At 43.1% G+C, this 57,230-nt stretch carries 57 protein-coding genes, 19 tRNA genes, 2 pseudogenes and 1 riboswitch; of the genes and pseudogenes, 20 read left to right on the top strand and 58 right to left on the bottom strand.

Features of this window, described 5'->3' with window-relative positions; all coding sequences use genetic code 11:
* Positions 1-35 precede the first annotated feature (35 nt).
* The 5 genes from ACR65H_RS14115 to argC all read right to left on the bottom strand — a co-directional run bounded on the left by ACR65H_RS14115 (position 36) and on the right by argC (position 5,614).
* Positions 36-1,265, bottom strand: coding sequence for a CynX/NimT family MFS transporter (locus ACR65H_RS14115; protein WP_440501070.1), 1,230 nt, complete (start codon positions 1,263-1,265; stop codon positions 36-38).
* A 188-nt stretch (positions 1,266-1,453) separates the two neighbouring features.
* Positions 1,454-2,599 carry an acetylornithine transaminase gene (argD, locus tag ACR65H_RS14110; protein ID WP_440501069.1) on the bottom strand — a complete coding sequence of 382 codons (1,146 nt, stop codon included), beginning with the start codon at positions 2,597-2,599 and terminating at the stop codon, positions 1,454-1,456.
* Complete coding sequence (gene argB, locus ACR65H_RS14105) at positions 2,596-3,375, bottom strand: acetylglutamate kinase (protein WP_440501068.1); 780 nt, start codon at positions 3,373-3,375, stop codon at positions 2,596-2,598. Before argB ends, argD begins: the two co-directional genes overlap by 4 nt.
* On the bottom strand, positions 3,338-4,564 hold the full coding sequence (gene argJ / locus ACR65H_RS14100) for a bifunctional ornithine acetyltransferase/N-acetylglutamate synthase (RefSeq protein WP_440501067.1): 1,227 nt from the start codon (positions 4,562-4,564) through the stop codon (positions 3,338-3,340). The genes argB and argJ overlap by 38 nt, the downstream gene beginning before the upstream one ends.
* A 15-nt stretch (positions 4,565-4,579) precedes the next feature.
* Positions 4,580-5,614 carry an N-acetyl-gamma-glutamyl-phosphate reductase gene (gene argC / locus ACR65H_RS14095; RefSeq protein ID WP_440501065.1) on the bottom strand — a complete coding sequence of 345 codons (1,035 nt, stop codon included), beginning with the start codon at positions 5,612-5,614 and terminating at the stop codon, positions 4,580-4,582.
* 197 nt (positions 5,615-5,811) lie between these two features.
* On the opposite strand from argC, the gene fabI reads away from it, so the two are divergent.
* From fabI to ACR65H_RS14075, 4 genes are all read left to right on the top strand, one after another.
* Positions 5,812-6,591 (top strand): enoyl-ACP reductase FabI, encoded by a 780-nt coding sequence (gene fabI / locus ACR65H_RS14090; RefSeq protein ID WP_440501063.1) that lies wholly within the window; start codon positions 5,812-5,814, stop codon positions 6,589-6,591.
* Between the two features lie 215 nt (positions 6,592-6,806).
* Positions 6,807-7,709, top strand: coding sequence for a DoxX-like family protein (locus ACR65H_RS14085; RefSeq protein ID WP_440501062.1), 903 nt, complete (start codon positions 6,807-6,809; stop codon positions 7,707-7,709).
* 5 nt (positions 7,710-7,714) lie between these two features.
* On the top strand, positions 7,715-8,323 hold the full coding sequence (locus ACR65H_RS14080; protein ID WP_440501061.1) for a DUF4166 domain-containing protein: 609 nt from the start codon (positions 7,715-7,717) through the stop codon (positions 8,321-8,323).
* Positions 8,316-9,878, top strand: coding sequence for a YndJ family protein (locus tag ACR65H_RS14075; RefSeq protein ID WP_440501059.1), 1,563 nt, complete (start codon positions 8,316-8,318; stop codon positions 9,876-9,878). Before ACR65H_RS14080 ends, ACR65H_RS14075 begins: the two co-directional genes overlap by 8 nt.
* Before the next feature lie 48 nt (positions 9,879-9,926).
* Here ACR65H_RS14075 and argH read toward each other — a convergent pair whose 3' ends face one another.
* Positions 9,927-11,255 (bottom strand): argininosuccinate lyase, encoded by a 1,329-nt coding sequence (argH, locus tag ACR65H_RS14070; RefSeq protein WP_440501057.1) that lies wholly within the window; start codon positions 11,253-11,255, stop codon positions 9,927-9,929.
* A gap of 260 nt (positions 11,256-11,515) precedes the next feature.
* Between argH and ACR65H_RS14065 the strand changes: the two are divergent.
* The 4 genes and pseudogenes from ACR65H_RS14065 to ACR65H_RS14050 all read left to right on the top strand — a co-directional run bounded on the left by ACR65H_RS14065 (position 11,516) and on the right by ACR65H_RS14050 (position 14,585).
* A pseudogene (locus ACR65H_RS14065) lies at positions 11,516-12,417 on the top strand (cation diffusion facilitator family transporter).
* 51 nt (positions 12,418-12,468) lie between these two features.
* Positions 12,469-13,029 carry a branched-chain amino acid aminotransferase gene (locus tag ACR65H_RS14060; protein WP_440501056.1) on the top strand — a complete coding sequence of 187 codons (561 nt, stop codon included), beginning with the start codon at positions 12,469-12,471 and terminating at the stop codon, positions 13,027-13,029.
* The gene (locus ACR65H_RS14055; RefSeq protein WP_440501055.1) at positions 13,026-13,982 is read left to right on the top strand and encodes an RNA methyltransferase; all 957 of its coding nucleotides are present in this window, start codon (positions 13,026-13,028) and stop codon (positions 13,980-13,982) included. The genes ACR65H_RS14060 and ACR65H_RS14055 overlap by 4 nt, the downstream gene beginning before the upstream one ends.
* A gap of 36 nt (positions 13,983-14,018) precedes the next feature.
* On the top strand, positions 14,019-14,585 hold the full coding sequence (locus ACR65H_RS14050) for a SurA N-terminal domain-containing protein (protein ID WP_440501054.1): 567 nt from the start codon (positions 14,019-14,021) through the stop codon (positions 14,583-14,585).
* Positions 14,586-14,681: 96 nt separating this feature from the next.
* On the opposite strand, the gene ACR65H_RS14045 is transcribed toward ACR65H_RS14050, so the two are convergent.
* The 11 genes and pseudogenes from ACR65H_RS14045 to ACR65H_RS13995 all read right to left on the bottom strand — a co-directional run bounded on the left by ACR65H_RS14045 (position 14,682) and on the right by ACR65H_RS13995 (position 22,557).
* Positions 14,682-15,173, bottom strand: a complete 492-nt coding sequence (locus ACR65H_RS14045) for a GyrI-like domain-containing protein (protein WP_440501053.1) — start codon at positions 15,171-15,173, stop codon at positions 14,682-14,684.
* Between the two features lie 74 nt (positions 15,174-15,247).
* Positions 15,248-15,793 carry a GNAT family N-acetyltransferase gene (locus tag ACR65H_RS14040; RefSeq protein ID WP_440501051.1) on the bottom strand — a complete coding sequence of 182 codons (546 nt, stop codon included), beginning with the start codon at positions 15,791-15,793 and terminating at the stop codon, positions 15,248-15,250.
* A 72-nt stretch (positions 15,794-15,865) separates the two neighbouring features.
* Positions 15,866-16,375 (bottom strand): GrpB family protein, encoded by a 510-nt coding sequence (locus tag ACR65H_RS14035; RefSeq protein WP_440501050.1) that lies wholly within the window; start codon positions 16,373-16,375, stop codon positions 15,866-15,868.
* 39 nt (positions 16,376-16,414) lie between these two features.
* Positions 16,415-17,680, bottom strand: coding sequence for a serine hydrolase domain-containing protein (locus ACR65H_RS14030; protein WP_440501049.1), 1,266 nt, complete (start codon positions 17,678-17,680; stop codon positions 16,415-16,417).
* Positions 17,681-17,700: 20 nt separating this feature from the next.
* Positions 17,701-18,132 (bottom strand): NUDIX hydrolase, encoded by a 432-nt coding sequence (locus ACR65H_RS14025; RefSeq protein WP_440501048.1) that lies wholly within the window; start codon positions 18,130-18,132, stop codon positions 17,701-17,703.
* 17 nt (positions 18,133-18,149) lie between these two features.
* Positions 18,150-18,701 carry a histidine phosphatase family protein gene (locus tag ACR65H_RS14020; RefSeq protein ID WP_440501047.1) on the bottom strand — a complete coding sequence of 184 codons (552 nt, stop codon included), beginning with the start codon at positions 18,699-18,701 and terminating at the stop codon, positions 18,150-18,152.
* A 30-nt stretch (positions 18,702-18,731) separates the two neighbouring features.
* Positions 18,732-18,839: pseudogene (locus ACR65H_RS14015) on the bottom strand (protein kinase); the annotation flags it as partial.
* A gap of 113 nt (positions 18,840-18,952) precedes the next feature.
* Positions 18,953-20,071, bottom strand: a complete 1,119-nt coding sequence (locus ACR65H_RS14010; protein ID WP_440501253.1) for an RNA-guided endonuclease TnpB family protein — start codon at positions 20,069-20,071, stop codon at positions 18,953-18,955.
* 410 nt (positions 20,072-20,481) lie between these two features.
* On the bottom strand, positions 20,482-21,858 hold the full coding sequence (locus ACR65H_RS14005) for a leucyl aminopeptidase family protein (RefSeq protein WP_440501046.1): 1,377 nt from the start codon (positions 21,856-21,858) through the stop codon (positions 20,482-20,484).
* Between the two features lie 71 nt (positions 21,859-21,929).
* Complete coding sequence (locus ACR65H_RS14000) at positions 21,930-22,085, bottom strand: hypothetical protein (RefSeq protein ID WP_440501045.1); 156 nt, start codon at positions 22,083-22,085, stop codon at positions 21,930-21,932.
* 16 nt (positions 22,086-22,101) lie between these two features.
* Complete coding sequence (locus ACR65H_RS13995) at positions 22,102-22,557, bottom strand: hypothetical protein (RefSeq protein WP_440501044.1); 456 nt, start codon at positions 22,555-22,557, stop codon at positions 22,102-22,104.
* Between the two features lie 175 nt (positions 22,558-22,732).
* Here ACR65H_RS13995 and ACR65H_RS13990 point away from each other — a divergent pair, with 175 nt between their 5' ends.
* Positions 22,733-23,056, top strand: coding sequence for a PadR family transcriptional regulator (locus tag ACR65H_RS13990; RefSeq protein ID WP_440501043.1), 324 nt, complete (start codon positions 22,733-22,735; stop codon positions 23,054-23,056).
* Complete coding sequence (locus tag ACR65H_RS13985) at positions 23,049-24,080, top strand: DUF4097 family beta strand repeat-containing protein (protein WP_440501042.1); 1,032 nt, start codon at positions 23,049-23,051, stop codon at positions 24,078-24,080. The genes ACR65H_RS13990 and ACR65H_RS13985 overlap by 8 nt, the downstream gene beginning before the upstream one ends.
* 104 nt (positions 24,081-24,184) lie before the next feature.
* On the opposite strand, the gene ACR65H_RS13980 is transcribed toward ACR65H_RS13985, so the two are convergent.
* Positions 24,185-24,415, bottom strand: a complete 231-nt coding sequence (locus tag ACR65H_RS13980; RefSeq protein WP_440501041.1) for a hypothetical protein — start codon at positions 24,413-24,415, stop codon at positions 24,185-24,187.
* Positions 24,416-24,565: 150 nt separating this feature from the next.
* Here ACR65H_RS13980 and ACR65H_RS13975 point away from each other — a divergent pair, with 150 nt between their 5' ends.
* From ACR65H_RS13975 to ACR65H_RS13965, 3 genes are all read left to right on the top strand, one after another.
* Positions 24,566-25,018, top strand: a complete 453-nt coding sequence (locus ACR65H_RS13975; RefSeq protein ID WP_440501040.1) for a YaiI/YqxD family protein — start codon at positions 24,566-24,568, stop codon at positions 25,016-25,018.
* A gap of 148 nt (positions 25,019-25,166) precedes the next feature.
* Positions 25,167-26,246 (top strand): type III polyketide synthase, encoded by a 1,080-nt coding sequence (locus ACR65H_RS13970; protein WP_440501039.1) that lies wholly within the window; start codon positions 25,167-25,169, stop codon positions 26,244-26,246.
* Positions 26,247-26,256: 10 nt separating this feature from the next.
* Positions 26,257-26,790 carry an isoprenylcysteine carboxyl methyltransferase family protein gene (locus ACR65H_RS13965; RefSeq protein WP_440501038.1) on the top strand — a complete coding sequence of 178 codons (534 nt, stop codon included), beginning with the start codon at positions 26,257-26,259 and terminating at the stop codon, positions 26,788-26,790.
* A 34-nt stretch (positions 26,791-26,824) separates the two neighbouring features.
* Here the strand turns inward: ACR65H_RS13965 and nhaC are convergent, their stop codons facing one another.
* The 9 genes from nhaC to ACR65H_RS13920 all read right to left on the bottom strand — a co-directional run bounded on the left by nhaC (position 26,825) and on the right by ACR65H_RS13920 (position 35,975).
* Entirely contained in the window at positions 26,825-28,204 is a 1,380-nt protein-coding gene (gene nhaC / locus ACR65H_RS13960) for a Na+/H+ antiporter NhaC (protein WP_440501037.1), read from the bottom strand.
* Positions 28,205-28,590: 386 nt separating this feature from the next.
* A complete protein-coding gene (locus tag ACR65H_RS13955) occupies positions 28,591-30,657 on the bottom strand; it encodes a catalase (protein ID WP_440501036.1) in 2,067 nt (688 codons plus the stop codon).
* 73 nt (positions 30,658-30,730) lie between these two features.
* A complete protein-coding gene (gene crcB / locus ACR65H_RS13950; RefSeq protein WP_440501034.1) occupies positions 30,731-31,090 on the bottom strand; it encodes a fluoride efflux transporter CrcB in 360 nt (119 codons plus the stop codon).
* Positions 31,087-31,464: a fluoride efflux transporter CrcB gene (crcB, locus tag ACR65H_RS13945; RefSeq protein WP_440501032.1), complete on the bottom strand. Its 378-nt coding sequence runs from the start codon at positions 31,462-31,464 to the stop codon at positions 31,087-31,089. Before crcB (ACR65H_RS13945) ends, crcB (ACR65H_RS13950) begins: the two co-directional genes overlap by 4 nt.
* On the bottom strand, positions 31,461-33,611 hold the full coding sequence (locus tag ACR65H_RS13940) for an ATP-dependent helicase (protein ID WP_440501030.1): 2,151 nt from the start codon (positions 33,609-33,611) through the stop codon (positions 31,461-31,463). The genes crcB (ACR65H_RS13945) and ACR65H_RS13940 overlap by 4 nt, the downstream gene beginning before the upstream one ends.
* Before the next feature lie 114 nt (positions 33,612-33,725).
* The gene (locus tag ACR65H_RS13935) at positions 33,726-33,911 is read right to left on the bottom strand and encodes a hypothetical protein (protein ID WP_440501028.1); all 186 of its coding nucleotides are present in this window, start codon (positions 33,909-33,911) and stop codon (positions 33,726-33,728) included.
* A gap of 63 nt (positions 33,912-33,974) precedes the next feature.
* Positions 33,975-34,502 (bottom strand): signal peptidase I, encoded by a 528-nt coding sequence (lepB, locus tag ACR65H_RS13930; RefSeq protein WP_440501026.1) that lies wholly within the window; start codon positions 34,500-34,502, stop codon positions 33,975-33,977.
* Between the two features lie 70 nt (positions 34,503-34,572).
* Complete coding sequence (locus ACR65H_RS13925) at positions 34,573-35,166, bottom strand: histidine phosphatase family protein (RefSeq protein ID WP_440501025.1); 594 nt, start codon at positions 35,164-35,166, stop codon at positions 34,573-34,575.
* Between the two features lie 20 nt (positions 35,167-35,186).
* Positions 35,187-35,975, bottom strand: coding sequence for an alpha/beta fold hydrolase (locus ACR65H_RS13920; RefSeq protein WP_440501024.1), 789 nt, complete (start codon positions 35,973-35,975; stop codon positions 35,187-35,189).
* 77 nt (positions 35,976-36,052) lie between these two features.
* On the opposite strand from ACR65H_RS13920, the gene ACR65H_RS13915 reads away from it, so the two are divergent.
* Positions 36,053-36,565, top strand: a complete 513-nt coding sequence (locus ACR65H_RS13915; protein WP_440501022.1) for a gamma carbonic anhydrase — start codon at positions 36,053-36,055, stop codon at positions 36,563-36,565.
* A gap of 235 nt (positions 36,566-36,800) precedes the next feature.
* Here the strand turns inward: ACR65H_RS13915 and metK are convergent, their stop codons facing one another.
* Positions 36,801-38,003: a methionine adenosyltransferase gene (gene metK / locus ACR65H_RS13910; protein ID WP_440501020.1), complete on the bottom strand. Its 1,203-nt coding sequence runs from the start codon at positions 38,001-38,003 to the stop codon at positions 36,801-36,803.
* Positions 38,004-38,189: 186 nt separating this feature from the next.
* Positions 38,190-38,307: riboswitch (SAM riboswitch) on the bottom strand.
* 170 nt (positions 38,308-38,477) lie between these two features.
* On the opposite strand from metK, the gene pckA reads away from it, so the two are divergent.
* Both pckA and ACR65H_RS13900 read left to right on the top strand, forming a co-directional pair.
* Complete coding sequence (gene pckA / locus ACR65H_RS13905) at positions 38,478-40,064, top strand: phosphoenolpyruvate carboxykinase (ATP) (RefSeq protein WP_440501019.1); 1,587 nt, start codon at positions 38,478-38,480, stop codon at positions 40,062-40,064.
* A 145-nt stretch (positions 40,065-40,209) separates the two neighbouring features.
* The gene (locus ACR65H_RS13900; RefSeq protein WP_440501017.1) at positions 40,210-41,394 is read left to right on the top strand and encodes an amidohydrolase; all 1,185 of its coding nucleotides are present in this window, start codon (positions 40,210-40,212) and stop codon (positions 41,392-41,394) included.
* A gap of 39 nt (positions 41,395-41,433) precedes the next feature.
* On the opposite strand, the gene ACR65H_RS13895 is transcribed toward ACR65H_RS13900, so the two are convergent.
* The 6 genes from ACR65H_RS13895 to ACR65H_RS13870 all read right to left on the bottom strand — a co-directional run bounded on the left by ACR65H_RS13895 (position 41,434) and on the right by ACR65H_RS13870 (position 45,257).
* Complete coding sequence (locus tag ACR65H_RS13895; RefSeq protein WP_440501015.1) at positions 41,434-42,228, bottom strand: alpha/beta hydrolase family protein; 795 nt, start codon at positions 42,226-42,228, stop codon at positions 41,434-41,436.
* The gene (locus tag ACR65H_RS13890) at positions 42,218-42,691 is read right to left on the bottom strand and encodes an NUDIX hydrolase (RefSeq protein WP_440501014.1); all 474 of its coding nucleotides are present in this window, start codon (positions 42,689-42,691) and stop codon (positions 42,218-42,220) included. The genes ACR65H_RS13895 and ACR65H_RS13890 overlap by 11 nt, the downstream gene beginning before the upstream one ends.
* Before the next feature lie 12 nt (positions 42,692-42,703).
* On the bottom strand, positions 42,704-43,063 hold the full coding sequence (locus tag ACR65H_RS13885; protein WP_440501013.1) for a transposase: 360 nt from the start codon (positions 43,061-43,063) through the stop codon (positions 42,704-42,706).
* A 58-nt stretch (positions 43,064-43,121) separates the two neighbouring features.
* Positions 43,122-44,447, bottom strand: a complete 1,326-nt coding sequence (locus tag ACR65H_RS13880; protein ID WP_440501012.1) for an NAD-dependent malic enzyme — start codon at positions 44,445-44,447, stop codon at positions 43,122-43,124.
* 118 nt (positions 44,448-44,565) lie between these two features.
* Positions 44,566-44,745: a putative motility protein gene (locus ACR65H_RS13875; protein WP_440501011.1), complete on the bottom strand. Its 180-nt coding sequence runs from the start codon at positions 44,743-44,745 to the stop codon at positions 44,566-44,568.
* A gap of 62 nt (positions 44,746-44,807) precedes the next feature.
* Positions 44,808-45,257: a Dps family protein gene (locus ACR65H_RS13870; RefSeq protein WP_440501009.1), complete on the bottom strand. Its 450-nt coding sequence runs from the start codon at positions 45,255-45,257 to the stop codon at positions 44,808-44,810.
* 102 nt (positions 45,258-45,359) lie between these two features.
* On the opposite strand from ACR65H_RS13870, the gene yidD reads away from it, so the two are divergent.
* Both yidD and ACR65H_RS13860 read left to right on the top strand, forming a co-directional pair.
* Positions 45,360-45,590: a membrane protein insertion efficiency factor YidD gene (gene yidD / locus ACR65H_RS13865; RefSeq protein ID WP_440501008.1), complete on the top strand. Its 231-nt coding sequence runs from the start codon at positions 45,360-45,362 to the stop codon at positions 45,588-45,590.
* Positions 45,591-45,709: 119 nt separating this feature from the next.
* Positions 45,710-46,678 (top strand): metal ABC transporter solute-binding protein, Zn/Mn family, encoded by a 969-nt coding sequence (locus ACR65H_RS13860; protein ID WP_440501006.1) that lies wholly within the window; start codon positions 45,710-45,712, stop codon positions 46,676-46,678.
* 29 nt (positions 46,679-46,707) lie between these two features.
* Here ACR65H_RS13860 and ACR65H_RS13855 read toward each other — a convergent pair whose 3' ends face one another.
* From ACR65H_RS13855 to ACR65H_RS13835, 5 genes are all read right to left on the bottom strand, one after another.
* A complete protein-coding gene (locus ACR65H_RS13855; protein ID WP_440501005.1) occupies positions 46,708-48,165 on the bottom strand; it encodes an o-succinylbenzoate--CoA ligase in 1,458 nt (485 codons plus the stop codon).
* A 76-nt stretch (positions 48,166-48,241) separates the two neighbouring features.
* On the bottom strand, positions 48,242-49,060 hold the full coding sequence (gene menB, locus ACR65H_RS13850) for a 1,4-dihydroxy-2-naphthoyl-CoA synthase (RefSeq protein WP_440501003.1): 819 nt from the start codon (positions 49,058-49,060) through the stop codon (positions 48,242-48,244).
* 19 nt (positions 49,061-49,079) lie between these two features.
* Positions 49,080-49,904: a 2-succinyl-6-hydroxy-2,4-cyclohexadiene-1-carboxylate synthase gene (gene menH / locus ACR65H_RS13845; RefSeq protein WP_440501001.1), complete on the bottom strand. Its 825-nt coding sequence runs from the start codon at positions 49,902-49,904 to the stop codon at positions 49,080-49,082.
* Complete coding sequence (menD, locus tag ACR65H_RS13840) at positions 49,897-51,609, bottom strand: 2-succinyl-5-enolpyruvyl-6-hydroxy-3-cyclohexene-1-carboxylic-acid synthase (protein WP_440501000.1); 1,713 nt, start codon at positions 51,607-51,609, stop codon at positions 49,897-49,899. Before menD ends, menH begins: the two co-directional genes overlap by 8 nt.
* Positions 51,602-52,987, bottom strand: coding sequence for an isochorismate synthase (locus tag ACR65H_RS13835; RefSeq protein ID WP_440500999.1), 1,386 nt, complete (start codon positions 52,985-52,987; stop codon positions 51,602-51,604). Before ACR65H_RS13835 ends, menD begins: the two co-directional genes overlap by 8 nt.
* Before the next feature lie 193 nt (positions 52,988-53,180).
* Here ACR65H_RS13835 and ACR65H_RS13830 point away from each other — a divergent pair, with 193 nt between their 5' ends.
* Entirely contained in the window at positions 53,181-54,092 is a 912-nt protein-coding gene (locus tag ACR65H_RS13830) for a 1,4-dihydroxy-2-naphthoate polyprenyltransferase (protein ID WP_440500997.1), read from the top strand.
* Between the two features lie 167 nt (positions 54,093-54,259).
* A complete protein-coding gene (locus ACR65H_RS13825; RefSeq protein WP_440500995.1) occupies positions 54,260-55,009 on the top strand; it encodes a TraR/DksA C4-type zinc finger protein in 750 nt (249 codons plus the stop codon).
* A gap of 182 nt (positions 55,010-55,191) precedes the next feature.
* On the opposite strand, the gene ACR65H_RS13820 is transcribed toward ACR65H_RS13825, so the two are convergent.
* The 19 genes from ACR65H_RS13820 to ACR65H_RS13730 form a co-directional block, all read right to left on the bottom strand.
* Positions 55,192-55,263 (bottom strand) — tRNA-Glu (locus ACR65H_RS13820).
* A gap of 8 nt (positions 55,264-55,271) precedes the next feature.
* Positions 55,272-55,362, bottom strand: a tRNA-Ser gene (locus tag ACR65H_RS13815).
* A gap of 9 nt (positions 55,363-55,371) precedes the next feature.
* A tRNA-Asn gene (locus ACR65H_RS13810) sits at positions 55,372-55,446 on the bottom strand.
* Positions 55,447-55,452: 6 nt separating this feature from the next.
* Positions 55,453-55,526: transfer RNA gene (locus ACR65H_RS13805), tRNA-Ile, on the bottom strand.
* Between the two features lies 1 nt (position 55,527).
* A tRNA-Gly gene (locus tag ACR65H_RS13800) sits at positions 55,528-55,601 on the bottom strand.
* 6 nt (positions 55,602-55,607) lie between these two features.
* A tRNA-Phe gene (locus ACR65H_RS13795) sits at positions 55,608-55,683 on the bottom strand.
* An 87-nt stretch (positions 55,684-55,770) separates the two neighbouring features.
* A tRNA-Asp gene (locus tag ACR65H_RS13790) sits at positions 55,771-55,846 on the bottom strand.
* A 3-nt stretch (positions 55,847-55,849) separates the two neighbouring features.
* Positions 55,850-55,924: transfer RNA gene (locus ACR65H_RS13785), tRNA-Met, on the bottom strand.
* Between the two features lie 201 nt (positions 55,925-56,125).
* Positions 56,126-56,218: transfer RNA gene (locus ACR65H_RS13780), tRNA-Ser, on the bottom strand.
* Between the two features lie 19 nt (positions 56,219-56,237).
* Positions 56,238-56,314: transfer RNA gene (locus tag ACR65H_RS13775), tRNA-Ile, on the bottom strand.
* A 7-nt stretch (positions 56,315-56,321) separates the two neighbouring features.
* Positions 56,322-56,395 (bottom strand) — tRNA-Met (locus ACR65H_RS13770).
* A gap of 19 nt (positions 56,396-56,414) precedes the next feature.
* Positions 56,415-56,490 (bottom strand) — tRNA-Ala (locus ACR65H_RS13765).
* A gap of 11 nt (positions 56,491-56,501) precedes the next feature.
* Positions 56,502-56,578: transfer RNA gene (locus ACR65H_RS13760), tRNA-Pro, on the bottom strand.
* Between the two features lie 15 nt (positions 56,579-56,593).
* Positions 56,594-56,670 (bottom strand) — tRNA-Arg (locus ACR65H_RS13755).
* A 15-nt stretch (positions 56,671-56,685) separates the two neighbouring features.
* Positions 56,686-56,774, bottom strand: a tRNA-Leu gene (locus ACR65H_RS13750).
* Between the two features lie 8 nt (positions 56,775-56,782).
* Positions 56,783-56,857 (bottom strand) — tRNA-Gly (locus ACR65H_RS13745).
* Between the two features lie 7 nt (positions 56,858-56,864).
* A tRNA-Leu gene (locus ACR65H_RS13740) sits at positions 56,865-56,946 on the bottom strand.
* A 30-nt stretch (positions 56,947-56,976) separates the two neighbouring features.
* A tRNA-Lys gene (locus ACR65H_RS13735) sits at positions 56,977-57,052 on the bottom strand.
* Positions 57,053-57,059: 7 nt separating this feature from the next.
* Positions 57,060-57,135, bottom strand: a tRNA-Thr gene (locus ACR65H_RS13730).
* Positions 57,136-57,230 lie beyond the last annotated feature (95 nt).

The following is a 57,230-nucleotide window of genomic DNA, read 5'->3' as shown; positions in this document are numbered from 1 at the left end:
TATTCAATGAATCAGACGGACAACATTGGTAAAAGTTACATTAATTTTTGCAGGGTCACTTTTTCATTTCTCCCGGCCTTCATTCCACATATAAAGAAAAACAGTGAACCAATAAGTAGAATGAGCATCGGAATATTCCAAGAAGAGGTTACGTCGTGAAGAAGTCCAAATAGCACCGGACCCGTGGCTGCTAGCAAGTAGCCCGATGATTGTGCCATGCCCGATAACTCTGCGGCTTCTATATGCGTTTCTGTCCGCAATGTGAAAAACATCATCGCCAACCCGAACGATGCCCCGCCTGCAATACCAATACAAATCATCCATAAAGGAACTAACGAAAGTTCTCCGACGTAAACACCGCCGTATCCAATCAAGTATAATACCGAAGTGCCGATGACGAGCATCCGCTGATCTTTCATTCTTCCTGCTACTATTGGAATGATGAATGTCATCGGCAATTGTGCGACTTGTAAAAGGGAAAGCATCCATCCTGCTTTCTCGACTGTTATTCCATTAGAAACGAGTATTTCGGGCAGCCATGCCGATGTACAATAAAACAACAGCGACTGGACACCCATGAAAAACGTAACTGCCCAAGCAAGCGGAGAACGCCATAAGAAAGGAGGCTTCTCCGCTGACGTTTTTTCAATTCTTGGTTGCACGAGTAGTTTGTTTTTCAGCTGCGGCAACCATAGTATGACTGCCAACATTGACAAGGCAGCCCAAACACCTAATGCGCCTTGCCAACCAAAATTAGTTTTTATGACAATTGGTGCGCTAATTCCCGAGGCGGTCGTCGCTGAAATATTCATAGCGACCGAATAGATCCCTGTCATTAAACCAATATGTAATGGAAAACTTAATTTTAATAAAGCGGGTAATAAAACATTGCCGAACGCGATTGCGACACCGATCAGGAAGGTCCCGACTACTAAAAAAAGAATTGAACCTGCCGAGCGGATTACAATCCCAACTGTCAGCAGACAAAGAGCGGTGAAAAGAGTCAACTCCATGCCAAATCGTTTTGATAGTTTCGGTACAAACGGAGATATAAAAGCGAACGCCAACAGCGGGATTGTCGTCAAGAAGCCCGCCAGCACATTTGAAATTCCTAAACTTTCACGTATTGGGCCGATAATCGGTCCAACGGAAGTCAAAGGTGAGCGTAAGGTTGATGCAATAAAAATAATGCCGATAATTAATAACCATGTTTTTTTCTGAAAGCTAAGCTTCTTTGAGTATCTATGATTTGCCTCTAACTTCAACGAATCGCCTCCTTTAAATTCCATTCAATGAGCATACCATAATGAGCGTGCTTTCTAAAGATATGACGTAGAGTTTTGCGCGAGTTCAGCCTACTTATGATCACCTCAGGACTATTGACCATATTTAATTCCATACATAGATACTACAAAAAACGAATCTCCCTAGTTTTGAGAGATTCGTTTTTGCACTATATAGTCGTTGGCACGAGCAAAATATCTGTCAATATGGCAACCGCTTGATCGATTTCCTCTTCGGTCACAGTTAATGGCGGCAGCATACGGATTACGTTGGAACCGGCTTGAACGACAAGCAATCCTGCTTCTTCCGCTTGGCGAATGAAAGGCGCGACGTCTCCTTTGCAATCAATCCCAATGAGCATTCCTTTGCCACGGATATCATACTGTTCCGGTGGCAAAATCTCACTCAGATTCCGTATCAAAACATCAGATTTTTCACGGACATTCTTCAAGAACTCTTCCTCGAAAACATGTTCTACGACAGTTTGTGCAACAGCAACAGCGAGAGGATTTCCGCCGAAAGTTGTGCCGTGCGACCCTGGCCCAAATGAATCGTACAAAGCGGATGTGCCGAGCATCGCCCCGATCGGGAAGCCCCCGCCCAATCCTTTAGCAAGTGTCAAAATATCCGGTTTCAATCCCGTCTGCTCATAAGCAAAACGAGTGCCGGTCCGTCCGATTCCAGTTTGTACTTCATCGATAATACATAAGATTCCTTTCGACTCGCAAATGTCTGAAATGATCGAGGCAAATTCAGGCGTGACTGCGTGAATGCCCCCTTCGCCTTGGATCACTTCCAGCATTATCGCTGCCACATCATCATCGATTGCAGCTTCCAGCATCACAAAATCATTGAATGGAACTGTCTTGAATGTTTCGAGCATCGGTCCGAAACCTTGCTTTATTTTATCCTGTCCAGTTGCAGCCATCGCTCCGAAAGTGCGACCGTGAAAAGATTGTTCAAAAGTGATAATCGTCGTCTTGCCTGTATGCTTCCTCGCAAGTTTGATGGCTGCCTCATTTGCTTCAGCTCCGCTGTTGCAAAAGAAACTATGAGAGAAATGCGTGTCTTTCATAAGAGCCGACGCGAGCTTTTCCTGTTCCGGACTTTCGAATAAATTCGATATATGCCAAAGTTTTTCGCTTTGAGCTTGAATCGCATGGACGATAGCAGGATGCGCATGACCTAAACTGACGACAGCTATGCCGCTCGTAAAATCGAGATATTTTTTACCATTCTCATCCTCTACAACCGTCCCGTCACCTTTTACGAGGTGCACCGGTCGACGTGCATAATTGTTGAATAAAGTACTCAACTGAAAACCTCCTCAAATCCAATCGTCGTGCCGACCAAATGCTGATTGACGATTTGGACGGAAGGAACCCCTGCATCTAGGCAATCCATTGCGGCATGCACTTTCGGGATCATTCCGCCATATATATCCCCTACATCAATCCAATCCGCTATTTCAGCCGGAGAGACAGCTGTTTGAATTTCACTTCCAATCTTTATTCCCGGTGTGTCTGTTACAAAGATAAGACTTTTTGCACGCATAGCAAGTGCGACCTTGCTTGCGACCGTATCTGCATTAATATTGAGCGGCTTTCCACATTCCGTCGCACCGATACAAGAAATGACAGGAACGATTCCAGATGCCAGTAATTTCTCAAGCAATCTATCATTCACTTTCTGGATATTCCCGACAAATCCGTAACGTTTTTCATCCAACAAAGAACATGTCAGCAGCTTGCCGTCGAATCCACTCAATCCGATTGCATCAATGTCTGCACAATTCAACTGATGAACTAAAAAGGGATTCACTTCGCCGATCAATACATCTTTTACGATAGAGATCGACTTATCACAAGTGATCCGTATGCCATTGTCAATGATGGACTCAATAGCATTTTTCTTTAACTTATCGTTGATAGAAGGCCCGCCGCCATGAACGATGATAATTTCATAGCCTTCATTACGCATTTCGTGGAGCTTCTTATAAAATCCGCTTTGCAACCCTTCGAGCATGCTTCCACCAAGCTTTATGACAATCCGCTTATGATCGGTAGGAAGCATTGATTTGGACGTAATCATATGTCAAATCGCACCCCCATGCTATTCCGTTGCCGCTTCCTTTATTCAACCCGACGAATATTTTCACTTCCGGTTGTTTTAAATAAAGAAGCAAATCTTCTTCCGAGAAATTGACCGGTTCACCATCTGTTACAACTGTCGTGTCACCAATTTTAATCGTAATTCCTAATGGATCGACTGATGCTCCGCTATAGCCTACTGCCGCAATAACCCTTCCCCAGTTCGCGTCACAGCCGAATACTGCAGTTTTAACTAGGGGAGAGCCGACGACTGTTTTGGCGATTTTTCTCGCTTCCGCATCCGATATAGCTCCATCGACTTCCACTTCGATAAGCTTCGTTGCCCCTTCCCCATCCTTTGCAATCATTTTTGCAAGGTCTTGAGCGACCGCATGCAATGTTTGAATGAATGAATCCCATTCTGGATGCGCTGGAGTTAATGGTTGATTTCCCGCCAAACCGTTAGCCAGTACAAGAACCATATCGTTCGTGGAAGTGTCTCCATCTACAGTAATCGAATTGAACGTGACATCTGTAACGGACTTCAAAGCTTCCTGCAAATGAACGGAGTCGATTTTGGCATCTGTCGTTATGAAGCCGAGCATCGTTGCCATATTCGGTTCGATCATCCCGGACCCTTTCGCTGTTCCCGCAATCGTAATTTCCTTGCCATCCACTTCCATGCGATAGGCTGTGTTTTTCATGACGGTATCTGTCGTCAAAATCGCTTGTGAAAACTGGATAGAACCTTCTAAAGTGCTTGTAGGTTGTAGCTGCTTAATCCCTGCCAGCAAAGGTTCCATATTTAATTTCTCTCCGATGACACCTGTTGACGCCACACCGACCAAGTTTGCAGCGATACCTAATTGTTCTGCCGTCTTCTCTTGCATCGTTAGCGCATCGATCATGCCTTGCTTCCCAGTGCATGCATTCGCGTTGCCAGAATTGATAATGACTGCTTGCATTTGTCCGGTTTGCTGCACAACTTCCTTCGAGACTACAAGAGGGGCCGCTTGTATGGCGTTCGTCGTGAAAACACCCGCCACACTTGCAGGCACTTCACTAAGCAATACCGCCAAATCGTGTTTCTTATGCTTCAGTCCGCAGTGGATGCCGACCGCTTTGAATCCTTTCGGTGTCGCGATATTCTTTCCTGAAACGCGTTTCATCTGTTGAACTGCTACCGCCATACCAATTCCTCCTCTTTAAATAAATAATGGAACTTGCGTCAAACCTGTCGTTTCATCCAAACCAAATTGGACGTTCATATTTTGAACCGCCTGCCCGGCAGCCCCTTTCACTAAATTATCAATGACTGACACAATGGTTGCCCGATTTGTTCGCGGATCGACTTTCACGTGAATATCGCAGTAGTTTGAACCGGCAACTTGCTTCGTGCAAAACTTGCTCGATTCACTTATGACTCTTACAAATGGCCGTCCTGCGTATGATTCCTTTAAACAACCTACGAGCTGCTCTTTTGTGACGCCTGAGTTTACTGGCGCATAACTTGTCGCCATGATGCCCCTCGTCATCGGAATGAGATGTGTTGTAAACGTCACATGAATTTTCTGAGCACCGAATTGGGCTATCCCCTGTTCAATTTCAGGAATATGCTGATGTTCGTGAATCTTGTAAATGGAGAAGTTCTCATTCGTCTCACTAAAATGCGTCATCGGGCCTGGTGTGTTCCCTGCTCCTGACACACCACTTTTCGCATCAATGATTAGTGATGATGCATCAATCAACTTTTCTTTAATTAACGGCAATAAAGACAAGAGTACTGCAGTCGGATAGCAGCCGGGATTTGCAATAAGCTGTGCTTTACTGATTTCTTCTGTATTCCATTCCGTCAAACCGTATGCGCTTTGCTCGACCGCTTCGACCGGTGCAGCTGCTTTCTTATACCATCGCTCGTATTCAACAGTATCTTTCAATCGAAAATCTCCGGACAAGTCAATCAACTTCGGACTACTGGCAATGAGCGGCGGCAGCAATTTACTTGTCACTCCAGCTGGTGTGCTTGCAAATAACACATCGTAGCCGGTCAACTGTTCATGATCGATTTTTAATAAAGGCTGATCATACAGATTTTTTGTATGCGGAAACTTGTTGGAAAACAAAGTCCCTTCCTCGGATGATGTGAATAAATCGAGTTGTTCGACTTCCGGATGATTATGCAATAATCGTATCAATTCAAGACCGCCATAGCCGGAAGCACCGATGATTCCTACCTTCATGTCCCCACCCCTTTAATCGTTAAAATTAGTATACGTATGCATAAATATAAAGTCAACTGTATTATTATAAATTTATCCGCAATTATTAATTCCTATTTTAGAATTGGAGTTTTGAATTAGAGGAGAGTATGCTATACTATCGTTATTATCAGGTACTAATATTAGGTGATAGTTTTCTACCGATTGAGGAGGTTACTATGGAAGATTTATTAAAGTTAAAAGGGAAGAATATTGTCGTAATGGGTGTGGCAAACGAGCGAAGCATTGCATGGGGCGTCGCGAAGTCCCTATTTGAAGTGGGAGCAAATGTCATTTTCACGTATCGCAAAGAACGTTCACTTGCCAAGCTCGAAAAAGCGTTGGATAGCAATGGACTTGAACCGAAAATGATTGTTCAGTGTGATGTGAATGAAGATGAAAGCATTCAACATGCATTCACACAGATTGGCGAAACACTTGGAACAATCCACGGAATTGTTCACTCAATCGCTTTTGCGCATGCTGAAGATCTGAAAAATGATTTTGTGGAAACGACTAGAAGCGGCTATGCATTTGCACAAGATTCCAGCTCCTATTCATTGGTGGCGACCGCTAGGGAAGCACGTCGCTATATGACGGAAGGTGGCTCGATCATTACGATGAGCTATTTAGGTGCTGAACGAGTGCTCGACGGTTATAATGTGATGGGAGTTGCGAAGGCTGCGCTTGAAGCGTCCGTCCGCTACTTAGCAAATGATTTAGGAAAGGATGCTATACGCGTCAATGCGATTTCAGCAGGCGCTGTCCGTACGCTTTCCGCGAAAGGCGTTCCTTCCTTCAACACGATTTTGGGGCAAATCGAAGAAAAAGCTCCGTTGAAACGCAATATTACGAATGAGGAAGTCGCGAAGATGTCGATTGCGATGTTAAGCGATCTTTCTAGCGGTGTGACCGGCGAAATAATTTACGTCGATGGTGGCTACAATATAATGGGATGAAAAAAGGAGCTTAACGGCTCCTTTTTTTAGTGGGAACAATCGAATTTAATGAGTCATTAGTCCCGAAATGACTATAAGCTCTCGGAAATGACCGATATCTTTATGGAAATGACCGATAACTGGCCGGAAATAATCGTTAAACTTGTGAACTTGATCGATAAGCAGAGACGAAACATTCCCCCCTTCCCATCGTCTTACTAATGAGGTGAAATCTTATGAAAACAAAGCCAATTTACGTCGAAATCGAAATTGATTCAACTATAGAAGAAGTTTGGGATGCCTCTCAAAATCCGGACTTGCATTCACAATGGGATTTACGTTTTTCGTCCATCACTTATTTGCCGAAAAAAGGTGATGAGCCACAAATGTTTACATACAAACGAAGCGTCACTCCTTTTCTTACCGTCGAAGGCTGGGGAAAAAGTACGGGGACATTTAACAAAGGAGATGGCACACGGTCTTCCTCCTTGCATTTCGGAACTAACCAATGGTTCTCACCAATCAAAGAAGGGAAAGGTTATTGGAAATACGAGCAACAGCAAAAAAAGACAAAATTCCTGACGCAGTATGATTATGACGCGAATTTCGGATCGCTTGGAAAAGTGTTTGATGCATTCGTTTTTCGGCCGATGATTGGCTGGGGAACCGCTCTCAGTTTTGATGTGATGAAAAGATGGATAGAAAAAGGAGAAGCTCCCCGCTCCCAATACTTCCGTTTTTTTACGACATATGGTCTCTCCGTACTATTTGCATTAATTTGGATCTATCACGGGCTTATTCCTAAAATTATCGGGAAGCATCCCGAAGAAATACGGATGCTGGCGAATACGTTTCCATTTGATCCATCACAACTGACTTTATTACTAATTGGCATAGGTGTCGCTGAATTGCTATTTGGGGTTTTTTGGCTTGTTTATAAGAGAAAAAAGCATTTATTCGCATTGCAGCTCGTCGTCTTTCCTTTGCTCACGATTGCGGCAATCATTGCAGTACCTGAAGCAGCAATGCACCCTTTCAACCCGGTGACGTTCAATTTGTCGCTGTTTGCCCTATCACTCATTGGGTATTTTAGTAGCGATGATACTCCGACTGCAAAAAGCTGTAAAAGAAAGAGGTGAATACGTTGTCCATTTATAAAAAAGTTCTAGGCAATGACTTTAATAAACTGCATCCCATGCTGCAACAGCGTTATGATTTTGCAGGTGGACGTTCATTTGAAGCAACAGGCACGATGATAGAAATCAAAGGAGGACCGAAATGGCTCTATCCCCTATTTCGGCTCGGCGTCAATTGGAAGCTGCTCTTCCCCGAGCGCGGTAAGAACATTCCTTTCTCAATTAAGAATAGAGCGCTGATTGGGGCTAATGGTGATAGTCAAATTCATTGGGAACGCATCTTTTACTTCGGCATGAAAAAACGCTATTTCAATGCGCTAATGAGCTTGGACGAAACCCGTCTTGTCATAAAAGATTATCTTGGTGAGCCTCCTCTCGTCTATTCCGATTTGGCTTTCGACGTATCTGATGAAGGAGCGATAACAATTCATTCTTTGAATCAACGACTTGTTCTTGGGAAAATAGAAGTGCCATTGCCTAAACTATTTCAAGGGCTTGCAACGGTGACGGAATGCTTCGATGAAATGAATAACGTTTTTCGCATCGCAGTAATTGTACGGAATCCACTAATCGGTCATCTGTTTTCCTATGAAGGGGCGTTTGTTCAAAATGCGTAAATACGTAATTTTTCATTTTCTACTGTTCATCGTCATTGCTGTTTTCAGCAAAAATCCGTGGCCGTTTTTACTGCTAACAATTGCACAAATCGTCTATGTGCCAGTAGCTCTTCGTTTTATCATGAAGCGCGGAGATTGGTTTTCGAAGTACTATTTTCATGTCGCGATTCCTGCATATGCTTCAGTTGCTATGATCCTGATCTTTTCACCCGAATGGGCTGCACTTCCGGCACTTATCTATTTTGCGTTCACTACGATTATTGCATTATACGGATTATCCCGGTTCCTCCGCCGCGGATTTACAAACATCGAAGAGTTTTCAATTGATCTCGGGTTAATGTACATTGCACTTGGTGGCGGTTGGTATTTTGCTTATGTGGCGGATATTGATACGGGCTTCACTCCTTTACTGACGTGGCTGACTGGCATTCATTTTCATTACTCCGCATTCCTATTGCCTATTTTCATAGGATTTCTTGGGAGATTACATAAGCCGCGATCCTTTTCGTTTTATAGCATTCTTTTATTAGCCGCTCCAATGGTTGTAGCAATCGGCATTACATTTTCAAGGTGGATTGAGCTATTTTCCGTACTTCTTTACATCGTCGGGTTAGCTGGAATGATTGTGATTGCTTGGCGAACTGACTATCCAAAACGAACGCAGAAGTGGCTTGTCGTCACTTCATTTACATCTCTCGGTCTGACGATTATGTTCTCGCTCTTTTACGTACTCGGGAATGGATTTGGCCTTACTTCCATCACAATAGAATTCATGCTCCGTTTCCATGGCGTCTTGAATTGCGTCATTTTTGCACTGTTCGGCATCGTCGGATGGCTGTTATCCGTTCCCTCACCCACTTTTCGGCAGCCAAACTTCCCGGTCAGTCGGATAAAAGGAAAACAAAGAGTTGAACAGCTTGGCGCATCTGGAAAGTATAGAGGCCTTGTAGATGATATGAAATTATATGAAGTTAGCAAAGTTTCTCCTCGTATAATGGATTTTTACGAAAACACGATTGATTACCAACTTTTTGCTACTGTTCATTGGAAAAGATGGTTCTTGCCATTTGCATTCATTTATTCATTCATGAGCAGGAAAACAGAGCAGATCAACTTGCCGATTCATCGTAGAGAGGTGGAGATGACAGGAGACATTATTACTCTTTCACCTAATTCGGATGGCAGACATGCTGTCCGTGCATGGATTAGGAAGGTCGACAATACCTATGCATTCATCGCCCTTTATTCTCACCATAGGGCTTCCACTGGTAAGGAGTTCATGAACATTGCATTGCCGCTCCCTTTTTCCACGATGACAGGGGTATTGGAACTACATGAAATCGGGGATGCTTTGCAGTTAACGAGCAGAAGAACCGATACGGCTTCAGATGCTGGAATCTACTTGACTTCAAAGTTTGGAAAGTATTTTAGACTGCCGCTGGAGGAAAACTTTGTCGTGCGGGAAGCTGAGGACGGGTCGATGACCGCGAAGCATGAGATGTGGATTTTTTCGATACCGTTTTTGACGATAGAATATAGAATTCATAAGGCATGAAAAAAGCCAGAGGAAATTCCTCTGGCTTGGCTCTCGCAGCATATTAGCTTACTCGCCCACTTCCTTCATTAACCCCTTATTCCCTTTCGTTAAAATGTTTTCGTAGTCGATATAATCGTAAATATCATCAGCTATTAGATCGCTGAATACGGAGAGTTCCTGAACTGTTAGATCCTCGATCGCCTTCTTTTCCGTTTCGCAATAAATGATGATTTTCCCGACTATTTCATGTGCGTCGCGGAATGGCGTGCCTTTTGCTACTAAGTAATCGGCAACTTCGGTTGCATTAAGGAAGCCACCTTTGATGGCTGCTTTCATATTGTCTGCATTCACTTGCAATGTGTCGATCATCTTGGACATGATTTCCATGCAATCAAGGACCGTATCAAGTGCATCGAAAAATTGCTCTTTATCCTCCTGCATGTCTTTATTATACGTTAGCGGCAAACCTTTCAATGTCGTTAACAAAGCAAAGAGAGAGCCATATACTCTACCGGTTTTGCCGCGAATCAACTCCGCTGCATCGGGATTCTTCTTCTGCGGCATAATGCTGCTTCCCGTAGAATATGCATCTGCCATCGTAATGAACTTGAATTCCTGGCTGCTCCATAAAATAAACTCTTCGCTTAAACGGCTCAAATGCATCATGATGATGGAGAAGTCGGACATAAGCTCTAGCATATAATCTCTGTCGCTTACACCGTCCAAGAAATTATTGACCGGTTTCGAAAACCCTAATACCGACGTCGTAATGTCCCGATCAATTGCATGTGTCGTTCCAGCAAGCGCACCGCATCCTAATGGATTTTCATCGAGCAGCTCAAGCGCGTTGCCAACTCTTTTCTTGTCACGTTTAAACATTTGCTCATACGCTCCTAAATGATGGCTAAACGTAACGACTTGCGCGCGTTGTAAATGTGTATATCCTGGCATGATGACGTTATTTGCAGCAGCTTTAGCGTGCAACGAATCAATCAGCGTCTGAAGGCCGTCCATCACTTCAACCGCTTTATTCTTTGCATAGAGGCGCATATCGACCGCCACTTGGTCATTCCGGCTGCGTGCAGTATGAAGCTTCTTCCCCGTTTCCCCGATTCTTTCTGTCAAATGCATCTCTACGAAGGAATGGATATCCTCATAATTACCTTCGACAACGAGTTGACCATTCTCGATGTCATTTAAAATGGATTCCAATCCTTCAATGAGCAATTCCCCTTCCTCTGGCGTCAATAAATCACAATGGACGAGCATCGTGACATGTGCCAAACTTCCAGCGATATCTTCTTTGTACAATCTATGATCGACAGGCAACGATGTATTGAACTGCTCCATTATTTCATCTGCACGACTCGTAAAACGTCCACCCCAAAGTTTCATATATAATCAACCTCTCGTATGTATTTTTATTCATTTTATTGTATTATAATAAACCAACTTAACAAATGCAATGAAATTCGCCATTTCCTTGCTCCCTACTTACTGGAGTGCTATGATTGATACATTGACGAAAAAAGAGTGATGACCATGATAGAACTCAATAATAAACGCAATAATAAATTATATTCCCATGAATCCCTGACAACAATATGTCAGGGGTTTTTGTTTCCCCGGGGAAAATCATTTTGGAGGCATAGTAAATGACAACTAATCAAAACCATTCCATCGCGTCTGTTTTTGCAATTTGGATCAGCTTGATGAGCAATATTGTGTTGACTGTTTTAAAAATTCTCGTTGGCGTCCTGTTCAACAGTCCCGTGTTGCTTGCGGACGGCTTCCATAACGCTGGGGACGTTGTTGCATCTGCAGCTGCCCTTACGTCCATGCGGTTTCCCAAAGGCCTGCTGATGATGACCATCCATACGGTCATGGAAAAGCGGAGGTTATTGGATCAGGCATCGTTGCGATTATTTTAGGAATTGCCGCCATTTATATTGGGTATGAAGCTGTTAAAACATTTTTTGAGGAACCAGCTAAAGCAAGTGTGATTGCATTAATCACCGCAATCATCTCCCTTGTTTGGAAGCAGGCACTTTATATATACACGATGCGCGTCGGAAAAAAAGTGAATAGTAAAGGATTAATTGCAACGGCGTACGACCATTTGGCGGATGTCTATGCTTCCCTAGCCGCTGTCGTCGGTATCGGCTTGGCATTGATTGGCGATGCCTATCAGATCCCCCTGTTGTCGTACGGAGATCCATTTGCAGGTGTGATCGTCTCCGTGCTTGTCCTCAGACTTGCATATGAAATCGGGATAGAAGCGATGGATATACTAATGGAAAAGAACGTGTCGGAAGACCGTCTTCAGGAATTTGCAGCGTTAATCCTAACCATACCTGAAGTGAAACGAATCGACCGATTGCGCGCACGTGAGCATGGTCATTATGTCCTCGTCGACTTGCGAATCGGCATTTCTGGAAATTTGACAATCCAAGAAGGCCATGATGTCTCAAGTAAAATCCGGAATTTGATCATCAATGAACACGCCGATGTGGATGAAGTGCTCATCCATTTGAATCCCTGGTATCCGGGTGAATAGAAAGTGTGCTAAGAAGTAAGGTATACTGTTGAATGAAAAGGAGTGTCTACCATGTTGAAAGATAAAATTGCGCAACTAGTCGCTGAGAACGGGCCATTGTTCCCGTTTGAAAAAGAATACGCTGTGAAACAAGGATTGATTGATGACAACGCTGAGTTTGAAAATAAAGAATGGATTTTCCCAGTCATAGAGAGATGCCTAAAAGAGACAGAAGAGGTCATCAAAGAGGAATCGGATTCATTTATGAATAAACCTGTCTCCTATTTCTCCAAAAATGCCGAAGAGTTTTTGTATGTTGAATCAAATGCTTTTGAAACGATTGGGGTTGATGGAATCGCTTTTGAGATGGATGATGTTTTCGAGACATCGACTGTCCTTTTCGGATTGAAAGTACAGAAAAAATGGGGTTCTTTCCTGAAGGATTATTTAGAGGCGAATGTCGGTTCAAAAACCTATAGTGCCATGTTTTCAGACCAGGACGGACTATGGGATATCAATATACCGCTTGATCAATTAGACGGCTTCGATAAAGAAATGTCAATAAAAGATGCTATGGATCTCGCCTACCGTTTCATTTTCAAGTTGCTAGCAGCAATCGAGGCAGCAAATTGAAGCATGCATTCGAAACGGAAACCCGGGAATTCATTTACACATATGTAAGGCAAGTAGACGAGCATGATCTTTGCCGATTGGAAATGAGAGCGTTCTTCGGCTTTGACAGTCCGATGAACGTCATTACAAGTAAAGTGAAGATTGACCCGAGCAGGAGCCCTTTCATGAAGGAGCGTCTCGAAATCCTGTTCTCCGAAAACGATTTGGAAGAAATAATAAAGCAAGCATCTGAATTCGTCAGCCATAAAACATTCAAGGTGACGTGCTTGAACTCGATTGCCCTTGACTCTACTGCCAAGCTACGTCAACCGGAAAGGCGCAGCATTGAGCGGGAAATTGGAGAAGTAATTCAAGGGGAAGCAGAACTGCTGGAGCCGGAAGTGAACTTTGGAATTGTTTTCCTTGGAGGAGACTGGCATTTCGGCATTTTGCAGGAGAGCGAGCCGATTTGGCGATTTCATATGCAAAAGCCCCATATGTATTCCACTGCTTTAAGCACCCGTGTCGCAAGAGCTGTTGCTAATATTGCTGTCCCCCATCCTGAAGGCATTAAGGCGATCGATCCGTGCTGCGGAATTGGAACCGTTTTGGTGGAAGCGCGGTCCATGGGTATTGACATGGTCGGTAGAGATATCAACCCTCTCGTCTGTCTTGGCTCGAGAAAGAACCTCGCCCATTTCGGATTGGAGGGGGAAGTCGTAAAAGGCCCTATTTCCGAAGTGACAGATACATATGATGCAGCGATTATTGATATGCCCTACAATCTGTTTACACATATTACCGCTGAAGGACAACTGGACATTCTAAAGAATGCTAGACGGATAACGAAGCGACTCGTCGTCGTCACGATTGAACCGATGGATCATATGATTACGGAGGCAGGCTTTACGATTGTTGACCGCTGTGTAGCGAAAAAGGGGACGTTCGAACGGCAAGTCGTTGTTTGTGAATGAATGAGGAGTATTCATGTAAACAAAGGGGTGGGGTGATTGAGAAGATTTGCGAGTGTCATGTTTCTTAGTTGTTTAATGATTCTTGCTGGATGCAGCTCTATTTCTAAGTACGATGATGAAGATGTTGCTGCTGTTGTAAGAGGGGAAGAAATCACAGTCGGTGAGCTGCGGTTTTTGTATGAGGATGATAAAGTTTTAGAGAATCTTGATGGGATGATCAAAGCGACATTAGCCGTTCAAGAGGCGAAGAGATTGGGTCTTGATGTCTCTAAAAAACTACAGGAAATCCAGGAGACAAAAAATTCAGTTCTTGAGCTTTACCCTCCAAAGGAAGACGTGAGCGAAAAGGCAAAAGACATGCGTCAATTTGCAGAATCACAGGCTAAAAAGTTAAACATGGATTCCGATGAGTTCATCGTTAAACATTATGAAATCATGAGTGAAATGAGCGCCTATATGATTGCTTACATTGAAGAGAAGCTTGGGCAGCCATTTGAATCTGTCGCAGTTGATGAGGCTGAAGGATTCGACAAAATAGCAAATGAGTTGTTGAATAAGTTAGTGGAAGATCATAAGGATGAGATTGAGAAATTTATAAAATAGGCATTTAGAAAAGCTGTATAAAGGACAAAACATATTTAAACGATAATATGTTTTGTCCTTTTATTAATTGGCCAATAAGCCCTCACACTATCACATTTATTTCCTCTTACTTATAGGAATTAAGATATCAAAATGAGGATTATTAAAATCGCGGTCATTTGGATATCTTTCGTGTTTTATCGGTAGTCTATCGTAATATTCCACATTGGGCTCAGTATAAGGCTCGTAATCGCTTGCCTGAAGCCAATGATAGATATTATCGTAAGTTTGACCAATGTTTTGATCTTTTTGATGATGTATCGTCAAGTAGATCATTTTCGGCACAGTTATTTCTACCATACCCTCGGGAAGCTGTTGTTCTTCGGTAACCTCATATACAGAATAGTGTACAAACCCATCCGGTCTAAGATGATATGACAGTCCTAATTGCATTTTGGGATTGATTGCATGATTTAACTCCCCTACTCGATTACTCATGCTTGTAATAAGTTCTTTCAAAGTACTAACTTCTGTGTATGGACCTTCCCACTTTAGTCCGATTCCTCGATATTCGGGTATCTCAACTATTTCATAACTAGAGTTTTTCATTATAATTCCCCTTTGTATTTTATCCATATAATGATCCATTTTGATTTCCCTTTTGTTGAGTTATGTTATGCGATTTATTTCCTCACCCACTCATGTTCTAAAATGCTGTATAAAAGAGAATCACGCCAACCATCTTTCAGTAATAAATCCTCACGCATCCTACCTTCCTTTATCATTCCTACCTTTTCTAAGACCTTTGATGATCCTATATTCCTTGGATCACAAGTCGCGTAAATACGATGTAAATTAAAATTATTAAAACCGTATTCAATTAACAGATTCGCTACTTCTGTCGCAAATCCCTTCCTCCAGTATTGAGGATTTACTATGTATGCTATTTCTCCGACGTTATTGCTAAAATCTCTAATATTCATCTCACCTGCACCAATCATTTCTCCACATTCCATTACAATTACTGCAAAGACAAACCGGCTCCTCGGTTCTTTTTTTGCATCTATTAGAACTTGCTTCACAAAATCCTTAGATTCTTGCTCGGAATTTGGCCCCCAAGGCTGATATTGACAAACGTTTTCTTGCGAGGCATATTTGTGAACATCTATCCAATCTATTTCTTCCATTTCCCGAAGAATAACTCTTTCGCTTTTTAGGTAGTTGATCATATACGATCCCCCATTCGTTCTTCTAATAAATAGCAGTTGTTTATGATGACTTCTATGAATTTATAATTATGATTATTGGCTTTCATACCAATTCAACGCCCTGTGTTCCAATTCCTTTACGAATGGCTTTTTTGCTTTGCTGTAAAAAGCTGTGTCATCATATTGCTTAGCTAACTCTTCTTTCAAATATGTATATCGCTCTACTTCTTCGGGATGAGTTCTTAAGTAATCTCTCATAACTAGATGTCTTTGAATGTGTGGGTTATCCTTCTGATAAACATGAATATGATGGGTTCTGTTTTCCCCGCCTTTACGAAATAACCGCCGACCTTGAATTCCCCATTCGCCTGCAACATCATATCCATGTGAATGCATCTTTTCATTAAACGTATCGATTTTATTGATGTCATTTACGAGACACATCATATCAATGACGGGTTTTGCCTTCATGCCAGGAACTGAGGTACTCCCGAAATGTTCAAATTTGATGATTTCCTCCCCGAATAGACCTCTTAAGAAAAGAGCTTCATCATTGAACATTTGAACCCAATTTTCATCATACTCCGACAGCCTGATCTTCAAATAAATTCCTCCTGAATTTAATCGGTTCCAAACCCTATTTCACATGTTCGACTTTACATATCCAAAAAACGATAATTCACCGTTTTCGTTCTCCACAATACTGTATGGATGGACTTGATCAAAATATTTTCGGACAAATCTCCCTTCACCTACTGGATAGATTTCAATATGGAGATTGCCGGAGAATCTCGTAAAGTATAATTTGCCGTTAATGAATTCTATTTCAATTTTATCTATCAAGTATGTCCCGCAATATTTTTTCAGCTGACTTTCATTGAGTGGAATCTCTTTATGAATTACCGGAACATCTACTTCAACATGATGCATAATATCGGAAATTGCATTACCCAGTCTGTACTGATTTATCGCCTCATTATTGGAAAGAATAATGATACATAGATCTTCATCGAAAAAATTTTGCATATAAGTACTGATTCCTAGATGATCCCCTCCATGGGAATACTTGTCTGTGCCGTAAACACGTTGATGCTCGAGTCCATAGCAATAATTATTTTTGTTCACACCAAAAAACCTAGAATAAACTTTCTCGGACAATAACTTCCGATCCCGCAAACACGTATACCATTTGTACAAATCATTGCAGTTCGAAACGATGGCACCTGCACCGATACTATATTTCTCATTATAATACGGACTTTTTATTGTTGTATCAAAATCTTTTACATAATTACTTGATCTGTTTTTAATCGGTTTGCAACCATCATCAACATTGCTGCTCATCAGATGTAAAGGGAGGAATATGTGGTTTCTTAGAAAATCTTCATATTTTTCGCCTGAAACATTTTCTATAATCCACGCAAGCAAATTATAGTTCGAGTTATTGTAATCATATTCCGTTCCCGCATCTATCGTAGGCTTTTTATTAATATACCTTTGGAAGAATTCGTTTCGTGAATAATCCGTTCTATTGTAACCAGCAAAGAAGTCATTATTGAAGTTTGTGAAGTTAAACAAACCAGAAGTATGTGATAATAAGTGATGGACAGTGATCGATTCGTCAATTTGCATTTCAGCAGGGAGGTATAATTGTGCAGGTTTATCGATATCTAGCACTTTCTTATCATAAAGTAGCATAATCGCAAAGGCGGTAAACTGTTTTGACAAGGAAGCGATAGAGAAGCACGAATCGATTTCATTTTTTATTCCAAACTCGATACTCGCATAGCCGTATGCATTTTCAAAAAGCACTTCCCCTTTTTGAGTCACTTGAATAACTCCGTAAAAATCCCACAACTTTAGGTATTCGTTAATATATGCCTCTAGTTTTAATTGTTGTGCTTCCATAAGTTCACACTTCCTTACCACTAAAATTCCACATAAAAAGGTTGAATACTATTATCAAGACAGTACTCAATTCTTTGCCTGAAATTCCCTAGAGTTACCATCTCTAAAGCTTGCTCTATAGAAAAAAATCCAACTTCTAAACTTTCCGGAGAAGTTGTTAATTTGCCTCCAATTGGCTTAGCTAAAAACAACGTATTACAGATTGATTTGTTTACATTTTGAAATATTCCACAAAACTTGAGGACTTCAATTTCAATACCGGACTCCTCTCTAGTTTCCCTAATTGCGGCATCTTTCAAAGACTCGCCTTCCTCAACGATTCCACCTGGCATTTCCCAACCTCTCATCGGTCCTTTAATTAACAGGATTTCCTTTTGGTCATTGAGTACAATAGTTGCAGCTGATACAAAATGTTTAGGTGGTGTGTAAACTTGTGTAGTATTTTGGCCCAAAGATATTGCCCCCTCTATTATGTTATTTGAGTTTCTATATATTTTTTAAAATAATATATCTTATAATCACCCGTATCAGAGGAAAACTTCAGTACATTTCCATCAGTAGGTATCCCTTTGAAATAGGCGCCAATACAACCGGTAGTACATCTATGACCGGCTACAAGAATATTCCGTTCATCATTTCCATACTGTTTTTCAAGTTCTTTCATAAAATCAAACACCCTTCTAACAAATTCTGCTGGTTCTTCAACCCCTTTATAAATTGAGGAATCTGGTAATGATCCAACCATCTTTACTTCGCTGATATGTAACCCGTCAGCTTCTCCTAAATCAAATACGTCCAATCGATCATCCACAACAGCTTGTAGCTCGGTAATAATTTCCGCAGTTTGTACAGCTCTTTCTTGTGGGGAAGAAAAAACAAAATCAAACTTTACTTTTTGTAATATCTCTTTTAATGCTTCAGCTTGTTGTACTCCATGCTCGTTTAGCGGCACACCCATTCTCCCCTGCATTTTTCGGTCTTTATTCCAATCTGTTTGTCCATGCCTTACTACATAGATCATGGAAAACTCCCCTTTAATATGTTTTCTTTTCTAACCTAGCACCGAATTATTCCGTTCAATCCTCATCCTAAAATGGTTCATAATCCTGATCTGCTCTTCTGTTAACTTTTCTTTATTCCAGTACATATGCAGTGAACTACCCACCACTTAACGCTTAGCGTTTGAACTGGGGGCTTCTCGACTTATCGCTGCTTTTACTAGCCAACGAAAACTGACCGAGCTAACCCTCTTGTTCCAAGAGTTCTGTTTCATCAGGACAAATCCAATATCAACCGTCCCTCGTTCTTGATGTTGATAGCGGCATTCCAATCCCGATCGATAACGAATCCGCAATCGCAATTGAACGTCCGTTCGGAAAGGTGTAAGGCAGCATGCATATGACCACAGGCCGAACAGGTCTTGGAGGAGGGGAACCATTTGTCAATCTTGATGAGTTGCTTGCCTTGTTCATCCAATTTATAACGCAAGAATGTCGTGAACATCCCCCATCCGTTGTCGGCAACGCTTTTGCCGAATCGGAAGGCCTTCGACATCCCCTTCATATCAAGATTTTCGATGACGACACAATCATATCTGTTTGCTAATTTTCTTGACTCTTGATGAAGGAAGTTCTTTCGTTGGTTTGCCACTCTTTCGTGGAGTTTGGCGACTTTGATTCGCTGCTTTTTCCAGCGGGAGGAGCCATTCATCATGTTGGACATTTTTCTTTGTTCCTTTGCCAGTTTTCCTTCTGCCTGTCGATAGAACCGTGGATAATAGGCTTTCTTACCCTCTTCGCTTTCGACAAAAAGTCCATCCATGGCAAAATCCAATCCGACGACATGGTTGATTTCTTTTTTGACCGGATTGTGTTCGTATTCTGTGAGTATGGAAACATGGTATTTTCCAGTGGCTGAACGGGAAACGGTGCATGACTTGATGACATGATGGGATGGGATTTCGCGATGCTGTTTCATTCTAAGGGGTGTGAGTTTCGGTAGTTTGATATGACCAGCAAGAATCTTGATGTTTCCGGTGACCATGTTTGTCGTGTAGGACTGTTTAGACTTACGATTCTTGAATTTCGGATACTTCGTCTTGCCTAAGAAGAAATTGGAGAATGCCCTTTGCAGATTCAACTGGGCGTTGGCGAGTGCCAGGCTGTCAACCTCCTTGAGCCACTCAAATTCTTTCTTGTATTTGGCGGGAGTAGGAAACTTCTGCTTCCTCAGTAATGCCTTGTTGTCTTTGTATTTTTCATAGGTTTCCTTGCGTTCCGCCAGCATTTTATTGTAGACAAATCGGACACAGCCGAATGTCCTGACCAAAAAGTCTTCCTGCTCCTTTGTCGGAAAGATTCGAAATTTGTATGCTTTATTTGCCACTCCAATCACCTCATTTCAGAGTAATAGGAATACTTGTTCCTATTATATCAATGAAAAGCGGTGTTGGCTATTGCCAACCGAAATTCATCTCCCTCTTACCGTTGGGTTTCACCCTTCACACGCTTGAAGAGGGAGAACTCTTTCGGAATTTCATTAAAAAACAGATATTTTCTTATACTCTTGTTATCTTACACTATATTGCCAATTTGAAATCAAATGTTATAACAAACATTATATAGGAAGGCAGTGTCCTGGGAGTAAAAGCGGTAGGGTGACGTACTTTGGGCGCAGGATGGCTTGCTTGGACGTGAGTCGAACTGCTTTGGACTCGTAACGGCCTACTTTGGGCGTTGGCCACTATCCGAGTCAAAAAAAGCAGTCCAGACGATTCTCTGGACAGCTCCCTTTTCGTTATTTTATTTTGAGATTTCAACAGTGTAGTCTGCTAACAAACGTGCACCATAGCCTGTTGCTGATTTAGCATAATAGCCTGATGCGCTTGACTTGCTCATCATACCCGCCATGTCAACATGAAGCCATTTGCTGTTTTCTGGTACGAAGCGACGTAGGAACAGTCCTGCAGTGATGGAGCCCGCAAAGTTCAATGAACTGATATTGTTCATGTCTGCGTAATCACTTGCCAATGACTTGTCATAAGCTTCTACTAACGGCATCGGCCAGACGTAATCACCGTTTCTGTCTCCCACTTTTTTCATGACGAAAGATAATTCTTCATCCCCAAAGACACCGCCAATTTCAGAACCTAATGCATTTACGATCGCACCAGTAAGTGTTGCGATGTCAACGATGTATTCCACATTTAATTCTCCTGCGCGGATAAGTGCATCCGCCAAGATGAGGCGTCCTTCTGCGTCTGTATTGCCTACTTGAACTGTTTTTCCGTTTTTATAACGTATCACTTCGCCAGGGAATACGGAATTTGCATCCGGTGTATTTTCTACCATTGGAATTAAAGCAACGACATTCACTTTCGCCTGTGAATCAACGAGAAGCTGCATTGCTCCTGCAACTGCTGCAGAACCTCCCATGTCCATACGCATGCTGCTTAAATCTTTTCCGCTTTTCAGGCTGATTCCGCCTGTATCGAATGTAACGCCTTTTCCGACGAGCGCAACAAGCGGTTTGGACGCATCTCCCTCATAACGAATCTCAACAAATGATGGATTGTATTTACTGCCACGGTTTACAGTCAAGAGACCGTTCATTTCCATCTCTTTAAGCTGCTCTTTGCCGTGTACTGTTATTTCAACGTCTTTCCCTTCAAACTTTTGCTTCAATACTTCCGGATACGTTTCAGGATTCAAGACATCTGACAATTCATTCATCAAGTCACGAGAGAAAGCAGTTGCTGCTGCACGGATTTTACCCGATTGAACAGCTGCTTGCGCGTCATTTCCATCGATTTCAAGCTCAGTACTGAATCGCTCTGCTTCAGATTTATATGATAGGAATTGGTAGGAACCGAGATCCCATCCTTCTGCAAATGCAGTTGTGACTTCCACTTTGTCCAAGCCGACAAACACATTTCCTAGTACGTCTTCCTTTACAATCGCCTTGTCCACTTTTTGTCCTGCCAATTCACGCGCAATGTCACCTGCTGTCGAACGAACTTTTTCCATGTTTGCCTTTTCAGCTTCCTTTATGACGACATAGTGTGTGTCATCGATTAAGACCGAGCAATGAGTTGCTTTTTGCTGCGCGACGAAATTTTTTCGTGCTTCGTTTCCGCTAATCAATTCATCTTTTGCGAAAATGAGTTTTACTTCTGTCATTTCCATTCCCCCTACGGCTATTTATTTCGATTACAGAAATAGTTTACCATAAGTCAGCTATTTTAAAAGAATTATCTTTTTTCGGATATGACTAAGAAGAACGTCGCAACAGGACCGAATAATAAAGATAATAAAAACCAATTCAGTCCGCTTCTATTTTTCCCTTGCGCGATTCCTGCGTTGATTAACGCTAGTGTACCCCATCCTACAAAATAGCTTCCTTCCATACTATTTCCCCCTCACTTAGATGTCTGTTTTTCCTGCCTGTTCTTTGAGAAAACCAGCCGCTTCCTGTACATCGTTCGTGCAGTAGAGCGTCTTACTCGCGTCCATTACGACCCGATCTTCCGCGTCAATATAATCTGCAAGCGGAATCGTATTAAAAAACTTTTTCCATTTATGCTTTTGCTCAAGCAGTTTAATTTCCTTCTCAACATCCTCATTGATAATTTCATTTATCATAAAAACCGTTTCATTCATGTCCACTTTTGGAAAACGCTTTGAAAGGATATTCAATTGATCTTCATCCCAGCTAGCCTGCACTAAAGAAGACGTAGATCCAACATTCTCAGCTACATCCATCAATTCATCCGTCCACGTTTCATATTGGGCATCGTCAAGTTCTTGGACCGATATGATGCCAACGTTGAAATAGATTCTATTCGCTTCTTCCGCTTTCGATTTTTTTCTGCCAAACATACAAAACACCTCCGTACTTGCTACCTTCTATACGTCTCATCACAAGAAAAGTTTCGGTGTAAATATTTTCTACAGTACCTTGCAATGAATAATACCATGTGTTATATTGTTCCTAATCAGTATGTTTGATAAGTCAGTAGTGTTCAATAAACAGTACTGGAAAGGAGAATGATCCATGAATATCCAATTTAAAAAAGGCGTATTGAATCTATGTGTCCTCGTGCTTTTAGACAAACAGGATCGCTACGGCTATGAGTTGGTACAGAAAATATCCGACCAGATTTCGATTTCTGAAGGCTCTGTCTATCCGTTGCTTCGCCGCCTGACGAAAGAAGGTTATTTTACGACATACCTTCAGGAATCGACGGAAGGGCCTCCCCGTAAATATTACAAATTGACGGAGGCTGGGCGAGAGTATTTGCATGAACAATTGGATGAATGGCGCAGTTTTACGGATGGGGTTAATACATTGATCGAGGAGGGCGTTCGCCATGACTGAAAACCAATTTATCAACGAGCTTGAAAACGCTTTGAAACGTTTGCCTACTGATGAAAGAAACGATATTCTCCAAGATATCCGCGAATATTTCTCGGATGGCCGCGAGGATGGGAAAGCGGAAGAAGAAATTGCAGCTTCTCTTGGTTCACCTGCAAAAATTGCGGCTGAACTATTGGAAGCGTACCCATTCAAAGAGACAGCCGAGATGAGTGTGAGCCCGACAAGCGAAGTGATTACACTACAAGATAATAGTTTTACAAAAGTGGATATCGACGTACAGCATGGAGCACTCACCGTCTTCCCTTCCGATACGACTGAAACGAGAGTCGAATTGACGGGGTCTAGAGAAAAACTGGAGTTAACGGCTGAAGTTCTCGGAGATACTCTAAGAATCAAACTGAAAAACAAAGCACACTGGTTATTCTTGTTCAATTTCAATACGAAAGGTGTGGCATTGAACGTGTTTATTCCAAAGAAATTGTATCAATCCATTTCCATGAAATCGGATAATGGACGGATCAACGCCGAAAAATTGATTGGGAAACAAATCGAGTGCCGCACTGATAACGGACGTATCGAATTGGCTGAACTTGCAGCAACTTCTCTTGAAGCAGAGACGGATAACGGCCGGATTGAAATTTCGAAAGTGCAGTCAGACCGCCTGAAAGCAAAAACGGATAATGGTCGGGTGACGCTTAGAAATATCGAAGCTGATACGATTCATGCTGAATCGGATAATGGTCGCATTGAGTTCGACGAAGTTGAAGGCGAGCTGACGGCAATTACGGACAACGGCCGAATCATTCTTGCCGGGGAACATTTGGATCGCAACATCGATTTCCAAACGGATAATGGAAGCATCGAAATTACAACGACACACAAAGCGTCCAACGCGACGATCTTGGCAAAAACCGGACACGGGCGAATTGATGTTTACGGCGAGCGGAATTCACGCAGTCGCTTCGGAGCGGAATTGCATCAAATTCGATTGAAATCTGATAATGGAAGAATTACAGTAAAATGATTCCTTAGTCCCTTTTTGGTGATAACTGAACAGATTCAATAGATAACTACACACATTCGATAGATAACTATTCCAAAAACAAAGAGGGCGAAACTTCGCCCTCTTTAACTGTTTATAGAGTTCTGATAATCACTATCATTGTTTTTAAAGTTCTCGGCACCAACCCGTTTTTTAATTTCCTCTTCACTTAATGGCGGTGGAAGTTGATCTGCGGGAATAATCTCTTCCTCTTTGTACACTTGGTTCCTTTCAACCGCTGCGTTCCTAGCATTAATTGCACGTCCATAACTTTCAGACTCTTCTATCGTCATATTTCCTTCCTCTTCCATTTTCATTCGTGCCCCGCTCCTTTTTCCATTTTTATATTTACTTACCCTTCTTGAATGAAATGAAAACGATTGAATATGATATAGTGAGGCATCAATCCATGTATAGTATGATTATAGAAATTCGCTTTCATACTTTAATTGAAAAGAGGTCTTGCCATGGTTATGGTTTTTGTGGATGCAGATGGCTGTCCGGTCGTCAATGAAACGATTTCAATTGCAAAGCAATTCAAACTGCCTTGTACGCTTATTTGCGATACAGCTCATGAAATGCATCGGGAAGGTGCGGAGACGATTATCGTTTCCAAAGGTGCAGATGCTGTCGATTTTGTTCTAGTTAATAAAGTTCAAAAAGGTGATATTGTCGTCACCCAAGATTATGGATTAGCCGCCATGGTGTTGGCGAAGCAAGGCCATCCGATCGATCAGAACGGCAGACTGTATACAAATGAAAACATTGACCAGCTTTTATTCGCAAGGCATACTGCACAGAAAATCAGAATGGCGGGAGGACGACTCCGGGGTCCGAAAAAACGATCAAAAGAAAACAATGAAAGATTTAAAGAGAAATTTCGAGAGCTATGCAAATTACTCCTATCACCAACCGATTAAGGCCCGCTCTTTTGTCGGGCTTTCATATTCGATTCTCCTCATTCATAAACTATTGTAATTTCTTCTACCATTCTTCATCCAACTTTCAACGATGTTTAGTAACTGACTGCTAAGGTAACAGAATGATAAACATATCGGAGGTCTTTCCATGCCAAAAATTCTTTCCGTCAGCACCGTATTGCCCCCTCACGAGGTGAAGCAAGCGGAAGCAGTTGCATTGACCCGCTCACTTTTCAGCCGGAAATTCAAAGATATTGAACGGCTTTTGAACGTATTCCAAAACGGTGATATTGAAAAGCGGGATGTTTGCATGCCACTTGAGTGGTATGGCCAAGCACATGATTTTAAAGAGCGGAACGACTTATACATTAAGCATGCCATCGATTTAGGCGTGCAAGCTGTACAAGCCTGCCTGCAACAATCAAGTACGTTGACTAATGAAGTCTCCCCTTCAGAAATTGATGCCATTTTCTTCATTTCAAGCACTGGTATCGCTACGCCAAGTATAGAAGCTCGCATTATGAATAGGCTTCCTTTCCGTGATGACTTGAAACGGATTCCGATATGGGGGCTAGGCTGTGCAGGAGGGGCTGCCGGCGTGAGCCGAGCTTTCGAATATTGCAAAGCATTCCCGAAGGCAAATGTGTTAGTGCTCTCCATCGAACTTTGCAGCTTAACGTTTCAAAAAGACGATTATTCGAAAAGTAATCTTGTTGGGGTATCATTGTTTTCCGATGGAGTCGCTTGTGCACTAATATCAGGTGATCAATCCGAAATTGCTGTCAACATCCCTGTCCCTTCCATCATCGGCACAACGTCAAAATGGATGCCTGACTCCGAGGACGTCATGGGATGGGATATTCAAAACAATGGGCTATACGTCATTTTTTCGAAAAGCATTCCATCGATCATCACTAATTGGCTCGGGCCGTTCGTACATGAATTCCTTGGTTCTTACAATCTTCTAAAAGATGATATAAATCATTTCGTAGCACATCCTGGAGGCAAAAAAGTATTGACGGCGTATGAGGATTCATTGGGTTTCGATAGTTCAATGACTGATATTTCGAGGGATGTGTTACGAAATCACGGTAATATGTCTTCCCCTACAGTCCTTTATGTACTTAAGCGATTCATGGAAACGGAACCATCCGCGGGCGATTATGGATTGATGGCCGCTCTTGGCCCAGGTTTTTGCGGTGAATTGCTATTGTTGAAATGGGAATGAGGTGCCTGAATTGATATTCAGTATTGTCCTAACCATTGTCATTTTGCAGCGAATCATCGAATTGTTCATCGCTAAGCGCAACGAAAAATGGATGAAAAGCGAAGGTGCTTTTGAAGCAGGCACATCCCATTATCCATTTATGGTCGCGATGCATGTATTCTTTTTTATTGTGCTCATTGCGGAAGTTACATTCCTCCACCGCCAGCTTTCGTCTTTATGGCCCATCTGGTTAGGAATCTTTTTAGCTGCTCAATTTTTGAGGATATGGTGCCTCACTTCGTTGGGAAAATATTGGAACACAAAAATCATCGTCCTCCCAAATGCGCAGGTCGTCCGGAAAGGACCGTACAAGTGGATCCGTCATCCGAATTATATTATCGTCGCAACAGAATTGCTTGTCCTTCCGTTATTATTTAATGCTTTATTTACAGCTATCATCTTTTCACTTCTTAATATTTGGATGATGTCTGTCCGCATACCCGCAGAGGAACAAGCACTTCGGAAAGCGACGAACTATACGGAAGAATTTCAGTTGAATAAATGACAAAACACCGGGAAGTCTCCCGGTGTTTTGTTTTTCAAGTCGTACGCGTCAATGTTTTCCCCATATACCCGAAAAGAATCGTCAAAATCGGCGATAGCAGGCAGAAGAAAGCGAAAAACATATAGTCGATTGTGGAAACGCCCAACACGTCAGAAATGAAAATACCGCATACACTCCATGGAACGAGCGGATTCACAACCGTTCCTGCATCTTCCATCACTCGACTCAAGTTTTTATTCGCCAAGCCAACTTTTTCGTACTGTGTTTGAAACGCCTGCCCTGTCAATAAAATTGATAAATATTGTTCGCCAATCAAAACGTTTATGCCGATGGCTGTCATTGCCGAAGCCGTAATGACAGAAGAAACTTTCTTCAAAAGCATTTCGACCTGTGCCAACAAACTTTGGACAATCCCTAACGTAAATAACAATCCTCCCATGCTCAGAGCCAATAGCACTAAAGCTACTGTGAACATCATGCTCTCCATTCCGCCACGTGTGAGCAATGCATCTACATCCGCCACACCCGTCGTGGAAACAAATCCGCTAAACAATATGCCGAGCACTTGCGAAAATCCAATGCTTTGATGGAGGAATGAAAGAGCAACCGCCACAGCTGAACTGATCGCCAGAGTAAGAAAGGCAGGCACTTTCGCAATCGTCAATACAAATAAAGCAACAAGTGGAATGACCGTATACCAATGGATCATCCCTGTTTCCAGCAATGTTTCTTGAAAAAGCGCAATCTTGTCGAACTCTCCTGTCGTGACGGATGGCGATAATACTCCAAACAAAAGTAAGGATAAGAAAAATGCAGGAATCGTCGTCCACCCCATATTGCGGATATGCTCGAAAAGATCGACTCCTACAATCGAAGACGCAAGATTCGTCGTATCGGACAACGGCGACATTTTATCCCCGAAAAACGCTCCCGAAACAATAGCACCCGCCGCAATTGGCAGCGAAAGTTCAAGAATGCTAGCCATTCCGATGAATGCCACACCGACCGTTGCAACCGTTGTAAGGGAGCTTCCTACCGAGACGCCGACAATCGCGGTGACGACGAAGACAATCGCAAAAAAGAATGTAGGTGTGATTAAGTGAAATCCTGCGTAAATCAACGTAGGAATCGTCCCGCTCATCATCCAGCTGCTTATGAGGATGCCGATGAAGAAAAAGAGGAAGACCGCTCCCATGCCGGCTCCAGCGCCTTCCACCAATCCTCTTTCAAGTTTCTTAAAAGGGATCCTTTTCAACAGGCCATATCCAATCAATAAAAGAATCGAAAATAGAATCGGCAAATGAGGAACGGAATCGAATGTAATTATACTGACACTGATCATCGCCACGATGCCGAAAACAAGTAGGGCAGATTCCCAAAATGCTGGCGAATGGATCGCTTTTATTTGAAACATATCATGAACTCCTCCTTAGATCTATACTAAACAGAAAGAACCCCTTCCATCCCTTGGATAAGGGACGAAGGAGTTCTCCGCGATACCACCCTGATTGACGACAGGCAATCCTGCCGTCCACTTCATTTTCATCGGAGAAAAGCTGTCGGTGTACTTCATGCCTGCTGCTGCCTGAACTTGCACTATCCATTCAGTCTCTTTTTGCTGCCCGCAACAGGATTACTATGTCGACTCTCCGAATATTATTCGTTTCAAACTGTTGAATGATTATGTTTGTATATTACCAGCCCTGACGGATAAGTCAACAGTCCTTCAGTCCGATTTTCAAATTCAACAAGAAAAATTGCCATCCCTGTCGCATAAACAGGTATGGCAACTTAATAATCCTATTCTTCCCAGCCGTACACTTTCCGGTTCCAGTGGCGATGTGCAGCTACAGCATTGATAAAGTTGTCTGCAAATGCACCATCATTCTCGTTCACAATGATGCCAGGCCCCGCTTCTGCGTCAGACACCTCAAAAAATATTTTTCCAGTAGACGCGATGCCAATCGGCTTGTAATGCTTATATGATTCATTGATGAAATCGACAATATCCATTGTGAATTTCTTCATATTGTCCGCCTCTCCGCCAACTACATAAATTGCATCGTATAACGTCGGATGGACAGTTAAAAACGTTTCATCGATTTCAACCGCCAAATCATTTTCACCATAACGGACACCGAACTTATCTCCAACGAGGTCTACGCTCATCCCCGCGTTTAAGCACGAAGAAACTAACGTTTCTACCTCATCTCCATCGAATCCGCTTCCAATCAAGATTGCCACTTTACGCGTTTCTGGAAGCATAGCTGTTGTCAGTTGACTTAAAGCAGGCGATGACTCTGTGATAGGCGATTCTTCGACATCTGTTGGAAATTCAGCCCCAACAGCTTCAGCCAACGCCGTTGCCAACCCGACATCCACATTGGCAAACATATCAACGATTTGCTGTCTGACACTCCTACTTTTCACCTTGCCGACTTCGAAGCTGAAGGCATCGACAATGTGCTTTTTCTCCGGAATCGACATACTGTTCCAGAAAAGCTTCGCCTGTGAGAAATGGTCGGCGAATGACTCACTGCGTGCCTGTATTTTTCGGCCTTCGACTTTTTCTTGATAATGAACATATCCGCCTTCCTCTTCCGATGAAACGGTAGGCGTATTGTCCGCCAATGAATTTTTATGGTAGCTCACTTGGCCGACATTGATCGTCTGCCTGCCGTACCCGTCGCGCTGGTTATTATGGAATGGACAAACAGGACGATTGATCGGGAGTTCGTGGAAATTCGGTCCTCCCAATCTGATCAGTTGTGTATCCGTATACGAAAATAATCGCCCTTGCAATAATGGGTCGTTCGTGAAGTCGATGCCCGGCACGACATTGCCAGGATGAAACGCGACTTGCTCGGTTTCCGCGAACACATTATCCACATTCCGGTTCAATGTCATCTTGCCGATGATTTTGACGGGCACTTGCTCTTCTGGCCATATCTTCGTCGGGTCTAAAATATCGAAGTCGAACATGAATTCATCTTTTTCTTCGATAAGCTGAACGCCCAATTCAAACTCGACGAAATCTCCTCTTTCAATCGCTTCCCATAAGTCTCTCCGATGGAAGTCGGGATCTTTACCGTTGATCTTTTGGGCTTCATCCCAAACTAAAGAATGTACCCCGAGTTTCGGCTTCCAGTGGAACTTCACGAAATGAGCATTTCCTTCGTCATTGACGAATCGGAACGTATGCACTCCGAAGCCTTCCATCATCCTGAAGCTTCTTGGGATCGTTCGGTCGGACATATGCCACATGATCATATGTGCCGATTCCTGATTGTTTGCAACGAAATCCCAAAATGTGTCGTGAGCCGAAGCGGCTTGCGGCATTTCATTATGCGGCTCTGGTTTGACTGCGTGAACTAAATCTGGGAACTTAATGGCGTCTTGGATGAAAAACACGGGGATGTTATTTCCAACGAGGTCATAATTCCCTTCTTCCGTATAAAACTTCACGGCGAATCCACGGACGTCCCGCACCGTTTCACCGGATCCACGGCTACCTGCAACGGTCGAAAACCGTGTAAAAACGGGAGTCTTCGAACCTGGTTCCTGTAAGAAAGCTGCTTTCGTATATTTTTTCATCGACTCATATAATTCGAACTCCCCATGGGCTGCGTACCCTCTAGCATGGACGACCCGCTCGGGAATCCGCTCATGGTCGAAATGAGTCATCTTCTCACGGAAATGGAAGTCTTCCATAAGAGTTGGTCCCCGGTATCCGGCTTTTAATGAATGCTCATCTTCCGAGATTTTCAACCCTTGATTCGTCGTCATCTTCTTCCCTTTGTCGAGTGATCGATATTGTTCCAATTGTTTATCTTTGCTGTTGGCATCTACGGAATGGTTTCTATCCATTTCATTTCCTCCATTCGGTTTTAGTAGTCTCCTACTCTATTCCCGTCAAGAGATTCTCCAAACAAACAGCAAATTACCATAATTGACCGATGATAAATCCAAGATATGCTAAAAAGGCTCCTAATCCGAGGGTCAGAACACTATAGAGAATCGACTTTTTCCGTTGATTTCTCTTCCACAACTGAATTAGCTCCTTCATAAGCGTAGAAAAAGTCGTAAGAGCGCCCATCAAACCCGATGCAAGAAAGACTGCCCATAGCAACGGTAACTCGAATCCCAATATAAGACCGATTAGGAAAGAGCCTGTCAAATTGACGATCAGCGTCCCGATGGGAAACCCTTCCTCTTTATTCATCTTTGCGGAAATGAAAAATCTGAGGATGGCTCCGACAAATCCACCTGCTCCAATAACGACTGCTTCAACTACCGTCATGCTTTCACCATCCTGCGACCAATCATAAAGCCGAATAGACCTATGGCAAGCCCCCCGATAACACTTACCGCCATATAAAGTACAGCTAGCATCAATTGCCCATCTTGCATAAGGCTCACCGTTTCCATGCTGAAGGCGGAAAACGTAGTAAATGAACCGAGGAATCCTGTTGTCACCGCCATTTGAATCTGTTTATCTGCCGTGATCCTTTGAAGGGCGCCTGCACTGAGAAGACAAAGGATAAATGTTCCGATCAAATTGACAGTTAATGTCGACATCGGAAAATCTGATACATCTTTAAACAACCTCCCGATCCCTACCCGGCAAATTGCTCCGATCGCCCCAGCAATTCCGATATATAGGGCTTGCTTCATAGATCCACCCTCTTCAAGAGACGACGTAATAAAATCGTTTCAAGCAACAGCTGCTTTTCATTCTGCCCGAATTGGATTTGTATATTCTCTTCCCCAATTCCATTGATGACCCCTCTTCCGAATACACGGTGTACGACGTGCATACCGACGGATAATTCTGTCCTGTTAGCAATTCCATCAGGATCCGGCAATGTCGACAAATCAGCCTTCTGCAATTTTTCAGTGTTTCTCTTTTCAGGCTTCATTAAAATCGCCCGAACTTCATTCAAAAATCTTGAATCGTCTTTGGGCTTCCCATTCGCCTCTCGATAAGACAGCAACTCTAATCGTTCTTTTGCCCTTGTCATGCCTACATAAAATAGTCGTCTTGCTTCCTCAAGCAACATCGGGTCAGTTTCGTCTTCTTCGGATGGGATGATTCCTTTTACCAAATCAATCATGAACACACGCCTAAATTCCAATCCTTTGGCGCTATGAAAAGTCGATAACGTCAATGCATTTGCGGGTGGATTGAATTTCGCCTGTTGCACCGCCTGCTCCAATTCCTTCAAGCGATTCGCAAAATCAACCATTGTGCGCACTTGGGACGCGATTCCTTCAAGCGTATCAAGAATGCCAAGAAGCTGATCGATCCGATAACCGAATTTTGCCGCCCGACTTTTCAAAGCTTCCTCATATTCAAGTTCATATCGGATCATCCGGATTACTTGGGCTGGCCGCATATCGGGAATTTTTTTATAAACCTCAATGCAAGCATCCAATTTTTCGATTTGACTGCCTTTCAACTGAACCGATTGGATGAAAGATTCAAATACATTTCCGGATGTCGCTTTATTCATGAACCGGGATAACATATCGCGTGAAATGAAGAGATTCATTTTCATAGCAATTTTTGAGAAAACATCCTTCCTTTCTACATTAAAGCTGAGCCGCATAAAATTCAAAATATCTTCTACTACCCAATGGGAAAAGAATTTATCATCTGCGTCTTTCATGTAGAAAGGGATTCCCCTTCGATGAAGTTCGTTGACATACATTGTCGAGGAAGCATTATTTCTAAATAAAACAGCGACTTCTTCCAAGTTTTGCTCATCCAATAATTCATATGTAACATATTCCAATAGCCGTTTTGGGTCTTCGAATTGCTTCATGACAATCGGTCCCGCTCCTTCATTGTCTGTCCGCATCTCTTTCTTGTACCTTTGCTTATTGCGTGTAATGAATGTAGCTGCAGTTTCTACAATTTCTTTGGACGAACGGTAATTCTGCTCCATTCTAAGCAATTTTGCATCTGGGTACACTTGCTTGAAGTTCAGTAAGTAAGCGGGATCTGCTCCGCGCCACGTATAGATTGATTGATCATCATCCGCTACGACACAAAGATTGCCATGATGTGCAACAAGATGCTCGACAATCCGGTGTTGAACAAGAGAAGTGTCCTGGCTTTCGTCTGTCAAAACGTAGTCATACCGCGAGCGGAATTTTTCAGCAAGTTGTTCATCGACTCGTAACGCCTGTTCCGCAATGGACAGCATATCATCAAAATCGAGCAGAAGATGCCCTTGCGTTTTCGATTTAATTTGCTCATAGCCAAGCGCAATTGTACCTGCCTTGTCGAATGGAGCTTGAACTTGTTCCCATTCGTTGAAAGGAATCATCCTGTTTTTCAGAAAACTGATAAATGTCGACAGGGATGTCAATTCATCTTCTGTTCCTTCTTCCCGAACAGTTTCTTTATACAGACGTTTCAGCAACGACATTTTAGTGAGAGGCTGTTTCTGATTCCCTCCACCTTCAATCAATTCAAATGTAACTCCCGTCTTTTGCAAATAGGTTCGGGTAATTGTAAATGCGAGGCTATGAATCGTCGAAAAATCGACTGGAGAATGCTGTGGGAAAAAACGTTTAAAACGTTCTGTCATATCGCGTGCTGATGCTCGACTGAATGTAATTGCTTTTATGCGTTTCGGATTCGCATTCTTCTCTTCAATCAAATAGCCGATCCGCATAATCATCGTTGTCGTTTTCCCCGACCCGGGACATGCTAATAAGAGCAATGGACCTTCCGTTTGCTTAACGGCTTTTTTCTGGACGTCGTTCAATTGTATATGTAGTTCATTCTTTTTCCTTATAAAAAAATCAGTCATTGCATTGGTACTCCTTCTTCTTACGATGTTCTTAATTTACCATACGAACGCACATTTTGTAGACTTTATGGTCGCGAAAAAAACAACCTCTGCAATTTACGCAGAGGTTGTCGATTAAAAGCCGCCTGACTCGAGCCTATCGTTTTGAATGTCCACTTTTTTCTTCTTGCTGCCTTGATACGCTGTGGAGGCTACTTCGTTCGTATGCCGCTGTTCGTCGGTATACTCGGTTCCCGCAAGTTGAGCCCTGTTCGTATTGTCTTTAGTGCTGCTCTCATTGTTTTTATGTTCTTTAGACAATTCAATCGCTCCTTCTTTGGTAGTCTGTATAGGAATACCCTTTTAAAGGAGAGTTAATCCCAGTTATTTAGGGACGCCGATTGAATGTAAGGGATAAAACCTGAAACCGACCTTTCCAACGACCGAGGCTTCATCGATACAACCGATTGCTCGGCTATCCGTACTGTTCCTCCGATTATCGCCCAACACGAAAAGCTGTCCTTCAGGCACTGTAACTTCAAAGTCCTCTGTCAATTTTTGATCTTTGAAAAGTTGTTCCTTATTTGCTTGGATATAGTCCTCTTCATACTCTTTCCCGTTAATGAAAAGCCTGTCATCTTTCATGACAACTGTATCCCCCGGCAAGCCGATCACCCGTTTAATATAATCTTCTGTCGAACCGGGCGCATGGAAAACTACTAAGTCAAAATGATCAAGTTTATGGATTTTTGAAATGATGACTCGGTTTTCCGATTCGAATGTCGGTTCCATGGATTGACCGGAAACGATGACTGGTGAGAATAGGAAGTGCCTAATGACAAACACGAGAACGAATGCAACTGCAATCGCTTTAATCCATGAGAAGATTTCAGAAGTTGTTTCTTTTTTCATATGGAAGCCCCCGATCTTACAATTTATATAGTATATAGTATAGCCTAGTCAACGTATGAATGGTTCACATTCAGAGAACTTGCTGTAAATGCGCAGTGCAATTGAACAGATGGCAATGGTTTTCTTCATCGTTCAGCTCGACAATTGTCACTGATGTATTATCAAGATTTTCTTCATAGACAGTTTCAGTTACAAGCTCATTCAACATCCGCTTAATGAAGCTCCCATGGCTGACGACTAACACATTTTTACCGGGATGCTTCTTTTTGATTTCATCAATTGATTCCAACCCCCGGGAAATGATGGACTCTTGTGATTCAAATCCCATGTCGAGTTGTCTCCAATCTACCCCCCACTTCTCGATACGCTCCGCTTCAGTCGTACCTTCTACCAAACCTCCGCCGATTTCACGCAATCTTGCATCTTCGACAAGTTCTACACCAGGTATTTTCGCAGCAATAATTTCTGCTGTCTTCTTTGCCCTTAGGAGATGACTCGTATAAATGACATCCCACTCCCCAGTAGACAACCTGTCCGCTACACGCTCCGCCATTTCAATCCCTTCTTCATCCAACGGGACATCTGAACTGCCTTGCGCTCTACCTTCCTTATTCCATGCTGTCACACCATGCCTGACAAACCCGATAATCGTCAAATTGACCATTCCCCCTTACAGTTTTTACTTTAAACAATATAGCCGAGCGAACGAAGTACGTTGTTCATGAATGATTCAATGTACAAATACACTTCCTCCCGCTCTGGTTCTTGATAAAGGTCATGATAAAGCCTTTTCCATTCCTTATAATGAAATTCGGAAAGATTTTGGCTCAACAACCATCTTTTCGCAAATGAAACATCGGTAATTTTATCATGTTCTCCTGTCTGAATAAGAACTGGCGTGTCAAAAATGCTTTCTTCATGACTTGTGACGGATTTCATCGTCGCAAGCAACTCGCGATACCAAGATGCGACGACTACAGAACTATAGTCCCTATCATTCTGAAATTCTATGTACATATCGTAATTACGCGTCAGTAATTCAATTGTAATGTCATGGTTCAATTTCATAGAACTTGAAAGTTTCGTCAGTACTCCTGAAAACTTGGATGGCTGATGTTTAATGGAGAGCCAAGGGGAACTGAAAATGAAGCCCGCGCATTCCAGCTTCTCGCGTTGCAGAATATGCATGACAATCGTTGCGCCAAGTCCGTGTCCAAGCACGAATAAAGGCAAATTATCCTGCAATGCAATATCAATCAATTTTTTTACATGCTCCACATATGACTCAAACGGTTCGTCATGGATCCGCCTCCCACTTTCAGAACCGTGTCCGGGCAAATCGGTTGTGACGACATGGAAACCCCCGTTTCGAAGCTTTTGGATGAGCCACGCATAGCGCCGATGATGTTCGTAAGCATTATGGACAATCGCAATCACTGCTTTTGGTTGTCCTTCCGCCTCCCATTTCCACACGGCACTCACCTCCCCTATCTGTAGATGTTTTATGTTACGATAAATTATACATGATTTTTAGAAAAGGAGAGACGTTCATGATTTATCCTTACAACGGAAAAACCCCACAAATTGATCCAACCGTCTACGTTGCGGATTATGCAACGATTACTGGCGATGTAACGATCGGGGCAAACAGTTCCATTTGGTTCAATACGGTCATCCGAGGAGATGTCGCCCCGACGATTATCGGTGAGCGAGTGAGCATCCAAGATTTAAGCTGCCTACACCAAAGTCCAGGAAAAACATTGCTGATTGAAGATGAGGTTACAGTTGGCCATAAGGCGATTTTACATAGTTGTATTGTTCGTAAAGGTGCACTCATCGGCATGGGAGCCATCATTTTGGACGGAGCTGAAATCGGCGAGGGAGCATTCATCGGTGCAGGCAGCCTCGTACCACCAGGCAAGAAAATACCGCCTGGTTGCCTAGCTCTTGGCTCACCAGCGAAAGTCGTCCGTGAATTGAATGATGAAGATCGAGCAGAGATGGAACGTGTTTTGAATAGCTATGTTGAAAAAGGCAAGATTTATAAAGAGATGCAAATATAAACTAGGTGCTGTCCAATTGGGCAGCATCTTTATTTATTTAATCCCATTGATCATCACTTTTTATCACTATTTATAACGCTATAATTTTCGTTAGGTTCCTCCTTTTAAATTATGACGCTTCGTGAAATTAATGAGCCTTTACGAAATTCTTTGATTCCCTGTTCTATTGGCTAAATAAAAAATCAGCAGTACTCATCAATTATTCGATGAAGTGCTGCTGATATTCTTTCAAATATTAAACAGTCAAGCCAGCCTTTGCGATCAAATCTTCCGCTTTGTCTGTCTGCTCCCAAGGGAGTTCAACGTCAGTACGTCCGAAATGGCCGTATGCCGCTGTCTGTTTGTAAATCGGACGGCGAAGGTCGAGCATTTTAATAATGCCGGCAGGACGTAAATCGAATAGTTCACGTACGATTTCCACTAGCTTACTTTCCTCGACTTTTCCTGTTCCGAACGTATCGATTGAAATGGAAACTGGTTTTGCAACACCGATCGCATAAGCCAATTGAACTTCACAACGATCCGCAAGTCCCGCAGCAACGATATTTTTCGCAACATAGCGCGCAGCATATGAAGCAGAACGGTCCACCTTTGTCGCATCTTTTCCGGAGAATGCACCGCCACCATGACGCGCATAGCCACCATATGTGTCAACGATGATCTTCCGGCCAGTCAAACCGGCATCCCCTTGTGGTCCGCCGATGACGAAACGGCCGGATGGGTTGATGAAGTATTTTGTTTCTTCATCTAATAATTCTGCTGATACGACTGGATAGATGACATGTTCTTTAATATCACGTTGAATTTGCTCTAAAGTGATATCAGGATGATGTTGAGTAGAGATTACGATTGTGTCAATCCGAACCGGGTTATTATCCTCATCATACTCAACTGTTACTTGCGTTTTACCGTCTGGTCGCAAATAATCAAGCGTATCGTCTTTTCTCACTTGCGCAAGTCTGCGTGAAAGTTTATGCGATAAGCTGATCGGCATCGGCATAAGCTCAGGTGTTTCATTGCAAGCATAACCGAACATTAGCCCTTGGTCTCCCGCTCCGATCGCTTCGAGCTCTTCATCCGTCATTGTCCCTTCACGTGCTTCAAGTGCTTGATCGACACTTGCCGCGATGTCAGGAGATTGTTCATCGATGGACGTCAATACAGATGACGTCTCCCAGTCGAATCCGAACTTAGCGCGTGTATAGCCAATTTCCTTCACTGTATCCCGTACGACTTTCGGGATGTCAACATAAGTTGTTGTCGTAATTTCTCCGATGACTAAAACGAGTCCTGTTGTAATTGTCGTCTCACAGGCTACACGTGCATTCGGATCTTCCTCTAAGATGGCATCCAAAATGGCGTCAGAAATCTGATCGCACATTTTATCCGGATGGCCTTCAGTTACCGATTCTGAAGTGAACAATCGGCGATTTGTCATTGTAATTTCCTCCTTAAAAGCTTGCAAATATTGATACGGTACTCTAATTGTCCCAGTAAGTTCAGCGCCTAGAGAGTCGACGTCAACATACACAAGGATTAAGGGCTTGATTCATTCAATAAAAAAGCCCTTCGCTCACGTAAATATACATGAGGAAAGGCATAATTTCAAAAGCAGCACCTTTCACTCTTATCGTCCAAGGAATTCACCTTGCTCCAGGTTTGGCACCTTCTCGCGGCCAATAAGGTCCACGCAGGTTGCCGGGCTTCATAGGGCCTGTCCCTCCGCCAGCTCGGGATAAGAGTATCCGTTCAATAAATAATCCTACGAAAAAGTTTGTACTTTGTCAAACATTTTATGCATATATACTTGAGTTTTGAATTAGTATAGATTATTATTCTAAATGTGTTATACTATTTACGAAATGTGATGAAACCCACCAACTGGGATTACATGCAAAGGACGGTACTTAAAATGATTTCAGCTAAAATTGAAAACGGATTACACGAGTTACTTTCAGGCAACAACGTAAACATACAGCCTTCAGTGGCAGAACTGGTTGAAAAAGCAACTTCCCGTGGAGAAGCGAAACTTTCTGCAGATGGCGCACTTACTGCAGAGACAGGAAAGTATACTGGCCGTTCTCCTGAGGATAAGTATATTGTCGAAGAGGAATCTTCAAAAGACAAAATCGACTGGGGCAAAGTGAACCGCCCGATTTCATCTGAAATCTTTGATTCATTATATAAGAAAGTCTTAAACCATTTAAAAGCTAAGGAAGAGCTATTCGTATTCAAAGGATTTGCAGGAGCGGATAAAGCGTCCCAGCTGTCTATCCAAGTCATCAATGAATTCGCATGGCAAAACTTGTTCGTCAACAATCTTTTCATTCGCCCTACTGAGGAAGAATTGAAAACGCATGAAGCTCAATTCACGGTTATCGCTGCTCCGACATTCAAAGCAGATCCGGCAGTAGACGGAACGAAATCCGAAACCTTCATCATTGTATCACTTGAGAAGCGTATTGTGTTAATTGGAGGTACGGAATATGCGGGAGAAATGAAAAAATCGATTTTCTCCGTTATGAACTACTTGCTGCCTGAGCACGGCATACTATCCATGCACTGCTCTGCAAACGTTGGCGAAGAAGGAGATGTCGCTTTATTCTTCGGTCTTTCTGGAACAGGAAAAACGACGCTTTCAGCAGATGCTAACCGTAAACTAATTGGTGATGATGAGCACGGCTGGTCCGAAAACGGAGTCTTCAACATCGAAGGCGGCTGCTATGCGAAAACGATCAATCTCTCAAAAGAGAAGGAACCAGAAATTTACGGAGCGATCCGTTTCGGTTCAGTATTGGAAAACGTCGTCTTGGATGAAAAGACTCGCAAGCCCGATTACGACGATAATTCATTGACTGAAAATACGCGTGCAGCATACCCGATCCATAATATCGAAAACATCGTGATGCCATCGGTTGCAGGACATCCGAAAGCAATTGTCTTCTTAACAGCGGATGCATTCGGCGTATTGCCTCCAATCTCCAAATTGACGAAGGAACAAGCGATGTATCACTTCCTAAGCGGTTTCACTTCGAAGCTAGCAGGAACTGAGCGCGGCGTCACTTCACCGGAAGCGACATTCTCTACATGCTTTGGTGCCCCTTTTCTCCCATTGCCTGCAACGGTCTACGCAGAAATGCTAGGGAAGAAAATCGACGAGCACGATGCACAAGTCTTCCTTGTCAACACGGGTTGGACTGGTGGAGTTTACGGTGTAGGACATCGTATGTCTTTGAAACATACACGTACAATGGTCCGTGCAGCAATCGCTGGCGAATTGAACGATGTGGAATACGAAGAGAATGCAATTTTCGGTCTTGCTATGCCTAAAGCAATTGACGGCGTACCGACTGAAGTATTGAACCCTCGTAACGCTTGGAGCGATCCGACAGCTTACGATCAAAAAGCGAAAGAGTTGGCAGATCTTTTCCGTGAGAACTTCAAGAAATTCGGTCATGTTTCTGAAGAAATCACTCAAAAAGGCGGACCAGTCGCTTAATACAAAGACAGTGAAGATCCAGGCGCTATGTTGCGCCTGGATCTTTTTTTATATAGCTTTTTAATACGTTTAACGACACTTTTCTAGGGTACTTTTATTGTATCTGACTAATTCTTCGGTCACGTAAAATAATGGAGTGGATATCTTGAAAGATAAATTAATGAGCATGCTTGGCGAGCGTAAAAATGAAATGATTGAAATCCGCCGCCACTTGCACGAATACCCCGAGCTGTCATTTAAAGAAGAAAAAACAGCTCAGTATATAGCAGACTTTTACAAAGGCAAAGATGTCGAAATTCAAACGAACGTTGGAAATGGATTCGGAATTATCGTTACAATTACAGGAGGAAAACCAGGCAAAACAATTGGATTGCGTGCAGATTTTGATGCTTTGCCAATCGTTGAAGAAACACCAGTGCCTTTCAAATCGAAAAATGAAGGGATCATGCATGCTTGTGGACATGATGGACATACAGCCTATATGCTAATATTGGCGGATTGTTTAATTCAACTGAAATCGGAAGTAGCCGGGACGATAAAAATTATTCATCAACATGCTGAAGAAGTCCCACCAGGCGGTGCAAAAAGCATTATCGAATCAGGATTGCTGGATGATCTGGATGAAGTGTACGGCATTCACCTATTGCCAATTGCTCCAGTTGGAATGGTCGGCTTCAACAAAGGCTATGCTTTCAATGGACGGGCATATATGAAACTAAAAATACAAGGCAGAGGCGGACACGGTTCCTCCCCTCATTTGGCGAATGACGCCATTGTTGCCGGAGCTCACTTCGTTACTGCCATTCAAACAATCATTAGCCGTAGACTTAGTCCTTTCGATATTGGGGTCATTACAATTGGATCGTTTGATGGAGCGGGTACATTTAATGTTATTAAAGACAGTGTAGTGCTTGAAGGCGATATTCGTTATATGACGGTTGAAACGCAAGAAACGATCGAACGGGAACTCAAACGTCTCGCCAAAGGAATTGAGGCGGAGTTCGATGTACAATGTGACCTAACATATACACCTGATTATCCGCCATTATATAATAATCCTGAACTTACAGAAAAAGTCGCTATCACTTTGATAAATGCAAATGTGAAAGAAATAACAGAGGTAAAAGAAGTGCCACCAATGGCGCCGTCCGAGGATTTTGCATACTATGCCGAAAGATTCCCGGCTTGTTTCTTTTATATTGGTTGTACTCCTAAGGGCGTTGACAAACCATATTTCAATCATCATCCAAAATTCGATATAGACGAAGACGCACTTCTCGTTGCTGCTAAAGCCGTTGGACAAGTAGTTTGTAGCATTCAAGGTGAATAAAACATAAAAAAACAACCATCATGGTTGTTTTTTTATGTTTTATTCATTTCCCTGCTGTCTCATCCAATCACATAAATCCCTGACGATTTGTGCATTATGAGCTGACGGAAAGTAATGGGTATACTCAGGGAAGTACCAAGTATCGTACTGTTTATCTTTCTCACGTAAAGCATCTTCGAGCAAGATTGCCTGTTCAAATGAAACATTATCATCCTTCATTCCGTGGATGATCAAAACAGGGGCATTGATTTCATCCACCTTGAATAACGCAGTCCGTTCCCGGTATGCATCAGGCATACTATTCGGCGTGCCGCCAATGACCCGCTTCATCATACGGCGCATATCTTCCCGTTCATTATATGTAAAGATTACATCCGAGACACCGGCCCATGTTACAACTGATGTGATGTCCTCCCGTAAAATCGCTGTCCAGAGTGCCATAATGCCGCCACGGGAGAATGCATAAAGATGGATACGTTCCTTGTTCAACTTCGGACTTTGCTTTATGACTTCAACAGCGTTGACCGCGTCCTGACGATCGTCCCCGGCAAACTCGTCTCGCCCTTCCCCACCTCTGTTTCCTCGGTAATATGGAGCAAAGACGACAAAACCTTGTGAAGCGAACTGTGCAATTCTGGCAGGTCGGACCATTCCGACATGCTGAATGCCCCCGCGCAAGTAAATGATCCCTTCATAGTTGCCACCGTTAATCGGTTCAGCAAGCAACCCTTTCACTTTAAGCCCATCCGACCAATACGTTATTTCTTCTAGATAGATTTGTGGATTTGGGGATGGATATTCTCTTCTGTGCAAAATTGCCCCATTAGGAAACATATGAATCCACCCACTTTCGAATTTCAACCATCCCAGCATCTTTCATATGAAAACTCAATTCATCGCAGTTTGACAATTGTTCATCCGTCATCCAAAATGCACCTTCTGTCTCAAACAGCTGGGGGTTTTCTTCAATGCTGAATACTTTCCCTGTGAACACTGCCTTGCAAAATGTTACATTGCTCATTACGACATATTCAGCAAACTTGACGAGATCTGTAATTGTCACACCAGTTTCTTCTATCGTTTCTCGTATTGCAGCTTCAGTAAGTGTTTCCCCTTCTTCCGCCTTGCCTCCAGGAAATTCTATTCCGCGAACGGAGTGGCGTGTCACGAGCCATTTCCCTTCATGTTTCAATACAACGAGCACATGCCTCGCTTCCATGCCAAAACGATTTTCACCGAAAGTCAGCTCAACATGCGCCCCTTGTAAATCTTTAAATATCGTTGCTATATGAGTCACGTCCTTTCACAATCAATTGGATGATTGAACAGGAGCAGATGGAATCTTTGGTGTTCCCTTCGTAAAATACGGCAGCTGTTCAATGAATTTCTTCGTTTCATCATCGCTAAATTCATGAACCAATGCATAGAGCATCATCGTCCTTCGATCAACATCATGATTATCCCGGTCATAATGATATGGGACATACGGCAAATGTGATCGTAGGAAATTCCGAAATTCTAATCGGTCCATTTGGCTAAACAATTGATGAAAAACTGGAACAAGTTCCCTACTCATCTCCACTTCGTATTCCCATGGAGACGCATGCTTATGTGAATAAACTTGTTGATTCGCAATCGAGACGTACATTCTGACTTTATCGTTTTCCATATGAGCACCCACTTTTTTGTCGTAGTATGGCTCATATCAGATATTCGATTCAATGCGTTCAGATGGAATTCACTTCTTCATTTGCTACACGTTCGACAGCACTCGCTACATTAGCATGTACGGCTGGATCTAATGGATGTGGAACAAGATCACCTGGTTTTGTACTATCCAGAATTGCTAATGCTGCAGCAATTAGCATCGGATATGTAATATCTTTCGCGTGAGCATTTAAAGCACCTCTGAAAATTCCAGGGAACCCAAGAATATTGTTCACTTGTCTGCCATCCGCGGCAAAAGCGGCTCCAGCTCGTAAAGCAACTTCAGGATCAATTTCCGCATTTGGATTGGACAGTGCCAAAACGATTTGCCCTTTACGGACCATCTCAGGCTTAATTAACCCTTGCACGCCAGTCGTTGCAATTACGATATCACAAGTTTGCATAATCTCATCAACAGAATTCAAAGCAGTACCGCCATGTTGCTTCAGTCTATCAATCGCTTCGGGATTAGGATCAACACCACGCATTTCCTTCACGCCATATGCCATTAGCATCCTGCTAATGGCGAGCCCTGCAGCCCCTAATCCAATTTGACCGACAATGGATTGCGATAGTTCCACACCTGATTGCCTGCATGCTGAAAGAACGGAAGCGAGTGTGACGACTGCGGTTCCATGTTGGTCGTCATGCATGACAGGGATTTGAAGCTCAGCTTTCAATCTCTCTTCGATTTCAAAGCAATGAGGCGAACCGATATCCTCCAATAGAATTCCGCCGAAGCTTTGGTGAATATGCTTGACGGTTTCCACGATTCTCTCAGGATCGCTCGTATCAAGCAATATTGGAATTCCGCTAATGCCAGCGAATTGATCGAACAAGACCGCCTTTCCTTCCATGACAGGCATACCGGCGACAGGACCGATATTGCCGAGCCCTAAAATTGCTGTTCCGTCCGTTACGATCGCAACCGTGTTAGAAATGCCTGTAAAATAATCTGCTTGCACCGGATCATTTTGTATCACTTTACAAACATTGGCGACTCCCGGCGTGTAAATTCGTCGAAGGTCTCCTAATGAACGGACTTCCACGCGGCTCTTCATAGCAATCTTACCGCCCTCATGCGCATGCAAAACATCATCCGTTACCGCATGCACATGAATGCCTTCTCCGATTGCATTAATAGCAGTAACAATTTTCTCCAATTGCTCCTCACTCGTACACTGGATGGAAACGTCCCTTATTGTCGATAACGTTCCTACTTTTATTGTTTGGATATCCCCAATATCGCCTTCTAAAACACCGATAGCTGTTGCGACTTTTGCAAAATTCCCCGGTTTGGATGGTGTTTCAATAATTAAATTTCTTATAAATTGGATTTGTGTCATGATGTCGCCTCCTATATGATCCTCTCACTTCTCGTACCCCATTTTACACATATTGAGTAGCTGCAACAAAAATAAAGCACGAATTTCCTAGATTGCAAGGAAATTCGCGCTCTTTACTTCAAGCCTTTACATCGACAGCCGAACCTTTATAAGGATGGACCGCCGGTTGATCCTGCATACTTTGCAGCATGTCTGTCACTGCAGTTGCATTCACCGATAAAGCTTTATTCATGACACTCAATTGAACTGTAGATTGCAAACTTCTCAATTGGCTTGCCATGATGGAGTTCATGTTCATAAACCATTCCTCCTTTACAATGCTACTATCGGTGAAAAAATCGATTATTCAAGAATGCATGCTCATTTATTCTCTTCTCCAAGAAAAGCATTTAACATCCATTGATGCTTCTCAATGCTTTGATACGTTGCATTTAATATGTCCTCTGTCATATCGTCACCGATTTCCGCCGCATATTCCATTCCTTTTTTCAAGGATTTCATAATTTTATCAAAATCATCAGCGATTGTTTTCACCATATCCTCGGCTTGTTCATCGCCTTTCGCCTCTTTTACGACAGACTGCTCCAAATGCTCCTTTAACGTAGCAGTTGGAGTTCCACCAAGAGTCAACACTCGTTCGGCGATTTCATCCATATGTGCAGTCGCTTCGTTATAAAGCTCCTCAAATTTTGCATGCAACGTAAAAAATTGTTTCCCTTTTACATACCAATGATAATTATGCAGCTTGGCATACATGACTGACCAAGTAGATACTTGTACATTCAGTTCTTCCATTAATTCTTTAGACATAAAAAAACCCCTCTTCAAATTTATATTTACAGAGCATCTCCCTGTTAATTTACCACTGGAACAAATAAAATAAACATACATGAGAAAGCAAGGTGTTCACCATTGAAAACAATATTAATCGGTATTATTAAGACATATCAAAAAATCATTTCTCCACTTACTCCGCCATCATGCCGTTTCTATCCTACTTGCTCGCATTACGGTGTAGAAGCGCTTCAGAAACACGGCGCTTTGAAAGGTTCATGGCTGACGATTCAACGGATATTGAAATGCCATCCTTTCCATGAAGGCGGCTTTGATCCGGTACCGGAAAAACTCGAAAAGAAAAAATAAATTGATGACCGGCAATTGCCGGTTTTTTTCTTTTCAGTTGCGGAAACTATTGTTAACGTGTATTATAAGGAAGTGTTTAAATCGTAATCATTACTATTAATACAGTGGAGGATTTATTTATGAAGAAAAGAGCACTCATTCTTCTGGCACTCATCATGACTTTGCTCATTGGTGCATGCGGGACTAAGAATGTAAAAGACAATACTGGAACAGCCAACGAAGGGAAATTATCTGTCTATACGACAGTATATCCCTTACAATATTTTACCGAGCGGATCGGCGGGGAGTTAGTCGATGTGAAATCAATCTATCCTGCAGGAGCGGATGAGCATTCATTTGATCCGACACAAAAAGATATGATTGCGCTATCGGATGCGGATCTGTTCTTTTATATCGGTCTAGGACTTGAAGGATTTGTGGAAAGCGCTCAAAAGACGTTACAGAATGAACATGTTGAATTAGTGGCAACTGCAGAGTCCATATCAGAGGATCAACTTGAAGAAGGACATCATGAGGACGAGGAAGAAGGGCATGAGGAACATGGACATGAACATGGCCAATTCGATCCTCACGTTTGGATTTCACCAGTCCTTAGCATCGAACTAGCTTCTTCCATTAAAGAATCGCTCATTGCAAAAAAGCCCGATGAGAAAGAAACGTTCGAAAAGAATTTCGATCTGCTCGAAAACGACTTGATCGAGTTGGATGAGCGGTTCAAGGAAATGGCCGCCAAGGCCGAAACGAAAACGTATTTTGTCTCACATGCCGCATTTGGGTATATTGCGAACGAATATGGATTGAAACAAGTAGCAATCGCTGGATTGAATTCGCAAAGTGAGCCTTCACAAAAGCAGCTTGCACAAATTGTCGAGCAAGCTAAGGAAGAAAATGTACAATATATTTTATTCGAACAGAATGTTTCATCGAAGTTAACAGAAGTCGTCAGGAAGGAAATCGGCGCGGAATCATTAATGCTTCATAATTTAGGTGTGCTCACACAAGACGATATAAACAATGACGAATCATACTTCACATTGATGGAACGGAACTTGCATGTTTTTGAGCAAGCACTACAAGCCAATAAATAAAAAAGTGGAGAGGGGGTTAAAACCCCTCTCTACTTTTTATGTATTCCAGTAGCCGCCCACTCTTTCAGTTTACGACGGAGAAGTTTATTGGATGCATTCCGTGGCAGTTCATCTACTAAATGGAATGCTTTCGGAATCTTATATCGAGCAAGCTGTTGTACACAATAATCTTCCAAATCGGTCACTGATACATTTTTGTAACCGACGATGAAAGCGACTGGCACACTGCCCCATTCAGGGTGATCCTGTCCACAAACGCCCGCCTCTTTAACGTGTGGATGTGAAATAAGGACGTTTTCGATTTCTGCAGGATAAATATTTTCTCCTCCGGAAATAATCAAATCGGACCGTCTATCGACGATGAATAAATAGCCATCCTCATCGATATAACCAATATCCCCTGTCGGCAGCCAACCGTCCTCTAACGGATCTCTTTCCGAAGCATGGCCGATATAGCCTAGCGTCACATGTGGGCCCTTTATGAGCACCTCACCAAAATCTCCTGGCTGTTCTGCATCTCTAATCTTAATCCGATTGAAAAATAAAGGTTTGCCTGCGGATCCGGACTTCTGCAAAGCGTCTTCTGAGGAAAGTGTTGCGGTTTGTGAACTTGTTTCGGTCATCCCGTACGTCTGCAAAACAGGCAACTGATAATTTGCGGCTCTTCGCAAGTAATCATCCGGTACCGGACCTCCACCTGCCAACATCGTCTTGAAGGATGGATGAGCAACTGATCCTTTTGTCTCAAATTCTTCGAGGATCCTGTGCAATCCTGTTGCCACAACAGAAATTCTTGTCGCAGTTCCATTTTCTATTTCATCCACAATCGAAATTGCATCAAATTTTTCATAAAGCCGTACACCCATCCCATAAATGACAGATCGAGCAAGAATCGAGAAACCGCTAATATGGAATAATGGCATCGTGCAAAGCCAAATGTCATCATCCGCTAATCCTAAATTCAAGACGGAAGACAAAGCGCTCGATGTATGATTGCCAGCTGTTTGTCGGACACCTTTCGGAAAACCTGTCGTCCCTGACGTATACATAATTGTAATCGTCCGTGACGGTTCCCATATTTCAGTAACCGTGAAACTTTCTTTACCACTTGATTCTATTGCGGAAAATGTCAGCTTGGAAGTGTTTATCTCTTTGATACGATCAAGAAATTCATCATCGACAATTAAAACTGACGCGTCACAATCATTCAATTGCCAAGAAATCTCTTTCGATGATAGCCTGCTGTTCAACATGACAATTTCCAGACCTGCTAAAAGACATCCGTGAATGACAAACACCATATTCGGCGTCGAACGACCCAACAAAGCAATTCGATCACCTTCATTCAACCCATTCCATCTTAACTTCTGTGCAATTTCTGATGCCTCTTCCAATAGTTGCCGAAATGTCCATTGCTCTTCTCCAAATGAAAGGGCCATGCGATTCGGCGTTATATATGCTCTTTGAAGCAACCAATTAGGAATCATACACTCACCTTCCGTCGAATAGAAAAGCTGCCTCGTAAAAAAGGCAGCCTTAGATAATTTGGTATTTATGACAATATTAAGGGAATCGTGGGAATTGACCGAAGTCAGGCTTGCGCTTCTCTTTGAACGCATCGCGTCCCTCTTTCGCCTCATCTGTTGTGTAATAAAGCAAAGTAGCATCTCCGGCCATTTGTTGTAGACCAGCAAGTCCGTCTGTATCGGCATTCATTGCTGCTTTAATGAAACGGAGCGCAGTCGGGCTCATTGAAAGCATCTCCTCACACCATTGGACCGTTTCGTCTTCCAATTGCTCATAAGGGACAACAGTGTTTACAAGACCCATGTCCAAGGCTTGTTGTGCATCGTATTGGCGGCATAGATACCAAATTTCTCTTGCTTTCTTATGGCCGATAATACGTGCCAAGTAACCTGAACCATATCCTGCATCAAATGAACCGACTTTCGGTCCTGTTTGACCAAATCGAGCGTTGTCTGCTGCAATTGTCAAATCGCATACGACATGCAATACATGACCACCACCGATTGCATAGCCTGCAACCATCGCGACGACAGGTTTCGGAATGACGCGGATCAATCTTTGCAAGTCAAGGACGTTCAAACGAGGAATTTCGTCATCCCCTACATATCCTCCATGACCGCGTACCGATTGGTCGCCTCCTGAGCAGAATGCTTTCTCGCCTTCACCTGTTAGTATGATAACACCGATACTTTCGTCATCACGCGCACGAGAAAACGCATCAATCATCTCCATTACAGTTTTAGGACGGAATGCATTGCGTACTTCCGGACGGTTAATTGTCACTTTTGCAATGCCGTTGTACTTTTCGTATTTAATATCTTCATATGTACGGATTGTTTCCCATTGACGAGTCATTTTTTTCCTCCTCCAATTGTTATAGATCCATCAAATACTCCATAATCATTGTAGCAAACAATCGTGGTTTTTCCACGTGAATTGCATGACCCGCGCCAGAAACGACTATATGCCGCCATGTAGGAGAAAGGTTGCTCATTTCCCGGGCAATTGCTACAAATTTCGCATCGAGCTCCCCCGTTATAAGAAAAACAGGATTTGATATCGAATTAAGGGCTTCCCAATAGGAATTCTGACTGCCCGTTCCTATACCTAACAGACTGTTTGCAAGCCCAATGGTATTTTGCTGCAGTCTTTCTCTTCTGACTTCCTGCCTTTTCTCTGCAGGAAGACTTTTTTGCGATTCAAAAAGGGGGATATTCTCCCATTTTTCGACAAAAGAAGCAATGCCTTCGTCAATAATCTTACTAGCCAACAATTTGTCTGCTGTTTTTCGCTCCATCCTGTCATGTTCTTTCAAAAGACCTGGGGATGAGCTTTCTAGAATCAATGCTTTAACACGGTTTGGATAATGGATCGTATATGCTAGTGCAATACGACCACCCATTGAGTAACCTACCAAGTAAAAAGAATCTAATTTTAAATACTCAAAAAGCGCTTCCAGATCTTCAACCTGTTCCTCCATCGAATAGCGCTCCGCATTGTCGGGAACAGTTGTTTTCCCGTGTCCTGTCAAGTCAATGGCAATTGTCCGATATGATCCTTTAAGTTCATTTCGAACTTCTGTCCAAGTAGCAGAACTTCCTGTAAACCCATGTAGGAAAACGATGGCGGGCAAATGACGATCGCCCTCCATCTTCACATGTATTGAAAGTCCACGCACTGGAATTTGAAGATTATTCATCTCCATCCAGCCCCTTTGTAATACCTGCCCAGTACGAGCGATGAGCTTTTACATTCAACGGTCGGCTCGTGAACACTTCGATGATACGGACATCCTTCGTCTTTACTTTTTGAAGTTCAGCTTTGAACTCTTCTGCAGTACTAACTGCGGCGTATTGGGCGTCATACATGGCACCGATATGTTCGAACGTTAATCCTGTCGGTGTTCCAAACAGCTCCTCGAAATGGTTTTCCACAGTCGATTGGGGAAGATATGAAAAAATTCCACCACCGTCATTATTCACTATGACAATCGTCAAATTCGTTTTATGGAATCGCGAGACGATTAATCCATTGACGTCATGTAAAAAGGATAAATCGCCAATGAGCAAGTATGTCGGTCTGTTTCGTGCCGCTTCGATGCCGAATGCCGTAGATATGACACCATCTATACCGTTTGTTCCTCTATTGGAAAATATCGTAACGTCTTTCTCTGTCTTATAGAAAAATGTGTCTACATCACGGATCGGCATGCTGCTTCCGCTGATCAGATCACTTCCATCCGGAAGCATATCGAATAAAGTTTTCGCGATAATCCCTTCATCACCAACTAAGCCTTCATAACGCCGAGTCTCTGTTTCCACAAACATATCGGCCGAAGACCACATGTCAGTATAGGAAGTCGCTTCTTGCTGTTCTGCAACTTCATACACGGACGCAGGCGAGGATTGCAGGTGATGCGTGACAACGCCTAGTGAATCCCTGAACTCCGGTGACTCATCCAAGGCCATAAACACTTCCGGCCGACTTTTTTTCAAAAATAACATTAGTGGTTTCGATACAGGCTGCGCTCCGAAACGGATCACTGTATCTGGTACTGCATTCATTTTGAATTTCTCACTTTTTAAGATCGCATCATAATGAGCGATGCATAGCGATTTACATTCCTCAGGCACTTCCGAACGCAAGTTGGATAAAGGATCACATAGTACAGGCCATTGCAGCCGTTTTGCAAAATCCCAGAATGCATCTTTATCGAATCCAACCGGCAATTCCCCTGCAATGATCATTCCACTTTTCGCATTTGAAAAGAGATTCGAAAGCGCTTGTTTTTGATTAACCGATAATTCAATCTCGCCGTGAATACTTTCAACAAAAGTCGCTGCACGTGCTTTCCTATCAAAATCGATTAGCAAAGGCTCACGAAGTGGAATGTTCAGATGGATAGGTCCCATCGGTTTGGTCAAAGCAACGGACACGGCACGATTGACATGCCTTTCCAAAAACCGATCAATTTCCTCATTATCTTCTGCTAATGGAAGATCCACACTGAATTTCACATGCTTCCCGTACATATTCAATTGATCGATTGCCTGTGGCGCACCTACACCTCTCAATTCATGTGGGCGGTCAGCCGTCAGGACAATTAATGGAATGCGGGCATAGTATGCTTCAGTGATTGCAGGATGATAGTTAGATGCCGCTGTTCCCGATGTACATAAAAGAACAACCGGTCTGCCTGATGCTTTCGCTAAACCTAGCGCAAAATACGCTGCTGACCTTTCATCGACTTGCATATATGTCTGCAGATTGTCTGATGAAGCAAATGCATAGGCAAGAGGCGTTGAACGAGATCCTGGGCTTATGACCGCCTCCTTGACACCTGCCTGCAGCAACGTATCAGTCATTCGCAATACATGGTCTGTCAAAACCTGTCTTTCATCCATTCAACTTTCCTCCAAGCGCCCGCAAGACCGGTCTCAATTTTACCCAAGTTTCATCATATTCCAATTCAGGAACAGAATCTGCAACAATTCCTCCTCCAGCATATAAATACGCTTTGTCCTCATTAATAAGTGCTGAACGAATGGCGACTGCAAATTCTCCATTGCCTGCAGCATCGGTCCAACCGATAGGAGCAGCATAAAAACCACGATCCATCTCTTCTTCCTGCCGAATAATCTGCAAGGCGACATCTGTCGGAACTCCACCTAACGCAGGTGTTGGATGCAATGCATCTACAAAAGAGAATATATCGTTCTCCTGTCCAAGTGTTCCTTCAACAGGTGTATAGAGATGTTGAATATCTCTTATTTTCATCAGCTTCGGTGTTTTAGGAATGAGTACTTCACTACAATATCTATCAAAAATATTGGAGATCATGCTCACGACGTGCTGATGCTCTTCTCGGTTCTTCCGATCGCCTAATAGCTCATCACCAAGCGACTTATCTTCTTGAGCTGATTTCCCGCGCCGAATCGATCCGGCAACACATGCCGAGTACGCTTTCCCATTCTTAATTTCGATGAGACGTTCAGGTGTTGCACCAAAAAAGAGCGACTTCCCTTTTTGAAGCCCGAAGTGATAACTCTCTTGCTGTTCGTTTGTAATTGCGTGCAATACGTTGACGCTATTGACATCTTGTTCAAATTCAAGCTCAAGTGCCCGGGCAATGACGACTTTGTCCGCCCTTCCTTTACGAATCAAATCAGTAGCATTTTCCACCGCGCTCATATATTGCTCTTTCCCTCGTTCTGTTGTAGCAACGATCCTATTGTGATTCGTAAAATCAAACTCCTCCACCTGTGCATTATGGATCAGTTTATCGCGCTCGTCCCGGAGCCTTTCAAAATCCAACGCGGCTTCTTTTTGATCCGTAATCATATTGATGGAGATCATCGTTTTGCCATCCTCGATCTTCAATTGAAAGGACGGAACGACGAAATAACCGGACGGGAATTCATTCCACTCCGATTCGATCCTGTTTTTCTCGTCAAATGAAAATCCCCCGAAAAGAACAGGATCGATATCCTTTTCTTCTTTTATTAAAATGGAGCAAAGCTGTTTCCATTGCTCCGATATGTCTTTAAAGCGGCCATCGGTTTTTCCGTTCGCCAACGTATAGGCATGTCCTATCCCGACAAGTGTTAATGTCTTGTCCGCATTTTGCCAATAAAATCGTTTGTCTTTGTATTGAGAAGCACCCGCTTCAAAAAAAGACAAAGGCGATATCCTTCCCACTTCGACAGTTTCCGTGAAGAAGCGTGTACTTGGAGAAATCACCACTTTTTGCATTTCACGTACATCCGTCATCTTGTGACCCATCGTTTTCTCTCCTTCATCTTCAATCCTCGTCTTGCCAATTGAACTACTTACTTTTTTTGTAGAAGAATGAGTTCCTTAGTTCCATTATATCGGAATTTCTTCAATCTCGCATAGATAATGCAAACAAGGATACCTCTTTGTGACGTTTTGGAGTACAATGGATAACGGAAACATAAGGATAGGAGAGAATACATTGCAACATACTATTAAAGCTGATTCCGGATGGCGAATATGGTGGCAGCTTACTAGACCGCATACTTTGACTGCTGCTTTCGCTCCGGTTTTCCTAGGGACAATGATTGCTTTAACTCACGGAAAACTTCATTTTCCTTTATTTCTAGCTATGCTCATTGCCAGTCTTTTCATTCAAATGGCAACCAATATGTTCAATGAGTATTATGATTTCAAACGTGGTTTGGACAATGAAAATTCGGTTGGAATTGGTGGCACGATCGTTCGGAATGGCGTCAAACCTAAAACAGTTTTGAACATTGCACTTGCATTGTACGCAGTATCCGTTTTAATCGGAATTTATATATGTATGGAGACGTCTTGGACACTTGCCCTTGTGGGAGCCGTTTCAATGCTTATCGGTTACTTGTACACCGGTGGTCCGCTCCCGATCGCTTACACGCCTTTTGGAGAGCTTGTATCCGGTGTTGTAATGGGAATGCTGCTAATCTTAATCGCCTTCTATATTCAGACCGGTGAAGTGACAGCAGATGCTGTGCTCATTTCCATACCAAGTATGCTTCTCGTCGCTGCCATAATGATGTCCAATAACATCCGCGATCTAGAGGGTGATAAGGAAGGCGGCAGGAAGACATTAGCTATACTTGTAGGAAGATCCAAAGCAATATCAATCCTCGCCTCATTTTTTATCGTGTCGTATAGCTGGATTATCATACTCATCGTTTTAGGATATGTAACACCGTGGGCATTGCTCGTTTTTCTAAGCGTTCGAAAACCGATGAAAGCTATTGCTACTTTTCGCGCTTACCAACTTCCTCTGGAAGTAATGCCAGCAATGAAGAATACAGCTGTCACAAATACGTTATTTGGTTTGTTATTAGGAATCAGCATCCTAATCGGCCATATCCTATAAGTACACCTATGGACTTGCCAATTTGGCGGGTCCATTTTTTCTGTATTTGTATTCCATGTTTAGTTCATCGCTTCAAAAGGAATTAAGAAGATACAAAGCTTTCATTGCTATGAACTGATTGGACACCGACCATACTAATACAACTAATATAAAAGGATGTGCTGAACATGTTAACAGCTGAACAGAAATCAATGCTGAAGAAAAGCTTATTAGAAATGAAATCACAATTACAAAAAACGGAAAGTGAAACGGATATTAGAGACTCTGCAAGAGAAGAAATAGGGGAATTATCAACGTACGACAACCATCCAGGAGATATGGGCACTGAGTTATTTGAAAGACAAAAGGATCTGGCCCTACACGTCCATGCAGGCGATGAATCCGATAAAGTGGAGCATGCTTTAACCGCCCTCACTAACGGAACATATGGATATTGTGAAGTGTGTAAAGCTGAAATACCGTACGAAAGGCTAGAAGTACTTCCTTACACGACATACTGCATAGATCATACACCGGAACGAGATATCCCGAACGATCGACCATCGGAAGAGGACGTATTAATAATGGCCAACCCTAATACGTTCGCAGACAGAAGAGAAACCGCTCATAGGGAACACAATGAAAGAGACAGTGAAGACAGCTTTCAGGAAATTGCTAAATTCGGTACATCCGAAACACCTTCTGATTTTACAGGCGACCATGATGATTATAATACCCTTTATGACAATGAACTGATGGATGGTGCAACCGAAGAGATAGAAGAGTTCGTCAGTACCGATATCACTGGGGAAGCAAGAGGCTTTGTCCGGTCAGAGATGTCTGAAGAATATGAAGGGGAATTAGACGAGGAAGGAATGGAATCACCTCTCGGAGATATTCCGTATCATCAAAGAGACAGCTACACCGGAGATAAATAAGATAACAAAACTGCTGCAGATATCAACTTTCTGCAGCAGTTTTGCGTTGGTATGCCCCACCCTTCCATAATCTTGCTCAAAAAATTTTGAATGGGTTTATAACAATAGAAAAACAGGTGATGAAAAATGAAATGTTTTTCATCACCTGTTTAAGTGTGGACTTCGTAAACAGTCCATCTGTATGACCCCTACGGGATTCGAACCCGTGTTACCGCCGTGAAAGGGCGGTGTCTTAACCGCTTGACCAAGGGGCCAATTATTATGGCGGAGAAGGAGGGATTCGAACCCTCGCGCCGCTTTCGCGACCTACGCCCTTAGCAGGGGCGCCTCTTGAGCCACTTGAGTACTTCCCCGTATAAAGTTGGCTCCGCAGGTAGGACTCGAACCTACGACCGATCGGTTAACAGCCGATTGCTCTACCACTGAGCTACTGCGGAATATGATGGGCCTAAGTGGACTCGAACCACCGACCTCACGCTTATCAGGCGTGCGCTCTAACCAGCTGAGCTATAGGCCCATGGAGCGGGTGAAGGGAATCGAACCCTCATCATCAGCTTGGAAGGCTGAGGTTTTACCACTAAACTACACCCGCAAGGAATGGTGGCTCAGGACGGAATCGAACCGCCGACACAAGGATTTTCAGTCCTTTGCTCTACCGACTGAGCTACTGAGCCACATTGACTTGGAAAACTGATAGTTTCTATAAGAGTCACTTAGAAATCTACAATCATCAAATCGTAAATACTATGTAATGAAATAAATGGCGGTCCCGACCGGGATCGAACCGGCGATCTCCTGCGTGACAGGCAGGCATGTTAACCGCTACACCACGGGACCATTTGGTTGCGGGGGCAGGATTTGAACCTGCGACCTTCGGGTTATGAGCCCGACGAGCTGCCACTGCTCCACCCCGCGATAATGTTAGTTGTAGGAGTTTTAAATCCTACGCATATTGCTGTGTTTTGGGACTTAGCTGTAATTTCCTTTTAGGAAATTACACAAATCTCATTCTGCGTGATGAGATTTGCTCCACCCCGCGATAATGTTAGTTGTAGGAATTTAACACTCCTACATATTTGGTTTTCCAAGGAGCCACTATTGTACTTTTGAAATAAATGGCGGAGGAAGAGGGATTCGAACCCCCGCGGGCTTTAACACCCCTGTCGGTTTTCAAGACCGATCCCTTCAGCCAGGCTTGGGTATTCCTCCGTGATGACTATTCAAATAGTGGTGGACCTTGCAGGACTCGAACCTGCGACCGGACGGTTATGAGCCGTCTGCTCTAACCAACTGAGCTAAAGGTCCTTTAGGATGGCGGCAGAGGGGATCGAACCCCCGACCTTACGGGTATGAACCGTACGCTCTAGCCAGCTGAGCTACGCCGCCAGGAAAAGTATTAATATAATGGTGGAGCCTAGCGGGATCGAACCGCTGACCTCCTGCGTGCAAGGCAGGCGCTCTCCCAGCTGAGCTAAGGCCCCATTGTAAGAAGTGGTCGGGAAGACAGGATTCGAACCTGCGACCCCTTGGTCCCAAACCAAGTGCTCTACCAAGCTGAGCTACTTCCCGTTTTACAAGAATGAATGGCGCGCCCGGAAGAATTCGAATCCACAACCTTCTGATCCGTAGTCAGACGCTCTATCCAATTGAGCTACGGGCGCATTATAATAAATGTTTGGTGCCGAGAACCGGAATCGAACCGGTACGGTAGTCACCTACCGCAGGATTTTAAGTCCTGTGCGTCTGCCAGTTCCGCCACCCCGGCAAATCATTTGGAGCGGAAGACGGGATTCGAACCCGCGACCCCGACCTTGGCAAGGTCGTATTCTACCACTGAACTACTTCCGCATTGAAGTGCGGGTGAAGGGAGTCGAACCCCCACGCCTTACGGCACTAGATCCTAAGTCTAGCGTGTCTGCCAGTTCCACCACACCCGCATATTCATATCAAGACAGAGAGTCAAGAAATGGTGAGCCATGCAGGATTCGAACCTGCGACCCTCTGATTAAAAGTCAGATGCTCTACCGACTGAGCTAATGGCTCATAAAAATGGTGCCGGCGATAGGAGTCGAACCCACGACCTACTGATTACAAGTCAGTTGCTCTACCAACTGAGCTACACCGGCGAATCATATTTTTAAAGTATTATGGTGGAGGATGACGGGTTCGAACCGCCGACCCCCTGCTTGTAAGGCAGGTGCTCTCCCAGCTGAGCTAATCC

Source organism: Sporosarcina sp. SAFN-015 (assembly GCF_059415085.1).
This window is presented reverse-complemented; position numbering and strand designations above follow the sequence as displayed.

Excerpts from the sequence above, each read along its gene's own strand:
- argB (WP_440501068.1), bottom strand. The coding sequence starts at position 3,375 with ATGATTACGTCCAAATCAATGCTTCCTACCGATCATAAGCGGATTGTC.
- argJ (WP_440501067.1), bottom strand. The coding sequence starts at position 4,564 with ATGGCGGTAGCAGTTCAACAGATGAAACGCGTTTCAGGAAAGAATATC.
- argC (WP_440501065.1), bottom strand. The coding sequence starts at position 5,614 with ATGAAGGTAGGAATCATCGGTGCTTCCGGCTATGGCGGTCTTGAATTG.
- fabI (WP_440501063.1), top strand. The coding sequence starts at position 5,812 with ATGGAAGATTTATTAAAGTTAAAAGGGAAGAATATTGTCGTAATGGGT.
- ACR65H_RS14085 (WP_440501062.1), top strand. The coding sequence starts at position 6,807 with ATGAAAACAAAGCCAATTTACGTCGAAATCGAAATTGATTCAACTATA.
- ACR65H_RS14075 (WP_440501059.1), top strand. The coding sequence starts at position 8,316 with ATGCGTAAATACGTAATTTTTCATTTTCTACTGTTCATCGTCATTGCT.
- argH (WP_440501057.1), bottom strand. The coding sequence starts at position 11,255 with ATGAAACTTTGGGGTGGACGTTTTACGAGTCGTGCAGATGAAATAATG.
- ACR65H_RS14060 (WP_440501056.1), top strand. The coding sequence starts at position 12,469 with ATGTTGAAAGATAAAATTGCGCAACTAGTCGCTGAGAACGGGCCATTG.
- ACR65H_RS14045 (WP_440501053.1), bottom strand. The coding sequence starts at position 15,173 with ATGAAAAACTCTAGTTATGAAATAGTTGAGATACCCGAATATCGAGGA.
- ACR65H_RS14040 (WP_440501051.1), bottom strand. The coding sequence starts at position 15,793 with ATGATCAACTACCTAAAAAGCGAAAGAGTTATTCTTCGGGAAATGGAA.
- ACR65H_RS14030 (WP_440501049.1), bottom strand. The coding sequence starts at position 17,680 with ATGGAAGCACAACAATTAAAACTAGAGGCATATATTAACGAATACCTA.
- ACR65H_RS14020 (WP_440501047.1), bottom strand. The coding sequence starts at position 18,701 with ATGATCTATGTAGTAAGGCATGGACAAACAGATTGGAATAAAGACCGA.
- ACR65H_RS14005 (WP_440501046.1), bottom strand. The coding sequence starts at position 21,858 with ATGACAGAAGTAAAACTCATTTTCGCAAAAGATGAATTGATTAGCGGA.
- ACR65H_RS14000 (WP_440501045.1), bottom strand. The coding sequence starts at position 22,085 with ATGGAAGGAAGCTATTTTGTAGGATGGGGTACACTAGCGTTAATCAAC.
- ACR65H_RS13995 (WP_440501044.1), bottom strand. The coding sequence starts at position 22,557 with ATGTTTGGCAGAAAAAAATCGAAAGCGGAAGAAGCGAATAGAATCTAT.
- ACR65H_RS13990 (WP_440501043.1), top strand. The coding sequence starts at position 22,733 with ATGAATATCCAATTTAAAAAAGGCGTATTGAATCTATGTGTCCTCGTG.
- ACR65H_RS13985 (WP_440501042.1), top strand. The coding sequence starts at position 23,049 with ATGACTGAAAACCAATTTATCAACGAGCTTGAAAACGCTTTGAAACGT.
- ACR65H_RS13980 (WP_440501041.1), bottom strand. The coding sequence starts at position 24,415 with ATGAAAATGGAAGAGGAAGGAAATATGACGATAGAAGAGTCTGAAAGT.
- ACR65H_RS13975 (WP_440501040.1), top strand. The coding sequence starts at position 24,566 with ATGGTTATGGTTTTTGTGGATGCAGATGGCTGTCCGGTCGTCAATGAA.
- ACR65H_RS13970 (WP_440501039.1), top strand. The coding sequence starts at position 25,167 with ATGCCAAAAATTCTTTCCGTCAGCACCGTATTGCCCCCTCACGAGGTG.
- nhaC (WP_440501037.1), bottom strand. The coding sequence starts at position 28,204 with ATGTTTCAAATAAAAGCGATCCATTCGCCAGCATTTTGGGAATCTGCC.
- ACR65H_RS13955 (WP_440501036.1), bottom strand. The coding sequence starts at position 30,657 with ATGGATAGAAACCATTCCGTAGATGCCAACAGCAAAGATAAACAATTG.
- crcB (WP_440501034.1), bottom strand. The coding sequence starts at position 31,090 with ATGACGGTAGTTGAAGCAGTCGTTATTGGAGCAGGTGGATTTGTCGGA.
- crcB (WP_440501032.1), bottom strand. The coding sequence starts at position 31,464 with ATGAAGCAAGCCCTATATATCGGAATTGCTGGGGCGATCGGAGCAATT.
- ACR65H_RS13940 (WP_440501030.1), bottom strand. The coding sequence starts at position 33,611 with ATGACTGATTTTTTTATAAGGAAAAAGAATGAACTACATATACAATTG.
- lepB (WP_440501026.1), bottom strand. The coding sequence starts at position 34,502 with ATGAAAAAAGAAACAACTTCTGAAATCTTCTCATGGATTAAAGCGATT.
- ACR65H_RS13925 (WP_440501025.1), bottom strand. The coding sequence starts at position 35,166 with ATGGTCAATTTGACGATTATCGGGTTTGTCAGGCATGGTGTGACAGCA.
- ACR65H_RS13915 (WP_440501022.1), top strand. The coding sequence starts at position 36,053 with ATGATTTATCCTTACAACGGAAAAACCCCACAAATTGATCCAACCGTC.
- metK (WP_440501020.1), bottom strand. The coding sequence starts at position 38,003 with ATGACAAATCGCCGATTGTTCACTTCAGAATCGGTAACTGAAGGCCAT.
- pckA (WP_440501019.1), top strand. The coding sequence starts at position 38,478 with ATGATTTCAGCTAAAATTGAAAACGGATTACACGAGTTACTTTCAGGC.
- ACR65H_RS13895 (WP_440501015.1), bottom strand. The coding sequence starts at position 42,228 with ATGTTTCCTAATGGGGCAATTTTGCACAGAAGAGAATATCCATCCCCA.
- ACR65H_RS13885 (WP_440501013.1), bottom strand. The coding sequence starts at position 43,063 with ATGGAAAACGATAAAGTCAGAATGTACGTCTCGATTGCGAATCAACAA.
- ACR65H_RS13880 (WP_440501012.1), bottom strand. The coding sequence starts at position 44,447 with ATGACACAAATCCAATTTATAAGAAATTTAATTATTGAAACACCATCC.
- ACR65H_RS13875 (WP_440501011.1), bottom strand. The coding sequence starts at position 44,745 with ATGAACATGAACTCCATCATGGCAAGCCAATTGAGAAGTTTGCAATCT.
- ACR65H_RS13870 (WP_440501009.1), bottom strand. The coding sequence starts at position 45,257 with ATGTCTAAAGAATTAATGGAAGAACTGAATGTACAAGTATCTACTTGG.
- ACR65H_RS13860 (WP_440501006.1), top strand. The coding sequence starts at position 45,710 with ATGAAGAAAAGAGCACTCATTCTTCTGGCACTCATCATGACTTTGCTC.
- ACR65H_RS13855 (WP_440501005.1), bottom strand. The coding sequence starts at position 48,165 with ATGATTCCTAATTGGTTGCTTCAAAGAGCATATATAACGCCGAATCGC.
- menB (WP_440501003.1), bottom strand. The coding sequence starts at position 49,060 with ATGACTCGTCAATGGGAAACAATCCGTACATATGAAGATATTAAATAC.
- menH (WP_440501001.1), bottom strand. The coding sequence starts at position 49,904 with ATGAATAATCTTCAAATTCCAGTGCGTGGACTTTCAATACATGTGAAG.
- menD (WP_440501000.1), bottom strand. The coding sequence starts at position 51,609 with ATGGATGAAAGACAGGTTTTGACAGACCATGTATTGCGAATGACTGAT.
- ACR65H_RS13835 (WP_440500999.1), bottom strand. The coding sequence starts at position 52,987 with ATGGGTCACAAGATGACGGATGTACGTGAAATGCAAAAAGTGGTGATT.
- ACR65H_RS13825 (WP_440500995.1), top strand. The coding sequence starts at position 54,260 with ATGTTAACAGCTGAACAGAAATCAATGCTGAAGAAAAGCTTATTAGAA.